General features: G+C 65.7%; 57 protein-coding genes and 1 pseudogene (1 of these 58 running past the window's edge). 39 read left to right on the forward strand and 19 right to left on the reverse strand.

Features of this window, described 5'->3' with window-relative positions; all coding sequences use genetic code 11:
• Positions 1–698: pseudogene (locus tag ASE59_RS11000) on the reverse strand (4-hydroxybenzoate octaprenyltransferase); the annotation flags it as partial.
• A 179-nt stretch (positions 699–877) separates the two neighbouring features.
• Here ASE59_RS11000 and ASE59_RS11005 point away from each other — a divergent pair.
• Positions 878–1732, forward strand: coding sequence for a manganese catalase family protein (locus ASE59_RS11005; protein ID WP_056456023.1), 855 nt, complete (start codon positions 878–880; stop codon positions 1730–1732).
• A gap of 49 nt (positions 1733–1781) precedes the next feature.
• On the opposite strand, the gene ASE59_RS11010 is transcribed toward ASE59_RS11005, so the two are convergent.
• Entirely contained in the window at positions 1782–1979 is a 198-nt protein-coding gene (locus ASE59_RS11010; protein WP_056456025.1) for a hypothetical protein, read from the reverse strand.
• 134 nt (positions 1980–2113) lie between these two features.
• On the opposite strand from ASE59_RS11010, the gene ASE59_RS11015 reads away from it, so the two are divergent.
• From ASE59_RS11015 to ASE59_RS11030, 4 genes are all read left to right on the forward strand, one after another.
• Complete coding sequence (locus tag ASE59_RS11015; RefSeq protein ID WP_056456026.1) at positions 2114–2389, forward strand: hypothetical protein; 276 nt, start codon at positions 2114–2116, stop codon at positions 2387–2389.
• Positions 2389–2703, forward strand: coding sequence for a DMT family transporter (locus ASE59_RS11020; RefSeq protein WP_056456028.1), 315 nt, complete (start codon positions 2389–2391; stop codon positions 2701–2703). Before ASE59_RS11015 ends, ASE59_RS11020 begins: the two co-directional genes overlap by 1 nt.
• A gap of 9 nt (positions 2704–2712) precedes the next feature.
• On the forward strand, positions 2713–3456 hold the full coding sequence (locus ASE59_RS11025) for a 16S rRNA (uracil(1498)-N(3))-methyltransferase (RefSeq protein WP_056456030.1): 744 nt from the start codon (positions 2713–2715) through the stop codon (positions 3454–3456).
• Between the two features lie 67 nt (positions 3457–3523).
• Positions 3524–4897, forward strand: coding sequence for a glutamate--cysteine ligase (locus ASE59_RS11030; RefSeq protein WP_056456439.1), 1374 nt, complete (start codon positions 3524–3526; stop codon positions 4895–4897).
• Positions 4898–4984: 87 nt separating this feature from the next.
• On the opposite strand, the gene ASE59_RS11035 is transcribed toward ASE59_RS11030, so the two are convergent.
• On the reverse strand, positions 4985–6328 hold the full coding sequence (locus ASE59_RS11035; protein WP_414899176.1) for a methyltransferase family protein: 1344 nt from the start codon (positions 6326–6328) through the stop codon (positions 4985–4987).
• Positions 6329–6376: 48 nt separating this feature from the next.
• On the opposite strand from ASE59_RS11035, the gene ASE59_RS11040 reads away from it, so the two are divergent.
• Entirely contained in the window at positions 6377–8308 is a 1932-nt protein-coding gene (locus ASE59_RS11040) for a M61 family metallopeptidase (RefSeq protein WP_082458272.1), read from the forward strand.
• 139 nt (positions 8309–8447) lie between these two features.
• Complete coding sequence (gene ppa / locus ASE59_RS11045; protein WP_056456032.1) at positions 8448–9023, forward strand: inorganic diphosphatase; 576 nt, start codon at positions 8448–8450, stop codon at positions 9021–9023.
• 188 nt (positions 9024–9211) lie between these two features.
• On the opposite strand, the gene ASE59_RS11050 is transcribed toward ppa, so the two are convergent.
• Together ASE59_RS11050 and ASE59_RS11055 are read right to left on the reverse strand one after the other, a co-directional pair.
• Positions 9212–9568 (reverse strand): TfoX/Sxy family protein, encoded by a 357-nt coding sequence (locus tag ASE59_RS11050; protein WP_056456034.1) that lies wholly within the window; start codon positions 9566–9568, stop codon positions 9212–9214.
• Complete coding sequence (locus ASE59_RS11055) at positions 9565–10458, reverse strand: DMT family transporter (protein WP_056456036.1); 894 nt, start codon at positions 10456–10458, stop codon at positions 9565–9567. The genes ASE59_RS11050 and ASE59_RS11055 overlap by 4 nt, the downstream gene beginning before the upstream one ends.
• 122 nt (positions 10459–10580) lie before the next feature.
• Between ASE59_RS11055 and ASE59_RS20925 the strand changes: the two genes are divergently transcribed.
• Together ASE59_RS20925 and ASE59_RS11060 are read left to right on the forward strand one after the other, a co-directional pair.
• On the forward strand, positions 10581–10706 hold the full coding sequence (locus ASE59_RS20925) for a hypothetical protein (protein ID WP_268795280.1): 126 nt from the start codon (positions 10581–10583) through the stop codon (positions 10704–10706).
• Positions 10707–10786: 80 nt separating this feature from the next.
• A complete protein-coding gene (locus ASE59_RS11060) occupies positions 10787–11425 on the forward strand; it encodes a DUF1345 domain-containing protein (RefSeq protein WP_056456038.1) in 639 nt (212 codons plus the stop codon).
• 43 nt (positions 11426–11468) lie between these two features.
• Here the strand turns inward: ASE59_RS11060 and ispG are convergent, their stop codons facing one another.
• A complete protein-coding gene (ispG, locus tag ASE59_RS11065; protein WP_056456040.1) occupies positions 11469–12593 on the reverse strand; it encodes a flavodoxin-dependent (E)-4-hydroxy-3-methylbut-2-enyl-diphosphate synthase in 1125 nt (374 codons plus the stop codon).
• 106 nt (positions 12594–12699) lie between these two features.
• On the opposite strand from ispG, the gene ASE59_RS11070 reads away from it, so the two are divergent.
• The 15 genes from ASE59_RS11070 (at position 12700) to ASE59_RS11140 (ending at position 28160) form a co-directional block, all read left to right on the forward strand.
• On the forward strand, positions 12700–13866 hold the full coding sequence (locus ASE59_RS11070) for an acyltransferase family protein (protein ID WP_056456042.1): 1167 nt from the start codon (positions 12700–12702) through the stop codon (positions 13864–13866).
• Positions 13867–13900: 34 nt separating this feature from the next.
• On the forward strand, positions 13901–14839 hold the full coding sequence (locus ASE59_RS11075) for an isoaspartyl peptidase/L-asparaginase family protein (RefSeq protein WP_056456044.1): 939 nt from the start codon (positions 13901–13903) through the stop codon (positions 14837–14839).
• 228 nt (positions 14840–15067) lie between these two features.
• Entirely contained in the window at positions 15068–15910 is an 843-nt protein-coding gene (locus ASE59_RS11080; protein WP_056456046.1) for a S1/P1 nuclease, read from the forward strand.
• 98 nt (positions 15911–16008) lie between these two features.
• The gene (locus tag ASE59_RS11085) at positions 16009–16305 is read left to right on the forward strand and encodes a hypothetical protein (RefSeq protein WP_056456048.1); all 297 of its coding nucleotides are present in this window, start codon (positions 16009–16011) and stop codon (positions 16303–16305) included.
• A 67-nt stretch (positions 16306–16372) separates the two neighbouring features.
• A complete protein-coding gene (locus tag ASE59_RS11090; RefSeq protein ID WP_056456050.1) occupies positions 16373–18061 on the forward strand; it encodes a sensor domain-containing diguanylate cyclase in 1689 nt (562 codons plus the stop codon).
• A 66-nt stretch (positions 18062–18127) separates the two neighbouring features.
• Entirely contained in the window at positions 18128–19822 is a 1695-nt protein-coding gene (locus ASE59_RS11095) for a long-chain-fatty-acid--CoA ligase (protein ID WP_056456052.1), read from the forward strand.
• A 204-nt stretch (positions 19823–20026) separates the two neighbouring features.
• A complete protein-coding gene (gene miaB, locus ASE59_RS11100) occupies positions 20027–21334 on the forward strand; it encodes a tRNA (N6-isopentenyl adenosine(37)-C2)-methylthiotransferase MiaB (protein ID WP_082458277.1) in 1308 nt (435 codons plus the stop codon).
• Positions 21331–21894, forward strand: a complete 564-nt coding sequence (locus ASE59_RS11105) for a hemerythrin domain-containing protein (protein ID WP_200913267.1) — start codon at positions 21331–21333, stop codon at positions 21892–21894. Before miaB ends, ASE59_RS11105 begins: the two co-directional genes overlap by 4 nt.
• 88 nt (positions 21895–21982) lie before the next feature.
• On the forward strand, positions 21983–23041 hold the full coding sequence (locus tag ASE59_RS11110) for an NAD(P)-dependent alcohol dehydrogenase (RefSeq protein WP_056456054.1): 1059 nt from the start codon (positions 21983–21985) through the stop codon (positions 23039–23041).
• Positions 23042–23412: 371 nt separating this feature from the next.
• Positions 23413–24414 carry a PhoH family protein gene (locus ASE59_RS11115; RefSeq protein WP_056456056.1) on the forward strand — a complete coding sequence of 334 codons (1002 nt, stop codon included), beginning with the start codon at positions 23413–23415 and terminating at the stop codon, positions 24412–24414.
• A gap of 51 nt (positions 24415–24465) precedes the next feature.
• Positions 24466–24738 (forward strand): type II toxin-antitoxin system VapB family antitoxin, encoded by a 273-nt coding sequence (locus ASE59_RS11120; RefSeq protein ID WP_056456059.1) that lies wholly within the window; start codon positions 24466–24468, stop codon positions 24736–24738.
• Entirely contained in the window at positions 24707–25117 is a 411-nt protein-coding gene (locus tag ASE59_RS11125; RefSeq protein WP_321163226.1) for a type II toxin-antitoxin system VapC family toxin, read from the forward strand. The genes ASE59_RS11120 and ASE59_RS11125 overlap by 32 nt, the downstream gene beginning before the upstream one ends.
• The gene (gene ybeY / locus ASE59_RS11130; protein ID WP_056456063.1) at positions 25114–25626 is read left to right on the forward strand and encodes an rRNA maturation RNase YbeY; all 513 of its coding nucleotides are present in this window, start codon (positions 25114–25116) and stop codon (positions 25624–25626) included. The genes ASE59_RS11125 and ybeY overlap by 4 nt, the downstream gene beginning before the upstream one ends.
• A 10-nt stretch (positions 25627–25636) precedes the next feature.
• Entirely contained in the window at positions 25637–26545 is a 909-nt protein-coding gene (locus ASE59_RS11135; protein WP_056456065.1) for a hemolysin family protein, read from the forward strand.
• A 274-nt stretch (positions 26546–26819) separates the two neighbouring features.
• The gene (locus tag ASE59_RS11140; protein WP_056456067.1) at positions 26820–28160 is read left to right on the forward strand and encodes a PQQ-dependent sugar dehydrogenase; all 1341 of its coding nucleotides are present in this window, start codon (positions 26820–26822) and stop codon (positions 28158–28160) included.
• 45 nt (positions 28161–28205) lie between these two features.
• Here the strand turns inward: ASE59_RS11140 and ASE59_RS11145 are convergent, their stop codons facing one another.
• Positions 28206–28508: a polyhydroxyalkanoic acid system family protein gene (locus ASE59_RS11145; RefSeq protein ID WP_056456069.1), complete on the reverse strand. Its 303-nt coding sequence runs from the start codon at positions 28506–28508 to the stop codon at positions 28206–28208.
• Between the two features lie 25 nt (positions 28509–28533).
• A complete protein-coding gene (locus ASE59_RS11150; RefSeq protein WP_056456071.1) occupies positions 28534–28866 on the reverse strand; it encodes an SMR family transporter in 333 nt (110 codons plus the stop codon).
• A 122-nt stretch (positions 28867–28988) separates the two neighbouring features.
• On the opposite strand from ASE59_RS11150, the gene lnt reads away from it, so the two are divergent.
• From lnt to ASE59_RS11165, 4 genes are all read left to right on the forward strand, one after another.
• Complete coding sequence (lnt, locus tag ASE59_RS11155; RefSeq protein ID WP_056456073.1) at positions 28989–30512, forward strand: apolipoprotein N-acyltransferase; 1524 nt, start codon at positions 28989–28991, stop codon at positions 30510–30512.
• A 75-nt stretch (positions 30513–30587) separates the two neighbouring features.
• Positions 30588–31799, forward strand: coding sequence for a methionine adenosyltransferase (metK, locus tag ASE59_RS11160; RefSeq protein ID WP_056456076.1), 1212 nt, complete (start codon positions 30588–30590; stop codon positions 31797–31799).
• A gap of 377 nt (positions 31800–32176) precedes the next feature.
• Positions 32177–32743, forward strand: coding sequence for a Tar ligand binding domain-containing protein (locus tag ASE59_RS19200; RefSeq protein ID WP_082458279.1), 567 nt, complete (start codon positions 32177–32179; stop codon positions 32741–32743).
• Positions 32744–32754: 11 nt separating this feature from the next.
• On the forward strand, positions 32755–34017 hold the full coding sequence (locus tag ASE59_RS11165) for a methyl-accepting chemotaxis protein (protein ID WP_082458281.1): 1263 nt from the start codon (positions 32755–32757) through the stop codon (positions 34015–34017).
• Between the two features lie 829 nt (positions 34018–34846).
• On the opposite strand, the gene ASE59_RS11170 is transcribed toward ASE59_RS11165, so the two are convergent.
• A complete protein-coding gene (locus ASE59_RS11170) occupies positions 34847–35470 on the reverse strand; it encodes a phosphatase PAP2 family protein (RefSeq protein WP_156360037.1) in 624 nt (207 codons plus the stop codon).
• 47 nt (positions 35471–35517) lie between these two features.
• On the opposite strand from ASE59_RS11170, the gene trmB reads away from it, so the two are divergent.
• Complete coding sequence (trmB, locus tag ASE59_RS11175) at positions 35518–36198, forward strand: tRNA (guanosine(46)-N7)-methyltransferase TrmB (protein ID WP_056456079.1); 681 nt, start codon at positions 35518–35520, stop codon at positions 36196–36198.
• Here trmB and pncB read toward each other — a convergent pair.
• A complete protein-coding gene (pncB, locus tag ASE59_RS11180; RefSeq protein ID WP_056456081.1) occupies positions 36195–37499 on the reverse strand; it encodes a nicotinate phosphoribosyltransferase in 1305 nt (434 codons plus the stop codon). The two genes, trmB and pncB, sit on opposite strands and share 4 nt — an antisense overlap.
• A 3-nt stretch (positions 37500–37502) precedes the next feature.
• Positions 37503–38192 carry an NUDIX hydrolase gene (locus ASE59_RS11185; RefSeq protein WP_056456083.1) on the reverse strand — a complete coding sequence of 230 codons (690 nt, stop codon included), beginning with the start codon at positions 38190–38192 and terminating at the stop codon, positions 37503–37505.
• Between the two features lie 59 nt (positions 38193–38251).
• On the opposite strand from ASE59_RS11185, the gene ASE59_RS11190 reads away from it, so the two are divergent.
• Together ASE59_RS11190 and ASE59_RS11195 are read left to right on the forward strand one after the other, a co-directional pair.
• Positions 38252–38836 (forward strand): cysteine hydrolase family protein, encoded by a 585-nt coding sequence (locus tag ASE59_RS11190; RefSeq protein WP_056456085.1) that lies wholly within the window; start codon positions 38252–38254, stop codon positions 38834–38836.
• Between the two features lie 108 nt (positions 38837–38944).
• Positions 38945–39568 carry a response regulator transcription factor gene (locus ASE59_RS11195; protein WP_056456087.1) on the forward strand — a complete coding sequence of 208 codons (624 nt, stop codon included), beginning with the start codon at positions 38945–38947 and terminating at the stop codon, positions 39566–39568.
• Between the two features lie 185 nt (positions 39569–39753).
• On the opposite strand, the gene ASE59_RS11200 is transcribed toward ASE59_RS11195, so the two are convergent.
• Both ASE59_RS11200 and ASE59_RS11205 read right to left on the reverse strand, forming a co-directional pair.
• Positions 39754–43023 carry a PAS domain-containing protein gene (locus ASE59_RS11200; RefSeq protein ID WP_156360038.1) on the reverse strand — a complete coding sequence of 1090 codons (3270 nt, stop codon included), beginning with the start codon at positions 43021–43023 and terminating at the stop codon, positions 39754–39756.
• Between the two features lie 92 nt (positions 43024–43115).
• Complete coding sequence (locus ASE59_RS11205) at positions 43116–44195, reverse strand: GNAT family N-acetyltransferase (protein WP_056456091.1); 1080 nt, start codon at positions 44193–44195, stop codon at positions 43116–43118.
• Positions 44196–44285: 90 nt separating this feature from the next.
• Between ASE59_RS11205 and ASE59_RS11210 the strand changes: the two genes are divergently transcribed.
• From ASE59_RS11210 to ASE59_RS11225, 4 genes are all read left to right on the forward strand, one after another.
• Complete coding sequence (locus ASE59_RS11210) at positions 44286–44747, forward strand: DUF2721 domain-containing protein (RefSeq protein WP_056456093.1); 462 nt, start codon at positions 44286–44288, stop codon at positions 44745–44747.
• Positions 44744–45151 carry a DUF4345 domain-containing protein gene (locus tag ASE59_RS11215; protein ID WP_056456095.1) on the forward strand — a complete coding sequence of 136 codons (408 nt, stop codon included), beginning with the start codon at positions 44744–44746 and terminating at the stop codon, positions 45149–45151. Before ASE59_RS11210 ends, ASE59_RS11215 begins: the two co-directional genes overlap by 4 nt.
• Before the next feature lie 325 nt (positions 45152–45476).
• Positions 45477–47375 (forward strand): ribonucleoside-diphosphate reductase subunit alpha, encoded by a 1899-nt coding sequence (locus ASE59_RS11220; RefSeq protein ID WP_056456096.1) that lies wholly within the window; start codon positions 45477–45479, stop codon positions 47373–47375.
• 156 nt (positions 47376–47531) lie between these two features.
• The gene (locus ASE59_RS11225) at positions 47532–47906 is read left to right on the forward strand and encodes an endonuclease domain-containing protein (RefSeq protein WP_056456098.1); all 375 of its coding nucleotides are present in this window, start codon (positions 47532–47534) and stop codon (positions 47904–47906) included.
• A gap of 68 nt (positions 47907–47974) precedes the next feature.
• Here ASE59_RS11225 and ASE59_RS11230 read toward each other — a convergent pair whose 3' ends face one another.
• On the reverse strand, positions 47975–48250 hold the full coding sequence (locus ASE59_RS11230; protein ID WP_056456100.1) for a DUF2171 domain-containing protein: 276 nt from the start codon (positions 48248–48250) through the stop codon (positions 47975–47977).
• 53 nt (positions 48251–48303) lie between these two features.
• On the opposite strand from ASE59_RS11230, the gene ASE59_RS11235 reads away from it, so the two are divergent.
• A complete protein-coding gene (locus ASE59_RS11235) occupies positions 48304–48501 on the forward strand; it encodes a hypothetical protein (RefSeq protein WP_056456102.1) in 198 nt (65 codons plus the stop codon).
• Between the two features lie 159 nt (positions 48502–48660).
• Entirely contained in the window at positions 48661–49710 is a 1050-nt protein-coding gene (locus tag ASE59_RS11240) for a ribonucleotide-diphosphate reductase subunit beta (RefSeq protein ID WP_056456104.1), read from the forward strand.
• Positions 49711–50045: 335 nt separating this feature from the next.
• Here the strand turns inward: ASE59_RS11240 and ASE59_RS11245 are convergent, their stop codons facing one another.
• Positions 50046–50381 (reverse strand): HNH endonuclease signature motif containing protein, encoded by a 336-nt coding sequence (locus tag ASE59_RS11245; protein WP_156360039.1) that lies wholly within the window; start codon positions 50379–50381, stop codon positions 50046–50048.
• A 170-nt stretch (positions 50382–50551) separates the two neighbouring features.
• Here ASE59_RS11245 and ASE59_RS11250 point away from each other — a divergent pair, with 170 nt between their 5' ends.
• On the forward strand, positions 50552–50860 hold the full coding sequence (locus ASE59_RS11250; RefSeq protein ID WP_056456106.1) for a hypothetical protein: 309 nt from the start codon (positions 50552–50554) through the stop codon (positions 50858–50860).
• Between the two features lie 55 nt (positions 50861–50915).
• On the opposite strand, the gene ASE59_RS11255 is transcribed toward ASE59_RS11250, so the two are convergent.
• Entirely contained in the window at positions 50916–51506 is a 591-nt protein-coding gene (locus ASE59_RS11255; RefSeq protein ID WP_056456107.1) for a hypothetical protein, read from the reverse strand.
• A gap of 151 nt (positions 51507–51657) precedes the next feature.
• The gene (locus ASE59_RS11260) at positions 51658–52290 is read right to left on the reverse strand and encodes an outer membrane protein (RefSeq protein ID WP_056456109.1); all 633 of its coding nucleotides are present in this window, start codon (positions 52288–52290) and stop codon (positions 51658–51660) included.
• A 317-nt stretch (positions 52291–52607) separates the two neighbouring features.
• Here ASE59_RS11260 and ASE59_RS11265 point away from each other — a divergent pair, with 317 nt between their 5' ends.
• Positions 52608–53918 carry an NAD(P)/FAD-dependent oxidoreductase gene (locus tag ASE59_RS11265; RefSeq protein WP_082458286.1) on the forward strand — a complete coding sequence of 437 codons (1311 nt, stop codon included), beginning with the start codon at positions 52608–52610 and terminating at the stop codon, positions 53916–53918.
• 420 nt (positions 53919–54338) lie between these two features.
• Here ASE59_RS11265 and ASE59_RS11270 read toward each other — a convergent pair whose 3' ends face one another.
• Together ASE59_RS11270 and ASE59_RS11275 are read right to left on the reverse strand one after the other, a co-directional pair.
• The gene (locus tag ASE59_RS11270) at positions 54339–54641 is read right to left on the reverse strand and encodes a hypothetical protein (protein WP_056456111.1); all 303 of its coding nucleotides are present in this window, start codon (positions 54639–54641) and stop codon (positions 54339–54341) included.
• 11 nt (positions 54642–54652) lie between these two features.
• Positions 54653–55943 carry the final stretch of a M16 family metallopeptidase gene (locus ASE59_RS11275; protein WP_056456113.1) on the reverse strand. 1571 nt of this gene lie beyond the right edge of the window, so 1291 of the gene's 2862 nt are visible here — the last part of the coding sequence; its start codon lies off the right edge, out of view — the gene reads right to left on this strand; its stop codon occupies positions 54653–54655.

Genomic DNA, 55943 nt, shown 5'->3' on the forward strand with positions numbered 1-55943 from the left:
CCCGACCGCACCTTGCCGCCCATCGCCCGTGCCGAGGATCGCACCCCGACCATCGCGTCGTCCTCGATATCCTGACACGCATAGATGGTGTCGTAGCCGATCACCCACGCGATCGACCCGGCATAGAGTAGCGCGAGAGGCAGCCAGTCGTCGCTCCCCATCTGCGCCCAAGCGACCGGTGCCGCCCACGAGAACACCATGCCCAGCCACGCCTGCGGCCACCAAGTGATGCGCTTCATGAACGGATAGGCGGCGACCAGCGCCAGGCTGGCCAGCGCAACGATCGCGGCGGTGAAGTTCAGTTGCAGCAACACGACCAGCCCGATCAGGCTGAGGAACACCAGCCACGCCCATGCTGCCTTCACCGACACCGCGCCGCTCGCCAGCGGCCGATTGGCGGTCCGCGCCACCTGTCGGTCGAGATCGCGGTCGACGATGTCGTTATAGACGCATCCCGCGCCGCGCATCGCAATGCTGCCGAGCAGAAACCACAGCAGCATGTCCCACCGCTCGACTGCCCGCCCGGACAGCGCCATCGCCCATGCGCCCGGCCAGTAGAGCAGCCACCAGCCGATCGGCCGGTCGAACCGCGCGAGCAGCGCGAACGGTCGCGCGTGGCGCGGCAGCATCGCGATCAGCCCGCGATGTTCGGTATCGGCAACCTGTTCGGACGCGGCGGCAGGACTTGGGGACGACATGCCCCCTGCTGCCACGGCTGCGCCCGAAGCGACAGGGGGAATGCGCCGCGACGAACCGCCCGTCAGGTACGACCACTTGCGAAAACTGACGCAAGTTACGGAAATAAAGCCAAATTCCGCGCGACCTTCTGCATCGCCGACCCGTTGCAGCCCGACTGGTCTCCAGCGGAGTGTCCCCGATGTACTATCACGACAAACGGCTTCAGTACCCCGTCACCGTCGAGCGCCCCGATCCGGCCTTCGCGCGGATGCTGCAACAGGCGATTGGCGGGGTCGAAGGCGAGATTCGCGTCTGCATGCAATATTTCTTCCAGGCATGGGGCAATCGCGCGCCGACCACCAAATATCGCGACATGCTCCTGCACACCGCGACCGAAGAGATCGGCCATATCGAGATGCTGGCGACCGCCGTCGCGCTCAACCTCGAAACCGCCCCCGCCTCGCTGCAGGAGGAGGGCGCCAGCGACGGCATCGTCGGCGCGGTGATGGGCGGCCATAGCGCAAAGGCGTCGATCGAGGGGCTGATCCACAAGAACCTGCTGTCGGGTGGACTTGCGGCAATGCCGATCGATTCCGACGGCGTGCCGTTCAACATGAGCCACATCTATGCCAGCGGCAACGTCGCCGCCGACATGTATTGCAACGTCGCGGCGGAGAGCACCGGGCGCGTGCTGGCGGTTCGCCTGTTCAACGCCGCCCGCGACGACGGCATGAAGCGGATGCTGCATTACATGATCGCCCGCGACACCATGCACCAGCAGCAATGGCTGGCGGTGGTCGAGGAACTGGGCGGTGCCGCCGCCAACCTGCCGATTCCCAACAGCTTCCCGCAGGAGATGGAGGATCAGGCCAACAACTATAATTTCTACGCGACGTCGGTCGACGGCACCTTCCCCGAAGGTCGCTGGACCGATGGTCCCAGCGTCGACGGTCGCGGCGAGTTCACCGTGTTCCAGAACAAGCCCCTGGGCGAGGAACCCGTCCTTGGTCCGGCCCGCCCCGACAGCGGCGCGCAGGACAAGCAGATCGGCTAAACCGGCAATCCCCGCCGCCCCGTCCTGCGGGGCGGCGGGTCGCGATCGCTCAGCGCGCCTTGGCATGCTTCGCGTAATGATGGTGCATGGCGACGCAGCCCGCCGCCGCGCCAAGCAGCCCATGCCCCTTGCCGACGAAATGGCCGGCGACCGCGCCGGCAGCGGCACCGCGTACGCAGCCCTTGGCGAATGCCGGTTGCGCCGCCAGCATCGCCAGCGGCAGGACAATCAGCGAAACCGAACGCATGTCGAACCTCCCTCGGACACCATGTCCGATGCCGGATACAGTGCCCGAAACGGCGGATTTGTTGCGTTAAACCTTGGTCATGCCGCGGTCACGAACCGGTCGCGCGCGTGGCAGATCGCGGCTACAGACGGCGCATGGACCTCGACCAGTTGCTCAGCCATTATTTCGGATCGACCGACCCCGACACCGCCGATCCGGCGACGATCGCCGCCGCCCGCGAACGCATGGGCATCGACTTCGGGGTCGAGCGCGATCCGTCGCGCCGCTTTGCGCTGTGGACGCTGATGGACGCGCTTGGCTTCGCCCCGGCCCCCGCCGAAGCGTTCGAGAAGGAACCGGCGCTGCGCGCGGCGGCCGATCGCTATCTCGATGCCGCCTACCGGATCGAACGCGACGCGGAAACGCCGTGATGCCATGGGTGATGCTGACCGTCGCCGGACTGCTGGAGATCGTCTGGGCTTATTATATGAAACTGTCCGACGGCTTTTCGAAACCGCTGCCGACCATCGCCACCTTCGTCACGATGTTCCTGAGCTTCGGGCTGCTCTCGCTCGCGATGAAGCAATTGCCGCTCGGCACCAGCTACATGGTATGGACCGGTATCGGCGCGCTCGGCGCCTTCGTGGTCGGCATCGTCCTGCTCGGCGAAGCGGTCACGCCGCTGCGTCTGACGGCGGCGGCGATGCTGCTCGGCGGGCTGGTGCTGATGAAGCTGGCGTCCTAACCGGCGTCCATGCCCGCTACCCCCGCCTGGCCGCCCGATTCGTCGCCCCGCCTGTTCGTCGAAGAACCGCTCACTCAAGGCGCGCAGGTCCGCCTCGACGGCGCACAGGCGCATTACCTGCTCTCGGTGATGCGCGTGAAGGACGGCGACACCGTCCGGCTGTTCGACGACCGGACCGGCGAATGGCGCGGTGTCGCGACGCAGGTCCGCAAGCGCGACCTGATCCTCGACCTGACCGACCATCTGCGCGACCGCGAGATCGTACCCGACCTCTGGCTGTGCATCGCCCCGACCAAGAAGGGCCGCATCGACTGGGTGATCGAAAAGGCGTGCGAGCTGGGCATCGACCGCATTCTGCCGGTGCTGACCCGCCGCACCGTCGTCGATCGCCTGAACCTCGATCGCCTGCGCGCGCACGCGGTCGAGGCGGCCGAGCAGTGCGGCCGCACCGCGCTTCCCACACTCGCCGAACCGGTCAAGCTGACGGCGTTGCTGCGCGACTGGCCCGAGACCCGTACGCTGTTCTTCGCCGACGAAACCGGCGGCGTGCCCGCCGTCGAGGCGATGCGGGGCCACCCCGGCCCCGCCGCGATCCTGATCGGCCCCGAAGGCGGCTTCGACCCCGAGGAACGCGACGCGGTCCGCGCTTTACCCCAGGCGGTCGGCATCGCGCTCGGCCCCCGCATCCTGCGCGCGGAGACGGCGGCGGCGGCGGCGACCGCCTTGTGGATGGCGGCGGCCGGCGACTGGTAGCGGCACTATACCCATATCAACGACAGCCCCCTAGCGTCGCCCCTCCACCCCGTTTATGGGCGCGACCATGAGCACGAAGACCGTTTCGGACAGCAACGCAGCGGCCATCGAGGACCGCTCGCAACTGATCGCCTATTTCGCGGGGGGCGAGAAGCCGGCGGAACGCTGGCGCATCGGTACCGAGCACGAGAAATTCGTCTACCGCACCCGCGATCATGCGGCGCCGTCCTATGACGAACCGGGCGGCATCCGCGACCTGCTCGCCGGCCTCGAACGCTTCGGCTGGCGCCCGGTCGAGGAGGGCGGCAAGGTCATCGCGCTGACCGGCAAGGACGGATCGGTCAGCCTCGAACCTGCCGGACAGTTCGAACTGTCGGGCGCGCCGCTCGAAAACCTGCATCAGACCTGTGCCGAAACCGGTCGCCATCTCGATCAGGTGAAGGCGGTCGGCGACGAACTCGGCCTCGGCTTCCTCGGTCTCGGCATGTGGCCCGACAAGCGCCGCGACGAACTGCCGATCATGCCCAAGGGCCGCTATGGCATCATGCTCAACCATATGCCGCGCGTCGGCACCATGGGCCTCGACATGATGCTGCGTACCTGCACCATCCAGGTCAACCTCGACTATGCCAGCGAGGCGGACATGGTGCAGAAATTCCGCGTCGGCCTCGCGTTGCAGCCGCTCGCGACCGCGCTGTTCGCCAATTCGCCTTTTACGGAAGGGCTGCCCAACGGCCAACTTTCCTATCGCTCGCACATCTGGTCCGACACCGATCCCGCACGCACCGGCATGCTGCCCTTCGTGTTCGAGGACGGCTTCGGCTATGAACGCTATGCCGACTATGCGCTCGATGTGCCGATGTACTTCGTCTATCGCGACGGTCGCTATATCGACGCCGCCGGCCTGTCGTTCCGCGACTTCCTGAAGGGCGAACTGGCGGTCCTGCCGGGCGAGAAGCCGACGATGGACGACTGGGCCGACCACCTCTCCACCGCTTTCCCCGAAGTGCGGCTCAAGACCTTTCTCGAAATGCGCGGTGCCGATGGTGGTCCATGGGGGCGCATCTGCGCACTGCCCGCCTTCTGGGTGGGGCTGCTCTACGACCAGGGCGCGCTCGACGCGGCATGGGATCTGGTCAAGGGCTGGTCGATCGACGACCGGCAGGCGCTGCGCGACGCGGTCCCGGCGCTTGGTCTCGACGCGCCGCTGCCCGGCGGCGGTCGCCTGCGCGACGTCGCGGGCGAGGTGCTCGACATCGCCGGAAGCGGCCTCTCCGCCCGCCGCCGCCTCGGCCCGTCGGGCGAGGACGAAAGCGGCTTTCTCGAACCGCTGCGCGAGGTCGTCCGGTCGGGCAAGGTCCCGGCGCAGGTCATGCTCGACAAGTTCGCCGGCGAATGGGCCGGGGATTTGACCAAGGTGTACGACGAATACAGCTTCTGACCGGAAAATCCGCCCCATTCCATGGGGAGGGGGACCGTCCGCGCAGCGGATGGTGGAGGGGCGCCGCCGCAAGCGCTGCGCCCGTGGCTACACCCCTCCACCATGCTGCGCATGGTCCCCCTCCTCGCGTAGCGGGGAGGATCGGAAGAGACTTGTCACCAACCCATGCCGCATCATCCAGCGGCTGTACGCCCGGTACACCGGGTCCGCACCCAGATGCCGTTCCTCGGTCTTGGCGCGCCAGTAATAGACCCCGCTGACCGCCGCCATGATCGCGGTGTTGCGCGCCGCCTCGGTCCAGCTGTCCGCCGTGGTCAGCACGGGGATCGTCGAAATCCACCAGAACAGGTTCTTCGACAGATAGGCCGGATGCCGGCTGAACGCATAGGGTCCGTGCGTCAAAATGCCGCGATGCGTCAGGTTCGAAAAGCGCAACCCGAACGCCATCGTCGCCCACGCATAGATGGCGGTCAGCCCTATCAGCGCCGCGCCGGTCATCCACAACAACACCGGCGACCCGGCGAACCAGTGCGTCCAGTCCGCCGTCCCCGGATGATAGTCGAGCGGCCCGCCATCGGCCATCAGGATGAAGGGCGGATAGCAGATCAGCGCCGCCGCCCACCCCGCCGCATAGGGCGTGGCGGACCGGATATGGCTGTCGAGCGGCCGCATCGCGAGGATATATCCCGCCGTCGCGAACGCCACGTCGATCACGAACATGAAGGTGATGAGCCAGTTCGCCAGCGGCACCGGCCCGGTCAGGATCTCGGCGCGCTGGGTACGGATGAACTCGCCGAACCCCGGCGGCACGATGGCAAGCATGAAGGCGAGGAAGAATGCCTTCACCGCCCAGCCGCGCAGGTGATTGTAGATCGCTTCCCGGTCGATCGGTTCGGGCAGGTGCATCGCCCATGCCCCCAGCGCCCAGCACCCGTCCTTCGGATCCACCAGCCGCCGGTCGATCCACAACATGTACGGGATCGACAGCAGGAACAGCGGCACCGCCGCCCATTCGAACGCCCACATCGAGAAAGCGAACCCACCCTCCCAATAGAAGCGCCCGGTGGCATAGATGCCGGCGATCGCGCCCCAGGTCAGCCATAGCCCGGCCAGCTTTGTCAGGCTGATCTCCACCGTTTCGCGCCACGGCCGGACATTGCTCCAGTCGATGCCCGTCGACGGATTGCGATGCACCTTGTCGACCAGCAGCGACCACAGCACCATCGGCAGCGCGCAGGCAGCGACATTGACCAGCGCCGCATAGGGCCCGTCCATCCCGTAATGCCATGCGACCGCGATCCACGTGCACAGCCCGGCAAGCCCGGCCAGCCCCACGCCGGTCGACACCGCCGATGCTGGTCGCGATTCGGGTTCGGCTTGCGTAGCCAACGACTTGGCGTGATACATGGTGCCATCCGCTATCACCGACATGGTAAGCATCCGGTGAAGCATATCCGCGTCCGAAGGAAGTCCCTGCCCTTGCGTACCAATTCGTTGCGTATCCCGCTGACCGCGTTTTTGTTGACCACCGCCCTGCCCGCCGCCGCGCAGATCAACCCGCCGGGCAACACCCTGCCGCAACCCACCCCGATCGTCGATACCGTGCCGTTGGCGCGCGACGTCGACTATCCCGGCACGATCAAGCTCGACGTCGATGCGACCGACACGGTGCAGGGCATTTTCCGCGTGAAGGAAACGATCCCCGTCGCCCGCAGCGGCCACATGGTGCTGATGATGCCGAAATGGCTCCCCGGAAAGCACGGTCCGCGCGGCGAGATCGAGAAGCTGGCCGGCCTCGTCGTTCGCGCCAATGGCCGTGAGCTGCCTTGGACCCGCGACGTGCTCGACATGTATTCCTTCCATCTCGACGTGCCCGCCGGCGCGAAGAATCTGGACGTACAGTTCCAGTTCCTGTCGGCGCAGCAGGGCGATCAGGGCCGCATCGTCGTGACGCCCGAAATGCTGAACCTGCAATTCGAAGCGGTCAGCCTCTACCCCGCCGGCTATTACACCCGCCGCATTCCGATCGAGGCATCGGTACGCTACCCCGCCGGCTGGACCGCCGCATCGGGCCTGCCGTCGAAGATGCAGGGCGGCGTCTATAAATATGACCGTACCAGCTACGAAACGCTGATCGACTCGCCGGTGTTCGCCGGCAAATATTTCAAGCGTTTCCCGCTGACCGACCGCGTCGGGTTGAACATCGTCGCCGACAAGCCGTCCGAACTCGCCGCCACCCCCGAACAGATCGCCGCACATACCCGGCTGGTCGAACAGGCGGTGAAGCTGTTCGGCGCACAGCATTACGACAAGTACGAATTCCTGCTGTCGATCACCGACAAGATGGGGTCGATCGGCCTCGAACATCATCGCTCATCGGAAAACGGCGTCGATCCGGGCTATTTCACCGACTGGAATTCGGGGCCGGGCGAACGCAACCTGCTGCCGCACGAATTCACCCATAGCTGGGACGGCAAATATCGCCGTGGCGCCGACCTGTTCACCCCGGATTTCCGTACCCCCATGCGCAACTCGCTGCTGTGGGTCTATGAAGGGCAGACACAGTTCTGGGGCTATGTGCTGCAGGCGCGATCGGGCCTCGTGTCGAAACAGGACACGCTCGACGCCTATGCCGACATCGCCGCCGCATTGGACGCGCGCGAGGGGCGGCAATGGCGCCCGTTGATCGACACCACCAACGATCCGGTCATCAGCGCCCGCCGTCCGAAGGGATGGGTCAGCTGGCAGCGGTCGGAGGATTATTACAACGAAGGGCTGCTGGTGTGGATGGAGGTCGACTCGATGCTCCGCAAGCAGTCGGGCGGCACCAGGTCGATGGACGATTTCGCCCGCGCCTTCTTCGGGATGCGCGACGGCGACTGGGGCGTGCTGCCCTATACGCTGGCGGATGTCGTCAAGACGCTGAACGGTATCCAGCCCTATGACTGGGCCGGCTTCCTCGACAAGCGGCTGAACGCGCGCACCGATCGCGCGCCGATCGACGGCTTCGCCGCCAATGGCTACCGCCTGACCTATACCGACACCCCGACCCCCTATCTGAAGGGGCGCGAGAAGAGCGCGGGCGGCGTGTCGCTACCCTATTCGCTGGGTCTGGGCGCGAACAAGGACGGCAAGGTCACCAGCGTGATGTGGGGCAGCCCGGCGTTCAAGGCAGGGTTCGAGATCGGCACGACGATCGTCGCGGTGAACGGCAGCGCCTACACCCCCGATCGCCTGCGCGACGCGGTCGGCGCGGCCAAGGGGACCAAGGATCCCATCCGCCTGACCGTCAACATGCACGACGCGGTGCGCGAGGTCGCGATTCCCTATCAGGACGGGCATCGTTATCCCCGTCTCGAAAAGATCGGTCAGGGCGACAATGGCCTCGACCGGTTGCTGACCGCGAAATGACGTCCGGCCGGGTGGTCCCTTTGCGGGACCGCCCGGCCTTTACCTGCGACGATTCCAAACAAAACGTGCTTCATCGGTTGTTAAATCCGGGTAAAGGGCGCGTCACACGCGCGTCCGTGCGGGAAAAGGGAGACTATCAATGCGCATCGACATGGTGCCGGTCGGCGACAATCCGCCGAGCAGCCTGAACGTCATCATCGAAGTTCCGACCGGTGGCGAACCGGTGAAGTATGAATTCGACAAGGCGTCGGGCGCGCTGTTCGTCGACCGCATTCTGCACACGCCGATGCGCTATCCGGCGAATTACGGCTTCGTCCCGCACACCCTGTCGCCCGATGGCGATCCGCTCGACGCGCTGGTCGTTTCGCGCTCGCCCTTCATCCCCGGCTGCGTCGTCCGCGCCCGCCCGATCGCGGTGCTGAACCTCGAAGACGAAGCCGGCGGTGACGAAAAGCTGGTCTGTGTGCCGGTCGACTCGACCTTCCCCTATTACAGCAACGTCGGCGAACGCGCCGATCTTCCCGAAATCGTGTTCGAACAGATCGAACACTTCTTCACCCACTATAAGGACCTCGAAAAGAAGAAGTGGGTCCGCATCGGTACGTGGGGCGGTGCCGAAGAAGCCAAGCGCATCACGCTGGAAGCGATCGAACGCTACAACGAAGCGAAGGCACAGGGCGAAGAGCCGCACGACTACGACGTACCGGGTCGGTGAGCCAGACGGGCGGGGATTTCCCCGCCCGTTTTGTTTTGGGGGCGAGCAACTTACGTCGCAGCTACCCCTTCGTCACTCCCGCGAAGGCGGGAGTCCATAGACGCTGCCGTCTCCGACAATATACCGCCGCCGGTGTATATGGATTCTCGCCTGCGCGGGAATGACTATGCGAGAGCCGAGGAACGCGCTCATCCCTTCGCCCGCCGTCGCTTGACCGGCACCCGCCGCCCAGCCTCGACCGCCAGCGCCGCCCATTGCCCGAGCAGGTCGGGATCGTCGAACACCCCGTCGGGCGCGCGACGATAGTTCATCGTCGCCACGCTGCCGTCCTTGCGCGCGTAGGTGAACCGGGCGCAGCCTTCCGCATCCCATAGCGGATCGGCCACGGCATCCGATTTGAACCACAGCACGTCGTCGAGCACGATCGCGAAGACGGTGCCGCCCAGATACAGCGTCGCGCCGCCCATCATCCGCCGCCACGTCACGCGACCGGTCGGCGCCAGCGCCTCCTCGATCCAAAGCAGCAATCCCTCGTCCGCGCTCATGCCCCCGCCTCGCTCTGCACCGCCGGCACCCGCCGCCGGACCGCGACCACGCAGCCCGCGACGATGAGCAGCGCGCCGACTACCGTATAGGGCGACACCGTTTCGCCGAACGCGATCCAGCCGGCCAGCGCCGCCCACACGAACGCACTATATTCGACCGGGGCCAGTACCTGCGCCTCCGCCCGCGCATAGGCCCAGGCAAGCGCCATCACCGACGCGATATTGAGCAGGATCGCCCCCGACAACGGCAACAACTGCGCCCACGCCGGCACCGCCCCCAACCACGGTGCGGCGGGCAGCAGCATCGTCCCGATCACCAGATTGGCGAAGAACGCGACCTCGACCGGATCGGCGACCTGCGCCTGCCGCCGCAGCAGGATCAGGCTGCCGGCATAGAGCACCGACGCGGCGACGCAGGCAAGGCTGCCGAGCACCGCCTGCGTCGAGGCATCGGCCTGCACCTCCCCCGCCGCGATCACCAGCACGCCCGCCGATGCGATGACCGATCCGACGATCGCCGCGCGGCGGATCGTTTCGCCGAGGAACAGCGCCGCCAGATACAGCGCGATCAGCGGCGCGAGAAAGGTCAGCGCCACCCCCTGCGCCATCGGTACGCGAGCGAGGCCCCAGAAGAACAGGACGACTGACGATCCCGCCGCCAGCCCGCGCGCGATATGCAGCCGAAGCGTCGCCCGCGCCGGCCAGCGCCGCCCGACCGCGACGAACAGCACGCCGCACAGTATCGCGCCGCCGATCGACCGCCACAGCACGGCGTTGTAGGCACCACTGTCGATCGACAACTGCTTCATCAGCGCGTCCATGACCGTGTAGACCATGATCCCGCCCCCGGCGACGAGGAAGGCGCGCAAGCTGGACGGGGCGGCGGGCATCGGCGGACCTCTTGCGAACGGCGGACGGGATCGCTGTCGCGTGCGCGTCGATTTGATGCAAGGGCGGGGGTGCGGATGGTGTAGACCGATCGCCGGGCGTCTCGCCCGCAAAGGACAACGTCATGGCCAAGAGCCAGCAGAAGTCGAACAAGGAACTCCGCAAGCCCAAGGCGGCCAAGGTGAAGACCATCGCCGCCAATGCATCGACGAAGGACAAGCCGGTCGCGATGGTGACGATCAAGAGCTGAACGGGTCCGGCGCCCGGCCTTCCCGTCACGGGACCGCCGGGCTGCTTCCGAACGGCGGGGCGGTGCGATACAGGAACCGCATGTCGCTCAATCTCGGCCAACGCATCGCGCCGCCCCGCTTCATCGCCTTCGCGCTGGTCGCGGGTGCGGTGGGGGCGTGGAGCATCCCCGCCTTCGGCTGGCACAGCGGCATTCCGCTGGCGTTCGACGCCGGGGCGGTCGTCTTCCTGTTATCGTGCATCCCGCTCCTCGGCGCATCGACCGATGCGATGCGCGCCGCCGCGATCCGCAACGACGCAAACCGCACGTTGTTGTTATTGCTCTGCGCGGCGATCGCGATCGTGGTGCTGGCAGCGATCGGCGTCGAACTGGCGCAGCGCGGCCGTCCGGGCGCGGGCGTCGTGATACTGGTCGTGGCGACGCTGCTGCTTGCCTGGGCCTTCGCCAACACCATCTATGCCATGCATTATGCGCATCTGTTCTACACTGCCGATGCCACCGGCACGGACAGCGGCGGCATCGCCATGCCCGGCACCGACGAACCCGATTACTCGGACTTTGTCTATTTCGCCTTCACGCTCGGCATGACGTTCCAGACCTCGGACGTGTCGATCACCTCGCGCATCATGCGTCGCACGGTTACCGGCCACTGCCTGATCGCGTTCGTGTTCAATCTGGGCGTGGTCGCGTTCAGCGTGAACGTGCTGGGCGGGTCTTAAGGGAGCGAACTCCCCTCCCTGGAAGGGAGGGGAGTAAAGAACTCTATTCCGCCGCCTGCGGTACTACCGCACCCGCCGCCTCGATCTCCGCCGCCTTGGCCTCGACGAGTTTGACGATATGCTCGATCATGTTGGCGTCCTGCACATGGTGATCGGTCACCCCCGACAGATAGACCATGTGCCGGCCGTTACCGCCGCCGGTAATGCCGATATCGGTCTCGCGCGCTTCGCCGGGGCCGTTGACGACGCAGCCCAGTACCGACAGCGACATCGGCGTGCGGATATGCTGCAACCGCTCCTCCAGTGCCTGCACGGTGCGGATCACGTCGAAGCCCTGCCGCGCGCAGGACGGGCACGACACGACACGCACGCCGCGATTGCGGATGCCCAGCGCCTTCAGGATTTCGAACCCGACGCGAATTTCCTCTTCCGGTTCGGCCGACAGCGACACGCGGATCGTATCGCCGATCCCGAACCAGAGCAGCGACCCGATGCCGATCGACGACTTGACCGTCCCGCCTACGAACCCGCCCGCTTCGGTGATGCCCAGATGCAGCGGGCAATCGACCATCTCGGCCAGTTGCTGGTACGCCGCGACCGCCATGAACAGGTCGGACGCCTTCACCGCGACCTTGAATTCGTGGAAGTCGTGGTCCTGCAACAGCTTGATATGGTCCATCGCCGATTCGACCAGCGCATCGGGGCACGGCTCGCCATATTTTTCGAGCAGATGCTTTTCGAGGGAGCCGCCGTTCACGCCGATCCGGATCGCGCAGCCATTGGCCTTGGCCGCGCGCACGACTTCGGCGACGCGCTCGTTCGATCCGATATTGCCCGGATTGATGCGCAGGCAAGCAGCGCCCGCGTCGGCGGCTTCGAGCGCGCGCTTATAGTGGAAATGGATGTCAGCGACGATCGGCACGCGCGCGGCGCGGGTGATCTGGCGCAGCGCAGCGGTGCTCGGCACGTCGGGACACGACACGCGGATGATGTCGGCGCCCGCCTCTTCGCAGCGGCGGATCTGGTCGATCGTCGCCACCGCGTCGGAGGTGTCGGTATTGGTCATCGTCTGCACCGTGACCGGCGCGTCGCCGCCGACGGGGACGTTGCCGACCATGATCTGGCGGCTCTGCCGGCGGTGGATATCGCGCCAAGGGCGGATCGACATGGTAAATTCTCGCTAACGCTTCGGTTATCCCTAGCTAGTATAGGGCGCCATTGCGTCAGGCGAAAGTCGCATGGACACCGGGCGCGGGGAACGTAGGTACGACTGCATGACACCGGCGGGCCGCCATTACGGGCTGGACTGGCTGCGCATCGCCGCGTTCGCCATGCTGATCCCCTATCATGTCGCGCTGGCGTTCAGCCCGTGGCACTGGATCGTGTCGTCCGGCCACGCCTATCCGGCACTCGTCGCGCCGATGGCGGCGCTGACGCCATGGCGGCTGGGCCTGTTGTTCGCGGTGTCGGGCTATGCCGGGGCGACGCTGTTCGCGCGCGCCGGCGATGCGGCGGCCTTTGCTGGCGACCGGTCGCGGCGGCTGTTGATCCCGCTCGCCTTCGGCATGGTCGCGGTGGTCCCGATCGAAATGTGGGTGCGGGTGCGCGAGGCCGGCTATGCGCGCGACTATTTCCATTTCTGGCTGTTCGATGCCTGGACCAGCGGCACCCATTGGGGCGTCGAGTTCCCCAGTTGGGAGCATCTCTGGTTCCTCGTCTATCTCTGGGCCTACACGATGATCGTGGCGGGGATGGTCGCGTGGCGGCGCGGGCTGGCATGGCTCGACCGGGCGGCGGCGTGGCTGGCGATCAGCCGGCGGCTGCTATGGGCGCCGATGGCGGTGATGGTGGCGGCGCGGCTGGCGCTGCTGTTCGTGATCCCCGAACGGCAGGGGCTGTTTCGCGACTGGGCGGGCCATTCGCAGTTCCTGACGCTGTTCCTCCTCGGCTTCCTCATCGCGCGCCATCCGCCGTTGTGGCGCGCGCTGCACCGCTTCTGGAGACCAGCCGCGCTGCTGGCGATGCTGGGCGGCGCCGTCACAATTGGGGTCGAGGTCGCTTATCCGGGTAGCGCCATGCCGCCGCACGCACTGATGGCCGCCAGCCGTGCGGGCCGGTCGGTCATGGCGTGGGGCATGGTCGTCACCCTGTTCCATCTCGCCGATGCTCATGCCAATCGCGACCATCGCTGGCGCCGCGCGCTCGGACAGGCGGTGTTTCCCGCCTATATCGTCCATCACCCCGCGATCGTGCTGGCGACATGGTGCACATTGCCGCTGGCGCTGGCCCCTGCTGCACAGGCGGCGGTGATCCTGACCGCGACGATCGCCACCTGCGGTGCGACCGTCGCGCTTGCCCGGCTGGTGCCCGCCTTCGGCATGTTGGTCGGCGTCGCGCCCCGCGCCGCGCGACGGGGTGGCATCGCCCCCGCGATCTGCTAGCAGCCCGGATGCCCAACCGTAGCAGGACCAGATCATGTCGAGTGCCCCCGCCCCCCGCTGGACCCTGTTGGTGCATGGCGGTGCCGGCATCCTGACCCGCGACACCGTCAGCGCGCAAACCGACGCAGCCGCTCGCGCCGGCCTCGACGCCGCCCTTGCCGCCGGCGAAGCGGTCCTGTCGTCGGGCGGTACCGCGCTCGACGCGGTCGAGGTGGCGGTACAGGTGCTGGAGGACGATCCGACCTTCAATTCTGGGCGCGGCGCCGTCTTCACCTTCGACGGCGCGATCGAACTCGACGCGGCGATCATGGACGGCGCGACCCGCGCGGCCGGTGCCGTCGCCGGCGTCACCCGCACCCGCCATCCGGTCAGCCTTGCGCGCGCGGTGATGGAACACAGCCCGCACGTGCTGTTGGCCGGCAAGGGTGCCGACATCTTCGCCACCGAACAGGCCGTCGAACAGGTCAATCCCGACTGGTTCGTCACCCCCGAACGCCGTGCCCAGCTCGACAAGATGAAGGCCAATCCCGATGGCTGGTTCGACGTCGACATGAAATACGGCACCGTCGGCGCGGTCGCGGTCGATACTGCGGGTCATGTCGCGGCGGCGACCTCGACCGGCGGAGTCACCGGCAAGCGCTGGGGCCGGGTCGGCGATTCGCCGCTGATCGGGGCCGGCACCCATGCCGACGATCGCGCCTGTGCCGTCTCCGCGACCGGAGCCGGCGAATTCTTCATCCGCATCGGCGTCGCGCACGAGATTTCGGCCCGCATCCGCTTTGCCAACGAAGACCTGCAAACCGCCGCCGATGCCGTACTGGCCGAGACGCAGGCACTGGGCGGCACCGGCGGGGTGATCGTCGCCGGCCCCGATGGCGACGTCGCCTGGAGCTTCACCACGCCCGGCATGTACCGTGGTCGCGCCGGCAGCGACGGCACCCGCCGCGTCGCCATCTATGGCGAGGAAGGTTAGGGCAGATCGGCCTTCAGTTCCCTAGACGCGGGACGACTGCTTTATCCGCTATCGTCACTCCCGCGAAGGCGGGAGTCCATATGCGCCAGTGTTGCGAATCCAGCCGAAACGGCAGCGGTTATGGATTCCCGCCTGCGCGGGAATGACGGAAATTCGCGATCGTCGCTGAAGGTCGATCGGCCCTAGTTCCGGTTTCCATGCCGGACGACACGCTTTAAACGCCCGACGATGATTCGTCGCTTGTTGCTCGCGCTTGCCTGCCTGTTCGCCACCTCACCGGCCTATGCCTATTGGGAGTTCGGGCACCAGAGCGTGGCGACGATCGCCCGGCTGAACGTCAGACCCGCAACCCGCGCCGCGATCGACCGCATCCTGCGGCACCAGGTGCTGCTCGAAACCCCGACCTGCCCGGCGCGCACCATCGAGGAAGCGAGTGTATGGGCCGATTGCGTCAAGCCGCTCGGCGAACGCTTCAGCCACGCCTATTCGTGGCATTACCAGAATGTCGACGTCTGCAAGCCGTTCGACCTTGAGGCGGCGTGCAAGGACGGCAACTGCGTCTCGGCGCAGATCGAACGCGATGTGAAGCTGCTGAAGGACCCCAAGGTCCCGATGCGCGAGAAGGTGATGGCCCTAGCCTTCCTCGTCCATTTCGTCGGCGACCTGCACATGCCGCTCCATGCCGGTGATCGCGGGGATCTGGGGGGCAACCGCGTGAAGGGCGATTACGGCATCTATCATCCCGACCGCTTCAACCTGCATTCGATCTGGGACGGCCCGCTCGCCGAACGCGCGATCAGCACCCCGCCCTCGATCCTGCGCGCCTACACCGCCGCCGAGCGCGCGCCCATTCAGGCCGGCACCGTCGAGGACTGGAGCCGCGACAGCTGGCAGATCAGCCGCGACTATGCCTATGCGCCGGCCCTCGGCGGCGACGGTTGCGGCCCCAAACCCGCAGGCCGGATCAAGCTGGACGACGCGACCATCGCCCGGCTGGTGCCGATCGCGCAGGGACAGGTGAAGAAGGGCGGCCTGCGCCTCGCCCGCCTGCTCGACGAAGCGCTCGGCTAAACCCTTCACAAATCCACCCCATTGCGCGCCGCGCCCACGCATGTCAGCTTGGGCCTCAGCCAACGACCGCGACGACGCGGCGAGCGATAGGGGTAAGGATGCGGATTTTCGTGACGATCGCGGCAGCGACGCTGCTGGCCGGATGTGGGTTGAGCCCGGCGCAGGGCGGCCCCGAACTGGTGGTGAGCGGCCCGAGCGAGGCAGTCGCCGCCTTCGTCCGGCAACAGGGTGCCCATAAGCCGAGCCGGGCGACGACCTTTCCGCAATCAGTCGGCCCCGGCCGGTCCAGCGCGCGCGTGCTGACCCCCGCCGGCACCAGCGCCGATACCCTGCGCCAGATCGCGCAACAGGCGACGGTCGCCGGGCTGACCGCGGCGGTCGTCGCCGCCAACTGACCCCCGATCCGAAAAAACAAACGCTGCGTTAACCGAATCTTGGCGCGTCGAATGGCATGCCGAACCTATGGTAACGGCCTGTCGGACCCTGATAATCGCGCTGCTCCTGGCGTTCGGTGCGTTCGGCGCCGCGCCCGTACGCGCGCAGGCGGGGATCGTCGGCACACCGGTCGCGACCTGTGTCAGCCGCGTCCAGCCCGGCGATACCGTCCGCGGGGTGCTGGCCCGGCCCGGCCGGTTCGACTGCACCACCCGTCAGACTGCTCTCGGCCGCGGCGATTACTGGGTGCTGTCGGATCGCCTGCCGCCATTCGCCGATCCGGCCGCGCCGATCCGCGTGCGACAGGTCAGCCTGTGGCAGGGGTCACTCGCCGTCTACGCCGTCGCCGCCAATGGCCGCATCACCGGATGGATCGACGACAATGTCGGCATCGGCCGTCATATCCAGCTGGGCGCGATCGTCGAACACCGCTTCGTGCCCGATGGCGCGCCGATCGAGCGGGTGTTGTGGCGCGTCGGCGACAGCGTCAACATGCGCGGCATCGTGCTGGGCGTCCGCATCGCCAGCGATGCCGAAAGCCAACGCTCGAACATGCTGCTCGCCGCGCTCTATGCCGGGTTCATCGGCCTGTGCGCCGGCCTGCTCTTCTATAATTTCGTGCTGTGGCGCGTGCTGCACCACGATTTCCAGATCGCCTATTGCGGGCTGCTCGCCTGCCTGGTGATCTATGCGCTGTCGTCGTCGGGGATATTGGCGTGGATGCTGCCCGAACTGGGCAACAACCGCCGCATCCTGACCAGCTATGTGGTGCTGTCATGGGGCATGGCCTCGGCACTGGCCTTTTGCGCCTGCTTCTTCGAACGCCGCATCCTCGATGGCTGGCCGCTGCGGCTGTTGTACATGGTCATCGCCATTTTCGGTACGCTCGGCCTGCTCCTGATGGCGGTCGGGCCGGTCGCCATCCCCATGCTCGACCGCAGCTTCTCGGTGACCATGTTTTGCGCACCGCTCGCGGTGGGGCTGGTGGTGTGGCACGCATGGCAGCGGCACAGCGACTATCTCTGGCTGTTCGCGCTCAGCTGGGCGGCGCCGATGGTGATGCTGGTCGTCCGCTCGCTCTACAATCTCAATCTGTTGCTGTGGAGCTTCTGGATCGACAATTCGACGCTGGTGGCGATGAGTATCGAGACGCTGATGGCCAGCATCGCCATCGCCTATCGCATCCGCGTGCTCAGCCGCGAACGCGACGAGGCCGTGCGGCAGGAAGCGATCTCGCGCGAGCTGGCCGATACCGATCCGCTGACCGGCCTGCTCAACCGCCGCGCGTTTCTGGCGCGGGCGATCGCGGCGGATGGGTCGCGCACGCTGATGCTGTTCGACATCGATCATTTCAAACAGGTCAACGATACGATCGGCCATGACGGCGGCGACGAGGTGTTGCGACAGTTCGCCCGTACGCTGCGCCTCCACGCCCCGCCCGGCGTGCTGGTCGCACGCATGGGCGGCGAGGAATTCGCGCTGCTGGGTCGGGAGGGGGCAATGCCCGATCCCGACGTGCTCCTAGCCAATGTCCGTGCGCAACGCCTGCCCTATGACCTGCGCGTCACCAGCAGCATCGGCATCTGTCACGGGCCGCTCGCCGACGAAAATGACTGGAAACGCCTCTATCGTCTCGCCGACAAGGCATTGTTCGAGGCGAAGGCCGCCGGCCGAGACCGCGCCGGTCGGGCGCCGCCCCTATCGCTCGTCGCGTAGCGGTTGCGGTTACGGGCCGCGCAACCCGGCTTGCATGACGTGCAACGGCTGCTTACACCTTTGTAAATGAGCAGCGCCGCACCGATCCTCGACCGCTACGCCCATCCGGTTCGCTGGGACGAACCGATACCGCCGATGTCGATGGTGACGCTGTTCGAGGAATCGGCCGCCCGGCGCGGGTCCGCCCCGCTGATCGACTTTCTCGGCCGGCATTACAGCTATGCCGAAACGAAGAACGGCGCCGACCGGGTCGCCTGTGGCCTCGCCAAGCTTGGCTATGGTCCGGGGGACCGCATCGGCCTGTTCCTGCCGAACGTGCCGCATTATGTCGCCGCCTATTACGGCATCCTCAAACTCGGCGCGACGGTCGTCAACTTCTCGCCGCTCTACACCGCGCAGGAACTGGCGGCGCAGGTCGAGGATTCGGGGACGAAGCTGCTGTTCACCCTCTCCGCCTCGGCGCTGTTGCCGACCGCGCTGGACGTGCTGGAACGCAGCTCGCTCGAACGGCTGGTCGTCGGATCGATCGCGGGCGCGCTGCCCGCCGCCAAATCGCTCTTCTATCGCTGGTTCCGATCGCAGGAGGTGACGCCGCGACCCGACGATCCGCGCGTTTCGGCCTTCTCCGCGCTGATCGCCAATGACGGCGGCTGCGTGACGCCACAGATCGATCCGACACGCGACCTCGCGCTCATCCAATATACCGGCGGCACGACGGGCAGTCCGAAAGGCGCGATGCTCAGCCATGCCAATCTGTCGGCCAATGCCCGGCAGGTCGCTTGGCTCGACCCCGATGGCAACACGAAGCTCGATCGCATCCTCGGCGTGCTGCCGATGTTCCATGTCTTCGCCAATACCTGCGTCCTCAACCGTACCGTCGTGGTGGGCGGCGAGATCGTGATGCTGCCCCGCTTCGACGCCGGACAGGTGCTGGCCGCGCTCGACCGGACGAAAGCGACGGCGCTGCCCGGCGTGCCGACCATGTACCGCGCGCTGCTCGACCATCCCCGCCTGAAGCAGACCGACTTTTCCTCCCTGCGCTATTGCATTTCGGGCGGCGCGCCGATGCCGCCCGAGTTGAAGGAACGGTTCGAGGCGGCGACCGGCGCGACGCTGGTCGAGGGATACGGTCTGTCGGAAAGCTCGGGCGTGGTGTCCTGCAACCCCTATGCCGGCCCGCAACAGGCCGGCAGCATCGGCCAGCCGATCGCGGGCACCCGCGTCCGGCTGGTCGACAAGGAGGGCCCGACCCGCGATCCCCCCGCCGGCGAACCGGGCGAGATCGTCGTCGCCGGGCCGCAGATCATGGCCGGCTATTGGCAGCGTCACGATATGGACGACACGACCTTCTGCGTCGATGCCGACGGCACGCACTGGCTGCGGACCGGCGATGTCGGCACCATCGACGAGGACGGCTTCATCCGCATCGTCGACCGGTTGAAGGACATGATCGCCGTCGGTGGGTTCAAGGTGTTCCCGAGCGAGATCGAACGCGTCCTCTACCACCACCCCGCCGTCCGCGAGGCGTTGGTCGTCGGCCTCCCTAGCGACTATCGTGGCGAAAGCCCGCACGCCTATGTGACGCTGGCCGACGACGCCGATGTCGATGGCGACGCGCTGAAGGCATGGCTCAACCCCCAGCTCGGCAAGCACGAACGCGTCGACGAAGTCGTCGTCCGCCTGACCCTGCCGAAAACGCTGATCGGCAAGCTGAGCCGCAAGGACCTGATCGCCGAAGTGATGGCAGAGCGACAGGGGTAATTGGTTCACGCGAAGGCTCGCAGTTCGTCTGGCGAAGCCTCTCGCTTGCTGAACGATAGATGGAGAGCCGCTGTTACGGCGCGCACCACATCTCCGCGCCTCTGCGCCTCTGCGCGAACCACCCCTTTTTCTCTCCGCGCCTTCGCGCCGTCGCGTGAACCGGAATCCTTTCTACCACGGCCGAAATCCGGTACAGGCCCGCCGATGACCACCCCGAAAACCTTCCACGTCAAGTCGTTCGGCTGCCAGATGAACGTCTATGACGGCGAGCGCATGGCCGAACTGATGGCGGCGCAGGGCATGACCGCGACCGACGATGCCAATGCCGCCGATCTGGTCGTGCTCAACACCTGCCACATTCGCGAAAAGGCGACCGAAAAGGTCTATTCGGACATCGGCCGCCTGCGCAAACATGGCGCCGACCCGATGATCGCCATCGCCGGCTGCGTGGCGCAGGCCGAAGGGGAGGAGATCGTCCGTCGCGCCGGGGTCGATGTCGTGGTCGGCCCGCAGGCCTATCACAACCTGCCGAAACTGGTCGCCGACGCGGCTGCGGGCAAGCCCGCACTCGACACCGACATGCCGCCCGAATCCAAATTCGGCCATCTGCCCACCCGTCGCCGCAGCGGACCCAGCGCGTTCCTGACCGTGCAGGAGGGGTGCGACAAATTCTGCACCTACTGCGTCGTACCCTATACGCGCGGTGCCGAAATCAGCCGCCCCTTCGCCCGCATCGTCGACGAGGCGAAGGCGCTGGTCGACGGCGGCGCGCGTGAAATCACACTGCTGGGTCAGAACGTCAATGCCTGGACGGATAGCGACGGTCGCGGCCTCGACGCCTTGATCCGTGAACTGGACCGCATTCCGGCACTTGAGCGCATCCGTTATACTACCAGCCACCCGAACGACATGACGCAGGGGCTGATCGACGCGCACCGCGATGTCGAGAAGCTGATGCCGTTCCTGCATTTGCCGGTACAGGCCGGCAACGACCGCGTGCTCAAGGCGATGAACCGCAGCCATACCGCCGACAGCTATCTGCGCCTGCTCGACCGCGTCCGCGCCGCCCGCCCCGATATCGCGCTGTCGGGCGACTTCATCGTCGGCTTTCCCGGCGAAACCGATGCCGAGTTCGAGGATACGCTGCACCTCGTCGATGCGGTCGGCTATGCGCAGGCGTTCAGCTTCAAATACAGTCCCCGCCCCGGCACCCCCGCCGCCGACATGGCCGGTGAAGTGCCGATGGCGGTGATGGACGAACGACTGCAACGGTTGCAGGCGGCGCTGCTGCGCGATCAGAAGGCGTTCAACGACCGGGCGGTCGGCCGCATCTGCCAAGTGCTGGTCGAACGTCAGGGCCGCCATGCCGGGCAGATGCTCGGCAAGTCGCCATGGCTGCAATCGGTCCATTTCCTGACCGATGCGAAGATCGGCGACATGGTCGAGGTCGAGATCGTCGCGACCGGTGCGGTCTCGCTATCGGGCGTGGAGCGGGTGCGAGCTGCAGCGTGAGCGACCTCGCAACGCGCGGGGCCATCGGTGACGACCTTGCCTATCTCCGCGCCGCCTATCCGCAACCCGACTGGCGCACCCATGCCAATTTCGGTCAGCTCGCCGATTTCTGGCTGCACATCCATGCCTCGCTGCGCGCCGAAGCGGCGGCGGTCGAAACCTCGCTGACCGCCTTTCGCGATGGCAAGCTCGACGCGCAGGCATTCCAGCGGCGTTTCGTCCCCGATCTCAACCGTTTCCTCCAACATCTGAACGGCCATCATCAGGTCGAGGATCACGCCTATTTCCCCAAATTCCGCGCACTCGATCCACGCATGGCGCGCGGCTTCGACCTGCTCGACGCCGATCACCACGCGATTCACGACGCGCTGGAGGCGAATGTGACCGGTGCACGCACCCTGCTGGCGGCACTTGGTGGATCGGGCGCGGTCGATCGCGCCGCCGCCGACTATGCCGAGCGGTCGCGGGCGCTCTTGGCGATGCTCAACCGCCATCTGGCCGATGAAGAGGATCTGGTGATTCCGGCGATGCTCGAACATGGCGAACGGCGCGTGACCTGAAAAATCACGCCGTTGATATGATGTATCAGCAACGAATGCCAACCGGTTGCATTGTGCTGGCGAATTCCTCCATCAACGGAAATCCAGCATGACGACCCCCGCAATGAGCTATGCCGCGCAATCGGCCGACAGCAAGCTCGCCCCCTTCTCGTTCAATCGCCGCGATCCCCAGGCGAACGACGTCGCCATCGACATCCGCTATTGCGGCGTCTGCCACAGCGATCTGCACACCGCGCGCGGCGAATGGCCCGGCACCCTCTACCCCTGTGTCCCCGGCCACGAGATCGTCGGCACCGTCACCGCCGTCGGCAGCGACGTGACCAAGTTCAAGGTCGGCGACACGGTCGGCGTCGGCTGCATGGTCGACAGCTGCGGCGAATGCCCGTCCTGTCATGAGGGTGAGGAGCAATATTGCACCGGCACCGGCTTCGTCGGCACCTATAACGGTCCCGACCCCGTTCTCGGCGGCCATACCTTCGGCGGCTATTCGGACCATATCGTCGTCGATCAGGATTTCGTGCTCGCTATCAAGCACGACGTCGCCGACCTCGCCGCCGTCGCGCCGCTGCTGTGCGCCGGCATCACCACCTATTCGCCGCTCAAGCACTGGAAGGTCGGACCGGGCCAGAAGGTCGGCATCGTCGGTCTGGGGGGCCTCGGCCATATGGGCGTGAAGATCGCCGCGGCGATGGGTGCCGAGGTCTATGTCTTCTCCACCTCGCCCAACAAGCGCGACGACGCCATCCGTCTAGGTGCCAAGGACCTGATCGTGTCGAAGGACGCCGACGCGATGGGCGCTCACGCCGGCAGCTTCGACTTCATCCTCAACACCGTGGCCGCCGCGCACGACCTCGACCAGTTCCTCGGCCTGCTCAAGCGCGACGGGACGATGACGCTGGTCGGCGTGCCGGAAACCCCGCACCCCTCGCCCTCGGTCGGCAACCTGGTCTTCGGTCGTCGTTCGCTTGCAGGGTCGTTGATCGGCGGCATCGCCGAAACGCAGGAAATGCTCGACTTCTGCCATCAGCACGGCCTGACCGCCGATATTGAGACGATCGCGATGGACGAAATCGAAACCGGTTACGACCGGATGCAGAAGAGCGACGTGAAGTATCGCTTCGTCATCGACATGGCGACGCTGAAGTAAGGATTGGGGTTCACGCGAAGGCGCGGAGGCGCGGAGGCGCGGAGAAGAAGTATTTTCCGCGCAGAGGCGCAGAGGACGCAAAGGGGTTTCGGGCGGGGCGGCCTGATATGCCCGGCGAAGCCTATCGATCCGCTGCGTCGAGCCAGGAAAGCCGCTGACGCGGCAAACGTAACCCCTCCGCGTCCTTTGCGCCTCTGCGCGCAATCTCCTTTACTTTCTCTTCGCGCCTTCGCGCCTTCGCGTGAACCAAGTTTCGCTTTCCCCCCGCAAAAGCATCTGCCAGTCTCGCCCATGATGCAGTCGCGCCGCCCCGTCCGATTCCAGGCCCAGCCCGGACCCGCGCGCCATCGCCCTCCGACCGAAAGGATCGCATGAGCCGCAAGCCCGTCCCCGCCGTAGCCGGCCAGCGCGCCCGCGCCGAGATCAGCTTCGACAAGCCGCAACTCCTCTCCCGCCTGTTCGGGGAATTCGACGCAAATTTGCTGGCGCTCGAGGAACGGCTGGGTGTCTACATCACCGCTCGTGGCGATCGGGTCGGGATCGAGGGGTCCGCCGAGGCGGTGGCCCATGCCCGCGAGGTGCTGAACGAACTCCACCGCCGCATCCTGCGCGGTGAGGAGGTCGATCCGGGCCTGATCGACGCGGTCATCGCCATGTCGTCGCAACCCGCGCTCGACGGTATCTTCCGCGCCGAAAGCGGTCAGGGCGCTCCGTCGATCATGATCCGTACGCGCAAGAAGACGATCGTCCCGCGCACCGTCGCGCAGGCTAGCTACATGCACCAGCTGCTCGGCAACGACATCATCTTCGCCCTCGGACCGGCGGGCACCGGCAAGACCTATATCGCCGTGGCACAGGCCGTCGCGCAGCTCATCACCGGCAGCGTCCAGCGCCTGATCCTGTCGCGGCCGGCGGTCGAGGCGGGCGAAAAGCTCGGCTTCCTGCCCGGGGACATGAAGGAGAAGGTCGATCCCTATCTCCGCCCGCTGTACGACGCGCTGAACGACTGCCTGCCCGCCGAACAGGTCGAACGCCGCATCCTGTCGGGCGAGATCGAGATCGCGCCGATCGCCTTCATGCGCGGCCGGACGCTCGCCGACGCCTTCGTCATCCTCGACGAAGCGCAGAACACCACCCCCGCGCAGATGAAGATGTTCCTGACCCGCTTCGGACAGAACAGCCGAATGGTGGTGTGCGGCGATCCCAACCAGACCGACTTGCCCGGCGGCGTACAGGCATCGGGCCTTGCCGACGCCACCCGCCGTTTGGAGGGGATCGAGGGCATCGCCTTCGCCCGCTTCGGTGCCGGCGACGTCGTCCGCCACCCGATCGTCGGGCGCATCGTCGAAGCGTATGAGGGCAAGGACGCTTGAGTTGAGGGATATCCCTCATTACCTTGCGGGATATCCCTTCGGAGACCGGTGATGGCCTCGCTTTACATCAAGGACCCGGAGACCGCAGCGGCGGTGGCTCGCGTCGCCAAACGGCTCGGCAGAAGCAAGACAGAGGTCGTGCGCGACGCAGTGCTTCGCGTCGAGGATGATTTGGACAAGACCGAACCGCGTCGAAACCTGATCGAATGGATGCGAGAGTACCGCCTGAAACATCCTTTGCCCCCGCCGACCGGACTGGAAGCCGACAAGGCGTTCTACGACTGGTTGTCGGGTGAAGAAGACGTCGATGACAATATTCGTTGATGCCTCGGCGTTCGTAGCGATGATCGCTGGCGAAGCGGACGGCGAGCAGTTGATGGAACGACTGATGCAGGACGCGGATCCGATCTGGTCGGCAATGACGGAATGGGAAACCGTCGTGGCATTATGTCGGTCCTATCATTATCCGATCGAGCGCGCGCGACAGGAAGTGCAGGACACGGCGCACGCAGCCGTGCTGCGCCGGGTAGAGATCGGATCGGACGAATCCCGCATCGCCCTCGATACCTATCATCGGTATGGCAAGGGTCGTCATCCGGCCAAACTCAACATGGGCGATTGCTTCGCCTATGCCTGCGCCCATACCAACAACGCCACGCTCCTCTACAAGGGCGACGACTTCGCAAGGACCGACCTCAGATGATCGACATCGCCGTACAGGCAGAGGCCGACTGGCCGCAGGATCAGGATTGGGAGGCGCTCGCTACCCGCGCCGCCACCGCCGCGATCGGCCGCACGCCGCAGGGCGCATGGCTTACCGATCCGGCACTGATCGAGATCGCGATCCGCCTGACCTCCGATGACGAGGTGCAGACCCTCAACCGCCAGTATCGGCAGAAGGACAAGCCGACCAACGTCCTGTCCTTTCCGATGATCCAGCCCGACCTGCTCGACACCGTCACGCAGAACAGCGACGATGGCGAAGTGCTGCTGGGCGACATCGTGCTCGCCCACGGCGTCTGTGTTGCCGAGGCGGCGGAACGCGGCATATCGGTCGCCGATCATGCCACGCACCTGATTGTTCATGGCTGCCTGCATTTGCTAGGCCATGACCATCAAAATGATGCCGAGGCGGAAGCCATGGAGGCGATCGAGCGTTCGACGCTCGCCGAACTCGGCCTGCACGATCCCTATCCGGTTACAGAGGACTGACACGACCATCATGGCCGACGTTTCGACCAGCACCACGCCCGGCGACAGTAGCAGCTCCGAAGGGGGCATATGGCGGGGGCTGCGCTCGCTGATCTTCGGGGAGGACGCGAGCGAAACGCTGCGCGAACGGATCGAGGAAGTGATCGCAGCGCATGAGGACGAGAACGACGCGCCGGTCGCGGGCGATCTCTCACCGATCGAACGCAAGATGTTGCGCAACATCCTGCATTTTGGGGAACGCGATGCGGGCGACATGGGCGTGCCGCGCGCCGATATCGTCGCGCTGGAGGAAAACACCCCCTTCGTCGATGTGGTGAAGCTGTTCGCCGAAGCGGGGCACAGCCGCCTGCCGGTCTATCGCGAGAAACTCGATACGATCGTCGGCATGGTCCATGTGAAGGACGTGTTCGCGATCCTGGCGAAGGGTGAGGACCATCCGCCGACCGCGATCGGCCTGTTGCGCCAGCCGCTCTATGTCCCGCAATCGATGGGCACGCTCGACCTGCTCGCGCAGATGCAGGCCAGCCGTACCCACCTCGCCATCGTGCTCGACGAATATTCGGGCACCGACGGCCTCATCACCATCGAGGATCTGGTCGAGGAGATCGTCGGCGAGATCGAGGACGAACATGACGAGGCACCGACCGACCTGTTCGTGCCGCTGGAAGGCGGCGCATGGGAAGCCGATGCACGTGCCGAACTGGAGGATGCCGCCGAACTGATCGACCCGCGACTGGGGGAGGTCGAGGAGGACGTCGAGACACTTGGCGGCCTTGCCTTCGTCCTTGCCGGACAGGTGCCGAAACAGGGTGCCTGTCTCGACCATCCCTCGGGCTGGCGCATCGAAATCATCGCCGCCGACACCCGTCGGGTCCTGCGCCTGCGCCTCCACCCGCCCCACCCGCAAATCGAGGAATGAAATCCGCCCCGCCGGGAAGGGGGACGGGTCATTGGCTGGTGGAAGGGAACAGCCGCACACGCAACGACAACCAAAATCGATTACCGACTATGATTCAATCGATTTTACAAAGCAACGCAACCTCGCTATCAAATCGTAACCGGGTCCGTTCGTAAGTCCCCCTTCGAACCGATCCGACGGGCCGCCGGCACTCTCCCTTGTGACCGGCGGCCCTCTTTTGCCGCGATGCCGGCACCCCCTTCCCCCGCCGCCTGCGCCGCCCTATTCAACGGGGATGCGCAAACACGTCATTCGCTTCGGCCTCGTCCTGCTGGTCCTGATCGCCGGGCTGGCCTTCTACCTCACGCGGCCCGACCGGGCACAGTTGAGCGAGAATGCGGTGACCGGGCGTACGCCGCGACTGACCCAGGTCCGCGACCAATGGTTCCCGACCGTCCGCGTTGCCGACCCGATCGGTTGGCGGGACGGGCAGGCCCCGACCGCTCCTGCCGGGTTGCAGGTGCAGCCCTTCGCCAAGGGCCTCGACCATCCGCGCTGGCTCTACCGCCTCGCCAATGGCGACGTGCTGGTGGCCGAAAGCAACAGCCCCCCGCGTGAGGGCGGTGGCGTTACCGGCTGGTTCATGCGGCTGTTCATGAAACGCGCCGGTGCCGGCACCCCGTCGGCCAACCGCATCACCCTGCTGCGCGATGCCGATGGCGACGGCGTGGCGGAGGCGCGTTCGGTATTCCTGACCGGACTGAACTCGCCATCGGGCATGGTGGTGGTCGGTGACGCGCTCTATGTCGCCAATACCGATGCGCTGGTCCGCTATCCCTTCCGCACCGGCCAGACGCGCATCACGGCCGCCCCCGAAAAGATCGTCGACCTGCCGGGCGGCGGCAATCACTGGGCGCGCAACGTCGTCGCCGATCCCGATGGCAGGTCGCTGTACGTCAGCGTCGGCTCGGCCTCGAACATCGCCGAGAACGGGTTGGAGATTGAGAAGAACCGCGCCGCGATCTGGCAGGTCGATCCGGCGAAGAAGACGTTCCGCATCTATGCCACCGGCCTGCGCAACGCCAACGGCATGGCGTTCGAACCGCGCAGCAAGGATTTGTGGACCGTCGTCAACGAACGCGACATGCTCGGCTCCGACATGCCGCCCGACTATCTGACCAAGGTGGAATTCGGCGGCAACTATGGGTGGCCATGGCATTATTGGGGCGGCTATATCGACGACCGCGTCCAGCCGCAGCGCCCCGACCTGCGCCAATATGTCGCCCGCCCCGATTATGCGCTCGGCGCGCATGTCGCCCCACTCGGCCTCGCCTTCACCGCCGACATGCGGCTGGGCGAACGCTTCGGCAACGGCGCGGTGATCGGGCTGCACGGGTCGTGGAACCGGGTGCCGCCCTCGGGCTACAAGGTCGTGTACGTGCCGTTCGCCGCCAACGGCTTCCCCGCCGCCAATGCCAAGCCGGTCGACCTCCTGACCGGCTTTCTTACCACCGATGGCAAGCAGGTCCATGGTCGCCCGGTCGCCGTGATCGCCGACCGGACCGGCGCGCTGCTGGTCGCCGACGATGTCGGCAATACCATCTGGTGGGTCAGCCAGCCGCTCGCGGCGCGATAGGCACCACGTGTCATTCTGGCGAAAGCCGGAATGACCAACGTGGGTCTATTTCAACAACGCCGGCCCGTCGCGACCCAGCTTCTCCTTGATCTTGTTCGCGAACATCGCGAGCATCGGCGGCAGGTCGAGCACCGCATGCACATGCGCGTCATGCATTTCGCAGCGCGCCTGCACCGTCTGTCCCATGCCGCTGACCGTGAAATGCAGCGTGTCGCCGTCCCAGCGTTTGTCGTGCAGCGTGCCGCCCGGGATCATGCCGGCCAGCTTGTCGATCCCGCTGTCGATCCGCTGCCGCACGCCCGCGCGGCCTAGCTGATGGGGAATGTCGACGGTCACCGGTTGGTTCATTTGGAAAACTCCTTCGCGCGCCGATCTAGTGCGCGACGCTGTCCGAAAACAGGTTCATCACGATCACGCCGGCGATGATCAGCACCATGCCGACCATCGCCGGCACATCCAGCCGCTGCCCCTGCCAGACCCAGGCGATGCCCGCGACCAGCACGATCCCGACCCCCGACCAGATCGCATAGGCGATGCCGGTCGGCACGCTCTCCAGCGTCCGCGACAGGCAGTAGAACGCGACCGCATAGCCCGCCACCGTCACGATCGACGGCACGAAGCGCGTAAACCCCGCGGTCGCACGCATCGTCGACGTGGCGATCACTTCGGCGACGATCGCGATGGCGAGCCAGAGATACGGGTTCATAAGCTGGAGATAGGGCGGCAAGGGTCGCGATGAAAGCGCGACCTCGCTCCCCTCCCTTGCCAGGGAGGGGAGTTCGCGCACCGACCCACACCCCCCTTGCACCCACCCGCCACAAGCCGGATATGCGCCGCGTGCCTGCTCTTCTCGCCCTGCTCGCCGGCCTGACCTCGGCCCTCGGCTTCGCCCCGCTGCAATGGTGGCCGGTCACGCTGACCGCGTTCGCGCTGTGGCTGTGGCTGGTCCACCGCGCGCCGACGCTGAAGGCCGCGCTGTGGCGGTCATGGCTGTTCGGCGTCGCCCATTTCACGATCGGCAACAACTGGATCCAGCACGCCTTCGACTTTCAGGACCGGATGCCGCCCGCGCTCGGCTATGTCGCGGTCGTCGGCTTGGCGCTCTACCTCGCCATCTATCCGATGCTGGCGGGCGGCATCGCGTGGAAGCTGGGCCGACGCGGCGACCGCCCCGACTTGAACTTCGTCCTGATCGCCGGCGCCGCATGGATCGCGACCGAATATCTCCGCGCGATCGTCTTCACCGGCTATGCGTGGAACCCGATCGGGGTGATCTGGGTGCCCACCCCGTTGCGCGCGCTCGCCGCCTATACCGGCACCTATGCGCTGTCCGGCCTGACCGTCGTCGCCAGCGCGCTGCTGCTCCTGCCCCGCCCGAAGGTCCGCGCCGGCGTCATCGTCGCCCTCGCCCTGCTGATGCTGGTCCCCGGCCAAACGGCCCCGACGCCGCCCGCAACCGCCACCACCCCCCGCGTCCGCGTCATCCAGCCGAACTTCCCGCAAGAGGTCGTCCGCAGCGAAGGCTATGACCAGCGCCTGCTCGACAAGCAGATCGAGCTGTCCAGCGCCCCCGGCCGCGCCCCGCGCCTGATCGTCTGGCCCGAAGGCACCGTCAATTTCTACCTCGAGGACGGTTATCCGTTCGAATGGTATCAGCAGTCGCCCGCCCTTCTGCGCGCCCGCATCGCCAGCACCCTCGGCCCCGGCGACGCGGCGCTCGTCGGCGGCACCGCGCTGTTCTTCGGCGCCAACGGGCAGGTCAGCGACGCCGGCAATTCGGTGTTCGCCATCACCCCGGACACCCGCATTGTCGGCCGCTATGACAAGGCGCATCTGGTGCCGGGCGGCGAGTACCTCCCGATGCGCTCGATCCTCCAGCCGCTCGGCCTGTCGCGCCTCGTGATGGGCGATATCGATTTCCGCCCCGGCCCCGGCCCGGCGACGCTGACCCTGCCCGGCTTCGGCCCGATCGGCATGCAGATCTGTTACGAGATCATCTTCTCGGGGCAGGTCGTCGACCGCGCGCACCGCCCGGCGCTGCTGTTCAATCCCTCGAACGACGCATGGTTCGGCCGCTGGGGTCCGCCGCAGCATCTGGCGCAGGCCCGCCTGCGCGCTGCCGAAGAAGGTCTGCCAATCCTCCGCTCGACCCCGACCGGCATTTCGGCGGTGATCGACGCCACCGGCGGCCTCGTCGCGTCGATCCCGATGGGGCAAGCCGGCGCGATCGAGGTGCCGATCCCCGCCCCCCGCGCCCCCACCCTGTTCGCGCGCGTCGGCAACTGGATGGCGCTGCTGGCGATAGTTTTGCTGTGTGGCGTCGCGATTGCCATCCGCCGCCGCACGCGCTAGGGCGGTCATATAAGGAAAGCTTTATATGCGGCATGGCAACGGCCGCGTGCTTTCCCTCTAGCCTAGAGGAAGTCCATGCGTTCCAATTATCTCTTCACCTCGGAATCGGTTTCCGAAGGCCATCCCGACAAGGTCGCGGACCAGATTTCCGACTCGATCGTCGACCTGTTCCTGTCGAAAGACCCCGAAGCGCGCATCGCCTGCGAAACGCTGACCACCACCCAGCTGGTCGTGCTCGCCGGTGAAATCCGCTGCAAGGGCGTGTTCGAAAACGGCGCATGGGCCGACGGCGCGCAGGCCGAGATCGAGCGCACCGTGCGCGAAACCGTGAAGAAGATCGGCTATGAACAGTCGGGCTTCCACTGGGAAAGCTTCCGCTTCGAAAACAACCTGCATGCGCAGTCGGCGCATATCGCGCAGGGCGTCGACGCGTCGGGCAACAAGGACGAAGGTGCCGGCGATCAGGGCATCATGTTCGGTTTCGCCTGCGACGAAACGCCCGACCTGATGCCGGCGACGCTCGACTACAGCCACAAGATCCTCGCGAAGATGGCCGCCGACCGCCATTCGGGCGCCGCGCCGTTCCTCGAACCCGATGCCAAGAGCCAGGTCACGCTGCGCTTCGAAAACGGCAAGCCGGTCGCCGCGACCGCGATCGTCGTCTCGACCCAGCATGCGCCGGGCTATGACAATGGCGACAAGGAAGCCGAGCTTCACAATTATGTGAAGTCGGTCGTCGCCGACGTGCTTCCGACCGAACTGCTGTCGGATGCCACCGAATATCACATCAACCCGACCGGCAGCTTCGAAATCGGCGGCCCGGACGGCGACGCCGGCCTGACCGGTCGCAAGATCATCGTCGACACCTATGGCGGCGCGGCCCCGCACGGCGGCGGCGCGTTCAGCGGCAAGGATCCGACCAAGGTCGATCGTTCGGCAGCGTACATCACCCGCTATCTGGCGAAGAACATCGTCGCCGCCGGCCTTGCCAAGCGCTGCACGATCCAGCTCGCCTATGCGATCGGCGTGTCGAAGCCGCTGTCGCTCTATGTCGACACCCACGGCACCGGCACCGTCGGCGACGACGCGATCGAGAATGCGATCGCCGGCATCGCTAAGTTGGGCGGCCTGACCCCGCGCGGCATCCGCACGCATCTGGGCCTCAACAAGCCGATCTACCAACCGACCGCCGCCTATGGCCATTTCGGTCGCAAGCCCGAGGGCGATCTGTTCCCGTGGGAAAAGACCGACCTGGTCGACGATCTGAAGGCCGCCCTGGCAGCCTGATCTCCCGTCTGTACGAAGACGTTCAAAGGGGAGGTTCGCCGGAATGGCGGGCCTCCCCTTTTCCTTGTCTGCCGTTCAGCGCACGACACGATACGGAAAGGTAGCCGACGACGGCCATTGCGGGGGCCGTTAGACCGAAGCTATTGCACGGATTGACTATTAACAATCGCAGCCCGCTCCCGGAGCAAGCAGTAAAACAGATTTACGATCCTTCCGTAACGTCATCACGCAAAACAGCCAATCAACAGTCGAATCAAGCCGATAAAATCTAAATACGTGCACAAATACAGAATGCTTGCAAACGACATCGCATACAGCCTCTGACCTTAGGGATATCATTAATCATTCGGCACGATACGGATCGCCGGGAGATTGAAATGACTATCCGCGCTAAACTTTTTGCCTGCATATCTGCCTTGGCGCTTGCTATCGTCACGCTGGCCGGCGTTTCGTTCTGGAGCATGAGCACCAGCAAGGCCGCACTCGACACGATCCTGCAGGATCGGGTGTTGCCGATGCGCGATCTGAAGGTCGTGGCGGACAAATATGCGGTCGACATCGTCGATGCCTCGCACAAGGCGCGCAACGGCAACTTCACCTTCGCGCAGTCGGCGAAGAAGGTACGCGAGGGTTCCGCGCTGCTGCACGATCGCTGGAAAGCCTATCGCGTCAACCAGATCGACGGCGAGGAAGCTGCCCTGACGAAAGACGCCGAGGCGCGCATGCGCATCGCCGACGAACGCGTAGCCGAACTTCAATCGATCCTCGATCGCGGTGATCGCGCCGCCCTCGATGCCTTCGTTCTCGGCAAGCTCTATGCGAGCATCGAGCCGGTTTCCGATACGATCGGGCAGCTGGTCGACCTTCAGCTCAAGATCGCCGCGCAGACGGGCAGCGACGCGACCACCACCGCGCAAACGAGCCGGAATGCCATCCTTGCCTGATCGCCATCGCCATGGTCATAATTGCGGTGTCGTTCATCATCATCGCGTCGAAGATCGTGGCGCCGATCCGACGGCTCGCCAACGCATTGCCGGCGTTGGTAACGCAGGGCGGCTCCGTCGAAATGCCCCATCTCGAACAGCGGGACGAAGTCGGCGAGATCGCGCGGGCAGTCGACAGCTTCCGCCGCGCCGTGGTGAACGCGGAGCAGGAAAAGACGCTGGCGGTGGCGGAGGTTACGAACGCGTTGGCCTCCGGCCTGGCATCGCTGGCGCAGGGCGACCTGACCTGCCGCATCGACGGCGCATTCCCCGCCGAATATGCGAAGGTCCAGTCGGACTTCAACAACGCCGCCATCGCTTTGCGGGGCACCTTGTCCCAGGTCATCGACGCGGCGGCCGGCATCAACAACGGCGCCAGCGACATTCGTCAGGCGTCCGACGATCTGTCCCAGCGCACGGAACAGCAGGCGGCATCGCTGGAAGAGACGGCGGCCGCCATGGACGAGATCACCTCCACCGTCCGCACCACCGCCGAACGCGCCGGCCGCGCCGATGCGGCCGCGCGCAACGCCCTCGACGAAGCCGCGCAGTCGGGCGGCATCGTGCGCGGTGCGGTAGATGCGATGGGCGGTATCGAGCGGACGTCGAATGAAATATCCGAGATTATCTCGGTCATCGACGGCATCGCCTTCCAGACCAACCTCCTCGCCCTGAACGCGGGGGTCGAGGCGGCGCGGGCCGGCGATGCGGGCAAGGGCTTTGCCGTCGTGGCGTCCGAAGTGCGCGCGCTGGCGCAACGCTCGGCGGAGGCCGCCAAGGACGTCAAGACCCGGATCACCGCCTCGTCGACGCAGGTCGCCGCGGGCGTGCAACTCGTCGGGCAAACCGGTCAGGCACTCGATCGGATCATCGGCAAGATCGGCGAGGTCAACGGCCTCGTCTCCGACATCGCGGCTTCTGCCGAACGGCAGGCGACCGGCCTTCTCCAGATCAACTCCGCCGTCGCGGAAATGGACGGCGTGACGCAGCAGAATGCCGCGATGGTGGAGCAGGCGACCGCCGCCGCGCGGACCCTCGCTGCCGAGGCCGACCGGATGAGCCGCCAGATCGCCGGCTTCAACGTGGGCAACGGATCTGCCGCGCCGACCTCTCCGGTGCATCAGTTGCAACAGCGCGCCGCGGCGGCCGGCCACCGCATCGTCCGGGCAATGCCCTCGCGCACGGCCGGGAACGCCACATCGGCCGTGCCCGACAGTGACTGGTCCGGGTTCTGACGCCAAGGCGTAGCGGCATGACCGTTCGTCCACTGTGCGTCGTAACCGGCGATAGGCCGGGCGGACCAAGCCGCACACGACGCTAAAATACCACCTTCTCGACGCCGCTACCAAACTGGGCCGGATCGATATTCAGTTCCCTGGAAGCGGAACGACTGCTCTATCTGCTATCGTCACTCCCGCGCAGGCGGGGATCCATACGCGCCAGCGTCGCGAATCCGGTTGAAACGTCGGCGGTTATGGATTCCCGCCTGCGCGGGAATGACGAGAATTCGCGATCGCCGCTGAATGTCGATCGGCTCCAGCATCGCAGTTGCGCTTTTGATCGGACATGGAGCCTCTCTCGCAGCGGCTGGGCGTGTCGTCAGCATAACCGATCGCCGTCTGCGCCACGCCCGCTCGCCTTTGCCGAAAAGGCGAAGGTGACGGCTCCCGTCAGCAACCCGCCGTGTCAAAGAGAAGTATGTGCGGCGACCGCCAGATCACGCTCGGTGCCGGTACGATGCCCAAACGCTGAGGTGCACGGCTTTCCTACCGCCTGCCGGAAATGGTAATTCGACCATTCCTGTCGTGCCGCACGATCGCTGCACGGTGGGAGCGCTACGAACCCTCAGGCAACAGTGCGCGAAGGTGACGGGCGTGACACGCTGACACAGGGGCGACCAACCCATTGCGTCGGTGCGCTTTTTGAACCGTCCGATCCCGCCAGCCTTCCGCAAGACGACATCCGCCCGCAAAACGTGTAAACGTCGAACAATTACTAACCGACTAACCCTATGATTTAGAACGCGAACAACGCTCCACAGAACCATGATTCGCACAAGTTTCGTCAACTTCCGCGCGGTTCCGGCAACACCCGTGCCACCATCGCTTCCGCCACCCATCCGATGACCGCGCCGACCGCGACGTCGATCGGGAAATGCGTCCCCCGTGGTACCTGGATCACCGCGACCGCCGCCGCCCCGGCATAGGCTGGTCCGGCCGCCTCGGGATATTCGCGCGCCACCGCCCGCGCCACCGCCAGCGCGCCTGCGGTATGCCCCGATGGAAAGGAATTCTGCGGCCCCTCGTCGGTATCACCGGGTTTGGGCCGGTGATCCTCACGGTCGCTGAACAGATGCGGGCGCGCCCGGTCGACATTGGCCTTTATCACCGACTTGGCCAGCGTCGCCAGCCCGTGCGCGGCCAGCATCCTGACCCCGGTCCGGGTCAACCGGGCATCGCCGCGCCACAGCCCGGCCGCAATCGTCGTCAGGTTGATCGCGACCGTCGGCGGCTGGTCGGCCACCTCGCTCAGCCACCCGGCGACCTTGACTACCGGATGGTCGTGCAGTTCGCGGGCAAGCCCCCGCCCCGCATCAATATCGGCATCGACCAGCCGCTTCGCCCGCTGTTTCGCCTGATGCTTGGCCTTGCGCTTCTTGCCCATGGCATCCGAACCCCCGGCGACCACGGAAGCTCCCTTGTCGGATCACCACCCCGCCGGGTAGGAGCGCGGCGATGAACGATCCCACTACCATCCGTCGCCTCTATGGCCGTCGACAGGGCCACAAGCTGCGCCAGGGCCAGGCCGCGCTGGTCGAGGAACTGCTGCCCCGCGTATCGGTCCCCGAAACCGGCCCGCTCGATTCGCAGGTCCTGTTCGGTGCCGACCGCCCGGTAGAGGTCGAGATCGGCTTCGGCGCGGGCGAGCATCTGGCCGGGCAGGCGACCGCGCGGCCGCACCACGGCTTCATCGGCTGCGAACCGTTCCTGAACGGCGTCGTCGGCGCGCTCAACCACATCCGTGACGGCGAATTGTCCAATGTTCGCCTGCACATGGGCGACGCGCTGGAGGTGATCGAACGCTTCCCCGCCTCCTCGCTGGAGCGTGTCTACCTGCTCCACCCCGATCCCTGGCCCAAGGCGCGCCATGCCAAGCGGCGCATGATGAACCACGGCCCGATGGACCTGATCGCCGCCAAGCTGCGTCCCGGTGGCGAGTTCCGGCTCGGGACCGACGATCCGACCTACTGCCGTTGGGCGATGATGGTCATGGACCAGCGCCGCGACTTCGCGTGGCAGGCAGAGACCGCCGCCGACTTCCTGACCCGCCCCGCCGACTGGCCCGAGACCCGCTACGAACGCAAGGCACGGCGGCAGGGCCATGAAGTCTGGTATTTCCGGTACGTCCGTCTCTAGACCGCAACCGGGATCGCGACCCGGCCGGTATCGCCGAAGATACGCAGATAGCGGGCGATATCGGCCGGGTCGCCGGTCGCCTTGGCCGGATTGTCGGACAGCTTGACCGCCGGGCGGCCATTGGCGCTGACGACCTTGCACACCAGCGAAATCGGCTCCAGCGCCTCGCCGCCCAGCGGATCACAGCCGCGGAAGTCGTTGGTCAGGTTGGTGCCCCAGCCGAAACTCATGCGGACCCGGCCATGGAAATGGTGATAGGTCGCCATGATGCTGTCCACGTCCATGCCATCGGAAAAGATCAGCAGTTTCGAACGTGGATCGACGCCACGCTCCCGCCACCAGCGCAGGATCTGCTCGCCACCCTCAATCGGCGGCATGCTGTCGGGGCGGAAGCCGGTCCAGTCGGCCAGCCAGTCGGGCGCATCGCGCAGGAACGCCGTGGTGCCATAGGCATCGGGCAAGGCGATCAGCAGGTTACCGCCATAATGCCGTCGCCATTCCGCCAGCACCCGGTACGGCGCGGCGGCGATCCCCGCATCGTCCTCGGCCAGCGCCGCCTCGACCATCGGCAGTTCATGCGCGTTGGTCCCGATCGCCTCGACCCCCGCCTGCATTGCCAGCAGGACGTTCGAGGTGCCGACGAACCGATCGCCTAGCCCCTCCTGCAACGCCTCGACACACCAGCGCTGCCACAGGAAGCCGTGCCGCCGCCTCGTGCCGAAGTCGGACAGGACCAGATCAGGCAGCGCACGCAGCCGTTCGACCTTGTCCCACAGTCGTGCCTTCGCGCGGGCATAGGTGACGTCCAGCGCGAACCGCCCATGCTCGCGCAACGCCGCCCGCGCCCGCAACTCGTTGACGATGGTCAGCGCCGGGATTTCCCATAGCGAGGTTTCTGGCCAGGGGCCGTCGAAATGTAGTTCATATTGTCCGTCGCGCACCGACAGGTCGTAGTCGGGCAGGCGAAACCGGCTCAGCCAGTCGATGAAATCGGGCGAGAACATGCGTTGCACGCCGTAGAAACTGTTGCCCGCCAGCCAGATCAGTTCCTGCTTGCTGAACCGGACCGTCCGCGCATGGTCGAGCTGCGCGCGCAATTCAGCCTCGTCGATCACCTCGGCCAGCCGGACCGACTTGCTGCGGTTGATGACGGCAAAGGTCGCGCGGACGTCCGGATGCACGTCGCGGATCATCTGCACCATCAGCAGCTTGTAGAAATCGGTGTCGAGTAGGCTGCGCACCACCGGGTCCAGCCGCCAGCCATGGTTCCACACGCGGGTCGCGATATCGGTCACCACCATCGATCAGCCTTTCGGAACATGGACATAGAGTTCGGCGGGGCGAAATGCGCGCACTGCCTCGAACACCCCGGTCGCCTGCAGGATGCCGCGATCGAGCATCCGTCGGCGAAACGCCGGCTTGTTGAGTGGACGGCCCAGCACCGCTTCGTGCACCGTCTGCAACTCGCGCAGAGTGAATTGCGCCGCGACCAGCGCAAAGGCATCGTCATCGATCGTTCGGCGCAGCCTGGTGAGCGTCATCGCGACAATGGCCGCATGGTCGAACGCGAGCGAGAGGCGCTGCCCGTTCGCCGAAACCGACCCGTCGGCATCGATCGTCGCCAGGCATCGATCGGCATGGACGGGGACTGCGGCCAGCGCCGCCGGGGCCAGCAGCGCGCGGTACGCGATGGAAATGATCCGCATCCTCGGATCGCGCTCCACTGCCCCAAAGGCGTGAACCTGATCGACCGTGACGTCATTCAAGCCGGCCTTCTGCTTCAGAACGCGCGATGCGGCCGCTTCGAGCGGTTCGGGAATGGCGACGAAGCCGCCGGGCAAGGCCCAGTAACCGGGAAAAGGTAACTGGGTACGACGCGTCAGGAGGACCGCCAGCTTCCCATCGGACATACCCATCGCGACGCAATCGACGGTAACCGACGGCCGGTCATATGCGGCGGGATCATAGTCATCAGGAACCGGCGATTCTTCCATACGCTTTACATATATGCTCTTGGAACATATGCAATTGGCCGTTCTCGGGAGTTCTGGAATTGGCCGACATCATCGTCGTGGTGGACACGCAAGCAGACTTCATCCTGGCCGATGGTGCATTGCCGGTCGCCGGAGCGGCGGAGATCGTCGAACCGCTGGCCGAATGGCTGAACGCGCGTACCGCCAACGATACCGCCGGGATCGTCTTCACGTTCGACACCCATTTCGCCGATACCTATCCCGCGAGCGCCGAGGCCGAGTTGTTCCAGATCCATTGCGTCAAGGGAACCGCCGGCTGGCGTAACCTGATCGATCCCCTTGCCATGCCCCTTCCGATCCCGTGCCGCACGCTTGAGAAAGGGGTGTTCGACATGTGGGCGGAGGACGGACTGGTTCTGAAAGACCCGCGCGGGATCGCCCCGCCAATGGATCGCGATACCTTTTTCGCCAATCTGCGCGAAAACGGGGTCGACCGCGCGGTCGTGGTCGGGGTCGCCGCCGATTACTGCGTCCGCTGGGCGGTCGACGGACTGTTGACGCGCGGCTTCGCGGTGGCCATTCCGGCAGGTCTCACGCGCGGGATCGCGCGGCCGATCGAACAGGTCGTTGCGGACGATTTCGGGGGACGGGTCGACATGCTGTAATTGCGCAATCCCAATTCGAGTATGTTCAACCACTTGGTAACGCGTCATGGCGCATGATATACCAAATGGGCCCCATCATCGAACGACGGTGGGAACAAGGGTTGATTGATGACGCATATTCTTGTCGCTGATGACCATCCGATGTGCGCGACCGCGCTCGGCATGGCAGCGCACGCCGTCGATCCAACGGTGACCCTGGATTGCGTGACGACCCTCGCCGAAGCCGAAAGTCTTGTTCGGCAACAGCCATATGATCTGATCCTGCTCGACCTGATGCTGCCCGATGTGCAGGGTTTCGCCGGCTTGGCGCTGTTGCGCGCGGTTCGACCGTCGGCAACGATCGCGATCGTTTCGGGTCGCGAAGAACCGGCGGTGGTGACACAGGCCCGGGCGCTGGGCGCGCAGGGTTTCATTCCGAAATCATCCTCGATCGATGAAATGATCGACGCGATCCGCAGCCTGCTCGCCGGCAAGTCGTGGGTGCCGGCCGGATCGGAAGACGTGCCACAGGCCGATCCGCGCATCGACCTGGCCGAACGCATGGGCACGCTGTCGATCGCACAACTGCGGGTGCTGCGCGCCATCGCCAACGGGCATCAGAACAAGCAGATCGCCTATGACCTGCAACTGGCCGAACCGACCGTGAAGTCGCACCTGTCGGCGATCTTCCGCAAACTGGGCGTCAACAACCGGACGCAGGCGGTGTTGGCGCTACAGGCATTCGACGCATAGTTCCGATCGACATTTAGCGACGATCGCGAATGTTCGTCATCCCCGCGCAGGCGGGAATCCATAACCGCTGACGTTTCGGCTGGATTCGCAACGTTGGCGCATATGGACTCCCGCCTTCGCGGGAGTGACGATGGCAGATAGAGCAGTCCTCTCGCGTCCAGATCGGCCCTAGTTCCCGCTAGCCATCACGCCGGTTCGGCCATCGCCCGTTGCGCCGCGTCGATTACCGCCGTGGCGCAACGTTCGATCTCGTCCAATGCCGCCGGATCGATCGGCACCTCGTCCGGCGCGTCCTCGATCACCTGCAAGGCCGCGATAAGTTCGATCGCCCCCATGCTGGCCGCCGCACCGCGCAGCGCATGGGCTTCGCGTCGCGCAAGATTGAGACGGTCGTGCGCGATCAGCGTGCGCAACCGGGCCGGTATCCGCACCGCATCGTCGATCAGCAACGACAGCAAGGTGTCGCGCTGCGCTGAGCCAAGCGCATCGGTCAGCGACCGGACACGGAGGGGATCGATGGCACCCGCCCCCGCCCCCGGTTTCGGAATCGACGGGCGTTCAGCAGGGATCGCCGTCTTGTCGAGCACGGCACGCAGCTGGGCAACGTCGACCGGCTTGGTCAGGACGCCGTTCATTCCGGCATCCAGGACTTCGGCACGGCGTTCGGCGGATAGATCGGCGGTCAGCGCGTAGATGGGCACCCGCGCGCCCGCGCCGCTCCACACCCGGATCGCGCGGGTCGCGGCGATGCCATCCATCACCGGCATCTGCACGTCCATCAGCACCATATCGACCGGGTTGCCCGCCGCCGCCGTGACATATTCGACCGCGCGCGCGCCATTTTCGACCGTGACGACCGCATGTCCCAGCCGCCGCACGATCTCGGCGATCAGATAGCGGTTGGTATCGTTATCCTCGGCGACGAGGACGCTGGAGGCGCCCTCCCGTTCGCCGGACAGGTCCGCATTCAATCCCGGCACGGAAACCTCCGCCGCCAGCCCTGCGCCTCCAGCGACCGGCAGCGGCAAGTGGAACCAGAAGCGCGATCCAGTGCCGGGGCGGCTGACGACGCCGATATTGCCGCCCATCGATTCGACCAGCATCCGGCTGATGCTGAGGCCAAGCCCGGTGCCGCCATAGCTGCGCGTGGTCGAGGCATCGGCCTGTACGAACGGTTCGAAGATCGCGTCCAGCCGGTCGTCGCGGATGCCGACCCCGGTATCGGTGACCTCGAACCGCCAGCAGTCGCCCACATCGCGCGTCGCGGCGATGTGGATCGATCCGGCGCGGGTGAATTTGACCGCGTTGCCGACCAGATTGGTCAACACCCGTTGCAACCGCGCCGGGTCGCCGATCACCCGCCCATCGGGCACGTCGAAATCGAGCGAGACGGCGTGGCGCTCCGCTTCGGCGGCGAACATGCCGGTGACCATCGCCAGCAATTCGCGCGGCTCGAACACGATCGCCTCCGGGTCGCTATGTCCCCCTTCGAGTTTGGAGAAGGTCAGCACGTCGTCGACGATATCCGACAGCGTCCGGCCCGCCTGTTCAAGTGAATCGAGGTGCCGCATCCGCTCGCTCCGGTTCGGCGTATCGCGCAGCAACTGTACGGCGGCGAGGATCGAGGTGAGCGGCGTGCGGATCTCGTGGCTGATCGTCGCCGTGAAGATGGCCTTGGCCGCCAGCGCGCGTTCGGCATCCTCGCGGGCGGCACGCAGGTCGCTCATCGCGGCGACCTGTTCGGTGGTATCCTGCAACACGCCGAACAGGCCGACCACCTCCGCCCCCTGCCCCCGTTCCGCCTGACCGCGCGATGCCACCCAGCGGATCGTGCCATCGCGCCGGACCAGCCGCGCATCGAAGGCGAACGACCCGCCCGTTGCGATCGCCCGATCGATCTGGGCACGGACCATCGCCCGGTCTTCGGGATGGTAGAAGTTGATCGACGCCTCCAGCGACGGCTCCTCGCCCTGCGGCAGGCCGTGGATCCGGAAAATCTCGGGCGACCACAGGTTGCGCCGGTCCATCAGGTTCAGTCGCCAATGGCCGAGCCGCGCGGCGCTTTCGGCCATGGCCAGCAACCGCTGCTGCTCCTCCAGCTGGGTGACCGATTCGATCGCCTTGCTCTCGGCGGCACGGCGCTGGCCGATATCGCGGATCGACCCGATCATCTCGCAATTATACCGGCTGTCGCCGATCAGGCGGAATGCTCCCTCCAGCCAGACATAATGGCCGTCGCGATGCTGCATGCGGTAGCGGAAGACGGTGCTCTCGCCACCGGGAACCAGTGCATAGGTCTGTCGTCGCACGCGGTTGCGGTCGTCGGGATGAATCGAAGCATAAGGGGTGCGCCCGATCATCTCCTCGGGCGTATAGCCCAGCAGGCGCATCGACGCCGGCGATGCATAGCGACGAACCCCGTCGCGACCGATCCGCACGATCAGGTCGGTCGAATAGTCGGTCATCATGCGCAGCTGTCGTTCGTTGTCGCGGATCTCGTTCATGGCACGCGACTGCTCGTAGAGCAGCGAGGCGACCGGAAAGCTGGTCAGGGCGACGATGGCGACGAAGAGTTGCAGGAACAGGATCCGGTCGGCGATCGTGTCGAAGGCGCCGACGATCGGTCCGACCCCGTGGAGCGTGGCGACCGTCGCGATGCCGGCGACGATCAGCGTCGATACCGACACGCCGACGAACCGCGAGAAGAGCGCCGCGAACACGCTGCACGGTAGCAACAGGAACAGCGAAGGGTTGCCCCCGGCAAAGAATACCAGCGAGGTTGCGATCGTCGTTACCGCGATCGGCAGAATGAGTTTGGGGGAAAGGGTGTCCAGTTCCTCCGCCAACGCGCGGCGGGTGACCTTGAGCGCCGGCAACAGGACGATCAGACCCATCGCGCTCGATGCGAACCATTGGACCGCATGGTACGGGATGATGCCGCCATGCCATAGCCGGCTGAATGCCATGGCCAACAGCGTGCTGAGGGTGGCACCGAACAACGCCGTGACGATCGTCATGCCGTAGCCGCGCAACAGTCGCGAGTCGGGGTTGATCCGTCGCAACATCCCGGCGACCGTCAGGATGACGGCGATGTCGATAACCGCATAGATCGTGACCGCGACCGGTGGAACGCCGGCGACCAGACCTGCCGTAATCAGGGTGGCGAACGTGACGCCGGAAAGGATCGGCCAACGCCGGGTCGCGTTGCGCGACAAGGTCGCGACCGCGATCGGGGTCGCCGGCCAGATCAGCAGCGCGCCGTGCAGGAGCGGCATGACCGACAGCGCGAGGACCGACACGACGAACAGGATCGCGACATAGCTGAACAAGTCGACATGGCGTCGTTCCGCGACGCGCCGGATACCCGGCCGCGGCCAGCGGACGACGGCTGCCTTCGCCCCCGCGGCTGGCGGGGCCGACGGGTCGGGCGAGCTGGTTGGCGGTGGGCCGGTCATGCGATCATCCGTCCGTTTGCGGAAGATGCGGATTTTGGCCGATCCTTCCCGCCACGGCAATCTCGCGTGCGATCCGATCAGTCCGGATCACCCTATGACTGCGCCGATCCCGACGCCGCCCAGCGCCCCGCCAGCAACCGTCCGGCCAGTGCCGGCAGACCGGGGCGCAGGAACAGCCAGTCACGGATCGCCGGACCCCGCTCGGCACCGATCAGGCTCTTATATCCGCTGTCACCCGCGCCCCAATCGACCCGGGTCACACCATCGGCGACCGCGCGGACGAGGTTGCGGTAATAGAGCAGCCGCCCCGGCGAGCGTTGGGCGTGGGACGGGTCATAGCTGTTGGCGACGGCATATTTATGCGCACCGACGTTGATATCGAACGAGAAGGCAGCGGGCTTTCCGTCCATCCGCAGCAACGCGACCCACATCATGTCGGCCAGCACCGGGTCGGTCGCGGCCGCCCGCCAGAAGCGGCCATGGCCCGCCAGCGTGAATTTCGCGTCACGGCCATCGGTGCGCGTAGCGATCCAGCTGGCCGATTCGATCGCGGCGAGTTCGTCGAACAAGTGCGGCCGCCAGTCCGCTCCGCTGGCGAACGACCAGTCGGGAGTACCGAGCGTGGCGAGATGCTTTTCGTTGAAGCGATTCTTGCGCAGCGTCGACCGCCGCGGCCAGACGCCTTCGGCCTGATGCGCGGTGATGTCGAGCAGATAGCTGTCCGCCACGAAGCGCGGCAATGCCCGCCAGCCGCCGGCGCGCGCCGCGGCCAGCAATCCGTCGAGCATCGGATCGCCGTCATAGACCGGTCCCAGCCGGAACCCCCGCACCCGCCGCCCCGCCGCATCCAGCAGCGCCGCGAAATCTTCCGGGCCGGCGTCTTGCGCCACGGGGCCGCTGCGAAACGGCCAGTAGCTGCCGGGGATTTGCGCCATGTGCAACGGCGCGGGGCCAAGTCCGATCAACGGCATGGCCAGCACCGGTTGCCCGCCGCGTTCGACCAGCAGCGTTCGCGCCGTGCCGCCATAGGCATCGAGCGCCGCGGCATACCATTGACGGCGCAGGAACCGATGGGTCGGCGCCGCCGATGCGGCAACCGCGTCGATCGCGGCGGGCAGATCGTCGGTCGTTCGGGCGATCGTGGGGGACGTACGCAGCAACATGGTCACCATTCTGCCCACAACCCGTTACGATCCGGTAGCGATCCCCCTGCCTTCGTACGCGACCTTGCCCGGCCCCTCCGCCCACGGCATATCGGTCGTGTGGAATTCGAACCTGTCCTGTCGACCGTCGCCAAGACGATCCAGACCGCCATCGCGCCGGTCTTCCTGTTGGCCGGGATCGGCGCGATCCTGAACGTCATGGTCGGGCGGCTGGCGCGGATCGTCGACCGCGCCCGCGATCTCGAAAAACTGCACCCCTCCTCGATCGGGCCGGAACATGAGCGGCACGTGTTCGAACTGCGGCTGCTCGACCGGCGGATCCGCGTCATCAACAACGCCGTGTTCCTGGTCGTGCTGTCGGCGGTCGCCAACTGCACCGTCGTCGCCATGCTGTTCATCGCCGAGCTGCTCGACCTTGGCCTCGGCAAGGCGGTGGCGATCGCGTTCGTCCTGTCGATGGTGCTGCTGATCGGCGGGCTGGTCTGGTTCCTGTTCGAGGTGCGGATGTCGGTCCATGCGATCCGCGTCCGCGCGGAATTGCTGGAACGCGAGCGCAAGTGACCCGTCGTGGCGAGCGGACGCTGTTGCAGGTGGCGGTCGCGATCACCTGCCTCGTGCCGCTGGCGGCGTCGACGTTCGGCATCGTTCGGGGCGCGGCATGGCTGCAACCCGAACCGACGACCGATCTCGACAGCCATTTCCGCTACCTCTCCGGCATCTTTCTGGTGATGGGCCTTGCCTTCGTCAGTTGCATTCCGTCGATCGAATCGAAGACCGCGCGGTTCCGGCTGCTCGGGGCGATGGTCGTGGGCGGCGGGCTGGCACGGCTGGTCTCGTTCGGCAGCCACGGCGCACCCTTGGCGGTGCATGAACTGGGTCTGGGTATCGAGTTGATCGTCGTGCCGCTGCTCATGCTGTGGCAGACGCGCGTGGCGCGGCGATACCGGCCGGGCGGCGGCGCATAAGGTTCCGCCCGGACGTCGATTTCGGGCGATCATATTTTTCTGCGTTCCCGAAAAGCGCTTGCATTTCGCGAACGCGGCGGATCGCCACGCGTCGCGGGCCAAAGCGCATTTTCCGGCAGCTCGCGTACTAAATTTGCCGGCTTGCGCATTGGCCGCTTTCCTACAATTAGTGGTGGCGAACGCGGGAGAGGCGCTACCGATAGTGTGTCGCCCGCCGGAACCTCCAATGCCGCCAATGCTTGTCAAGGGCGACGGCGTGCACGGACGTTCCGCAGAAATCGACAGGGGTCAGCGCCCCGTGCCAGAACACAAGAGGAACGGGACGATGACCTTTCAGGATAGTCAGGATGCCCAGATGAACGAGCTGCAATTCGCCGATCCGGCCCCCGCCGCCCCGGCCCCGGAACGCACCAGCCGCACCGTCGACGCGCTGTTGCATGCGGTCGAGGTCGATCATTCGCGCGACGCGCTGCTGACCGATTTCGGCAAGGATACGCTGAAGGATCGCTATCTGCTGCCGGGCGAATCGTACCAGGATCTGTTCGTGCGGGTGGCGTCGGCCTATGCCGACGATGCGGCGCACGCCCAGCGGCTGTACGACTATATCTCGAAGCTGTGGTTCATGCCGGCGACCCCGGTCCTGTCGAACGGCGGCACCGGGCGCGGCCTGCCGATCAGCTGCTATCTCAACTCGGTCCCCGACAGCCTCGAAGGGATTGTCGAGACGTGGAACGAGAATGTGTGGCTGGCGTCGCGCGGCGGCGGCATCGGCACCTATTGGGGCAGCGTGCGCGGCATCGGCGAGCCGGTCGGCCTGAACGGCAAGACCAGCGGCATCATCCCGTTCGTCCGGGTCATGGATTCGCTGACGCTCGCCATTTCGCAGGGGTCGCTGCGTCGCGGGTCGGCGGCCTGCTATCTCGACATCAGCCACCCGGAGATCGAGGAGTTCCTCGAAATCCGTAAACCCTCGGGCGATTTCAACCGCAAGGCACTTAACCTGCACCACGGCGTGCTGATCCCCGACGCGTTCATGGAAGCGGTGCGTGACGGTGCCGAATGGGAGCTGAAGAGCCCGAAGGACGGATCGGTCCGCACCACGGTCGATGCGCGTTCGCTGTTCCAGAAGCTGGTCGAGACCCGCCTGGCGACCGGCGAGCCGTACATCGTGTTCAGCGACCATGTGAACAACACGATGCCCAAGCATCACCGCGATCTGGGTCTCAAGGTCTCGACGTCCAACCTGTGCAGCGAGATCACGCTGCCGACCGGCAAGGATCATCTCGGCAACGACCGTACTGCGGTGTGCTGCCTGTCGTCGCTGAACCTCGAAACCTGGGACGAATGGAACGGCGACAAGCGGTTCATCGAGGATGTGATGCGCTTCCTCGACAACGTCCTGACCGACTATATCGAGCGCGCGCCCGATGAAATGGCGCGGGCGCGCTATTCGGCGGAGCGTGAGCGCTCGGTCGGTCTCGGCGTCATGGGCTTCCACTCCTTCCTGCAGGCACGCAGCCTGCCGTTCGAAGGGGCGATGGCGAAGGCTTGGAACCTCAAGATCTTCCGCCACGTCAACGCGCAGGTGAACGAGGCGTCGATGCACCTCGCCAACGAACGCGGCCCCTGCCCCGACGCGGCCGATATGGGCGTGATGGAGCGGTTCAGCTGCAAGATGGCGATCGCACCGACCGCGTCGATCAGCATCATCTGCGGCGGCACCAGCGCCTGCATCGAACCGATCCCGGCGAACATCTATACCCACAAGACGCTGTCGGGGTCGTGGTCGGTCAAGAACCCGTATCTCGAAAAGCTGCTGATCGCGAAGTCGAAGAACAGCGATGCGGTGTGGAACACGATCCTCGAGCGGGGCGGATCGGTCCAGCATCTCGACTTCCTGACCCAGGAAGAGAAGGACACGTTCAAGACCAGCTTCGAGATCGATCAGCGCTGGCTGCTCGAACTGGCCGGGGACCGCGCGCCGTTCATTGATCAGGCGCAGTCGCTGAACCTGTTCATCCCCGCCGATGTCGAGAAGTGGGATTTGCTGATGCTCCACTATCGCGCATGGGAGCTGGGTATCAAATCGCTTTACTATCTGCGTTCGAAATCGGTGCAACGCGCCGGCTTCGCCGGCGGGGTCGAGGCAGACAATACGTCCGAACTGGCCAAGTTCGATCTGGGCGAGACGACCGATTATGATGAGTGCTTGGCGTGCCAGTGAGCGGGCGGCTTCGATTTGCGTGAGCAAATCGAAGACTCGCCACGTCGGGCAGCGGGGCGGCGCAGCCGTCCCGTCTGACGGCGTGGCGGTTGATCGCTAGTCCCTCTCCCGGCGGGAGAGGGAGGGAGCCGCTTTAGCGGCGGAAGGGTGAGGGCGATGCGCACCTATCAGGACCAGCTTTCTGGAACGGTCGACCGCGCTCGCGACCTCCGCCGCAACGTGACCGATGCCGAGAAGAAGCTGTGGGTGGGACTGCGCCAGACTTTCCCGACGCTTCGCTTCCGACGGCAGGTGCCGGTTGGACCCTATTTCGTGGATTTCCTGAGCGTGCGGGCTGGACTGGTCGTAGAAGTGGACGGCGGGCAGCATGACGACGATGCGGCCTATGATGCACGGCGGACGGCGGTGCTTAACCACCATGGGTTCCGCGTCGAACGCTTCTGGAATGACGACGTGCTGAGCAATCTCGACGGGGTGTTGCAGCGGTTGACAGTGCTGGTGCCAGACGTGCGTGAGGGCGAACCGACGTGAACCGGCTCACCCTCACCCTTCCGCCGCTGCGCGGCTCCCTCCCTCTCCCGCCGGGAGAGGGACTTTCGTCAGACCGCGCTGCCGTCTTCTTCGGTTTCGAAGGTCACGGCGACGTCGGCATTGGCGGACAGGCGGACGGTGTCGCCTTCGACCTCGGCGACGAGGCCGCCGTCGATATAATGGTGATGCCCTTCATGGCTGCTCGACCCGCCTTCGACTTCCGCGCCGCTGTCCTTCTTGGTCAGCTTGATGCGGTCGCCTTCGACGCGGTCGACGGTGCCGACATGGACGCCGTCGGCGCCGATGACTTCGGCATGTTCGTTGATGTTGCTGAGATCGGCCATGATAATCCTCCGTTGGGGGCGGCGGTCAAACGCACGTACCCGAAGTTGGTCGCATGACGCAGAACGTACTCATCATGTTGGGCATCGCGCTGGTCGCGGGTGGCACGGGCATGTGGCTGTTGCTGCGCCTGCGGTCGCGGGCGACGCAGCAGAGCCGCTATGCGCATGGCATGGTAGGGATGATGGCGCTGGCGCTGGGGATCATCCTTGCGATCTTCGGGATCGCGCAATGGTCGTGGGGGTCGGCATGACGGCGCCCTTCTCTCCCGTCATCCCGGCGCAGGCCGGAATCCATGGATACGGGCCACACCGAAAGAGACGCGACTGTCGCCTGTCCATGGATCCCGGCCTGCGCCGGGATGACGATCTAGATTTCAATTCCGCATTTTCAGTTTCTCCGGAGTAACCCCATGTCGCTCACCGAAGCCCGCAAGCAGTATAAGCCGTTCGAATACCCCTGGGCGTTCGATTTCTGGAAGCGTCAGCAGCAGATCCACTGGATGCCCGAAGAGGTGCCGCTGGGCGAGGATTGCCGCGACTGGGCGCAGAAACTGACCCCGCACGAGCGCAATTTGCTGACGCAGATCTTCCGCTTCTTCACCCAGGCGGACGTCGAGGTACAGGACTGCTACCACGAAAAATATGGTCGCATCTTCAAGCCGACCGAGATCAAGATGATGCTCGCCGCCTTCTCCAACATGGAGACGGTGCATATCGCGGCGTACAGCCATTTGCTCGATACGATCGGCATGCCCGAAAGCGAATATGGCGCCTTCCTCGAATATAGCGAGATGAAGGACAAGCACGACTATCTGCAGAATTTCGGGGTCGATACCGACGAAGACATTGCGAAGACGCTGGCGATGTTCGGCGGCTTTACCGAAGGACTGCAATTGTTCGCGTCGTTCGCGATGCTGATGAACTTCCCGCGCTTCAACAAGATGAAGGGCATGGGGCAGATCGTGTCGTGGTCGGTCCGCGACGAGAGCCTGCACTGCGAAGGCATCATCAAGCTGTTCCACGCCTTCTGCAAGGAACGCGACTGCCTGACCCGCAGCGTCCGCGACGACATTGCCGACATGTGCCAGACGACCGTGCGGCTGGAGGACAACTTCATCGATCTCGCCTTCGAAATGGGGCCGGTGCACGGCATGACCGCGAAAGAGATCAAGAAGTATATCCGCTACATCGCCGACTGGCGGCTGGGACAACTGGGGATGAAGCCGATCTATCTGATCGACGAACATCCCCTGCCGTGGCTGGCGCCGCTGCTGAACGGCGTCGAGCATGCGAACTTCTTCGAACAGCGCGCGACCGAATATTCGAAGGCGGCGACGCGCGGTAACTGGAACGAGGTCTGGGACGGCTTCGACAAGCGCCAGAAGGCGAAGGTCGTGGCGCCAGCGAACGAGGAAGCCAGCGGCATGGGTGATATGTTCGGCGGGGTTGCGGCGGAGTAAGCCGCGCCGGGCAAGGGGCAGCCAAGCTGCCCCGAGCCGCACGAGGCGCGGCCGGCCGGCGGCGCCCCAAGCGCCGACCGACGACACGGGCTTTGCCCGTGTCCGCCAGCCAAAGTTCACTAAGTTCACACTCGCACGCTGTTTGCGAGACGATCCGATTTGCCGTGTCAAAGAGCGCCGGTCACAACGGCCCGGTCGCATGATGGCGACGGTCGATCATGTAGGACAGCGCGGAACCCGATCCTTCAACGCTGGCGTTTGCATTGGAACCGCGGGCGTTGCGTGTATCGATCCCCGCCTGCGCGGGGATGACGAAGGGCACGCGGCTAGCCCGCCTACCTTCCTCGCCGGACCGGCACCCGGAAATCGGCGGGCTTGTCCGCGACCCATTTCACGAACTTTGCGACCGCCGGCACCTCACGCAGTAGGTCAAGATCGGCGAGCGGGCCGGCCAATTCGGCGTTGGTCGCGCTGGCGTGGATGGTGCGGTGGCAGATCGGGTGGACGGGCACGGTCTCGCGTCCGCCCTCGCTCTTGGGTATGCGGTGGTGCCATTCGACCTGGACGCCGATCGGGCGGCCACAGAGCGCGCAGGTCATCGGATCGACGGTACGCGCCGCAAGCGCCTCCGCCGCTGCCAGTCCCGCCTTGCGCTTCACGCGTCCGGCCATCGCCTGCTCCCATTGCCGGGACGCAAGATCGGTACGCGCTGCCGCCGCGACAAGATCACTGCCTATCGCAAGTTACGATGTCGGCATCGATAGATGAACCGCAGATGAAGGAACCGTGATCGATCCATGCGGGTTGTATCGCGGCAAGTTCAGGAACAGGGAGAACCCCCATGAACCGTATTCCATTGCTGATCGCTGCGGCCGCAACTGCCTGTATCGCGACACCATCGCTGGCGAAGGATCGGTCGGTCCCGGTCTATTCGGACTATAATCCCTATTATCTGGATTATAAGACCGATATTTCCGAAGCGAAGCGCGAGTTGCGCAAGGATCTGCGCCGCGCGAAGGACGCTTCGTCGCGTGAGGATGCGTGGCACGAATATCGCCGCGAGGTCGCCGACGCCGAACACGACTTCCGCAAGGAAATGGCCGAGCGCGGCATGATCGTCCGCCGTGGTCGGGTGACCGTCGAGGAATAAGCGTACCCGTTGTCCTACGGGGAACTGGCCGCCGGGTTCGCGCCCGGCGGCCTTTTTAATAGATGTTGGCGAACTTCCAGCCGGTCAGCCGCAGCATTGCCATGCCGGTGGCGTGTACCGGTCCGACATCCGGGTTCGAGCGTTCGATGACATGATAGACGCCCCCCGAAACACCTTCGATCAGCCATCCCGACCCATCCGACATTCGTACACCGGTATCCGGCGCTTCCTGTTGGATGAACGGGTTACCAGCCACGAGCAGCGCGCGTAGCGCCGTCGCCTCGCCGGGCGTCAAAGGGCGGTTGACGCGACCCGCAACCGCGCTAGTGGCAAAGCCTGCCCGACCCTCCAAGCGACGGGCAATCAGACGCGGTCGAGGCGAAGACAGTGCTTCGACACGAACCGTAACCGCCGGGTGGAAAGTCGGAAGCCATGTCAACCGGATGGCATCGCCAACACGAAGCGACCGCTGATACAGGGAAGGCTCCTCGGCTACACCAAGCAGTTGCCGATAATTTTCCGCACGGGACGGCGCCAAGTCGTTTCCACTCTTCGCGCCGGCAAAATCGGGCTTCCGATCGTCCGGACGGACGGAGAAATAATCAGCCTGTGCGGCAATCGCCAGCATCGACAGCGCCGTCAGCATGTTCGCCCCCCTACCCGACCGAGCCGATCATGCACCCGGCGCGCCAGCAACCCAAAGCAAAAGGCCCCGAGCCTAAGCCCAGAGCCTCTTCCTGTACGCGTTTACCGGGGCGGGTCCCGATACGCCGGACCCGCCCATACTCAACCGATGCTTAGAAGTGGGTCGTCAGACCCAGCATCGGACGGAAGCTGTGCGCCGAACCGAAGGTCGAGACTTCACCGCGCAGGCGGACGCCCGAGTTGCCGGTGATGCCGCCAAGACCGATGTCCTTCGGGCCGACTTCAAAACCGGCGCCGTAGGTCATTTCATGATAGTCGCGGCTGGCGGTGCCGAACCGGTCGAAATTGACCCAGCGATAGCCGACCTTGCCGTAGATCAGGCCCGAGTCACCAGCGCGGAAGCCGAAGCGGCCGGCAGCGCCGTAATCCCAATCGATGTCGCCCGACACGCCCTTCGACACGCTGCCTTCGGCACCGACGAACACCGGACCCAGCGGCACGTTGAAGCCGACGATCCCTTCGACAAGGGCGCCGTTGAGTTTGTCGTTACGGGCAACCTGCGGGATGCCGGCCTTGGTGGCTTCGGAGTCGAACTGTTCCCAGCCACCCATTACGGCGATGTACGGTTCGAAACCGATGCCGCTGGTGCCGTCGGGCGCGGTCACGGCCGGGGCCGGTTCGGTGGTGGTCGTCGTGTCCTGCGCCGTGGTCGACATATCCTGCGCGAAGGCGGGCGCGCCCACGAAAGCGGCGGCAGCGGCAGCGACGGTGAAAAGCTTACGCATACAAAACCTCATCAGCGTTTACGGTCCCGGCGTCGAAGCTGCGCCGGTTTGTCCGTGGCCCCTTTGAACCCGGAACCACCGGCAGGGTTGCATTGCATTGCAACAGGAACGTCACGAAAGCGGCTACTGTGTTATAACGGCAACGGTATCTTGCGCGCCGATGAACGAACCATGGCGGAACCGTCCGGAACATGGTGGCAATATGGCGAAGGCGGTGCGGCATGGCGGCACCGGTTCGCAACGATCGCGGGTCTGACGGGTTGGTGATCCGGTCGCATGGTGCGGCCGGACCCGCAGAAATGACGGATGGAGGCCGTATGCGACCCCATATCATCATCCTTGGCGCCGGCTTTGGCGGGATCGCCGCGGCACAGGCGTTACGCGGAACCGACGCCGACGTGACGTTGATCGACCGGACCAACCACCACCTGTTCCAGCCTTTGCTGTATCAGGTGGCGGGCGCGGCACTGTCGCCAGCGGACATCGCGACCGCCAATCGTGCCCTGCTGCGGCGCAATAAGAACACGCGCATATTGATGGCCGAAGCAAACGGTATCGATGCTGCCGCGAACGAGCTTTGCCTCGCCGATGGACGGCGATTACGGTTCGATTACCTGATCGTGGCTACCGGCGCGGGCTATAGCTTCTTCGGAAATGACGGCTGGCGCGACCATGCGTTCGTGTTGAAATCGATCGATGACGCGCTGGCGATCCGGGCGGCGCTGCTGGGCGCGTTCGAGCGGGCTGAGCAATGCGACGACCCGGCCGAGTTGCGGCGGTTGCTGACCTTTGCCGTGGTCGGTGGCGGACCTACGGGTGTCGAACTGGCGGGCACGATCGCCGAACTGGCGCGCACGACGCTGGCGCGCGACTTCAGCCGGGTCGATCCGCGCGCGACGCGGGTGGTGTTGTGCGAGATGGGCGACAACATTCTGGGCGCGTTCGATGGGAAGCTGTCGCAGGCCGCGCGCGAAATGCTCGAGTCACTGGGCGTCGAGGTGCGGACCGGTGAAAAGGTACAGGCGATCGACGAACGCGGGCTGACGGTCGGCGACCAGCGGATCGATGCGGCGGCGGTGCTATGGGCGGCCGGAACCGAAGCGCGGCCTGCCGCCGAATGGCTGTCGGCCGACGCCGCGCGCAACGGCGCGGTGAAGGTGCGGCCGGACTGTTCGGTGCCGGGCCATCCCAATATCTTTGCGATCGGCGACGTGGCGAGTTTCGATGCCGGCGATGGCCCCCTGCCCGGTCTGGCCCCGGTTGCCAAGCAACAGGGGCATTTCGTCGGCAAGCTGCTGGCGGCGAAGGTGGCCGGGCACAGCCCCGACAACACGTTCCGCTATCGCGATTACGGAACGATGGCGGTGATCGGCCGGTCGCGCGCGGTGGCGGAGATAGCGGGGCTGAAGCTCGAGGGCTTCATCGCGTGGCTGGCATGGTCGCTGGTCCACCTGATGCTGCTGGTCGATTTCCGCAGCCGCATGTCGGTCTATGTCCATTGGGCTTGGTCGTGGTTCACCTATGGCCGCGGGGCGCGGTTGCTGACCGGCTATGCACCCGATCCGGGGGAGACGCCGCGCGCGGCGGTGCTGCCGGAGATTGAGGCGGAGGCAAGGGCGGCGGAATGACCCAGACACCGGGCGGACGCGCGCAGACGGGGGTCCATAGCCAAGGGCGTTGTGCTCCATGGCCCTGGATCCCTGCCTATGCGGGGATACGATTTGGGGTGAGAGCATAACAGAACGCAAACGACCCGCGTGCATTATCTGCTACGACCAATCGATATTCAGTCCGGGCACTGTGGCTGTGCCTCACAGATGCGCGATCGTCACCCCCGCGCAGGCGGGGGTCCATATGCGCTGTGGTCGCCGATCCATCGCGAACGGTAGCGGCTAGAGATTCCCGCCTGCGCGGGAATGACGAAATCCATCGGAACCGTCCGATGTCGGTCGGCTCAAGAGATGTGGCCGGCGGCGTGGGTGCCGCCAAACGCAAACGGCCCGCCCGCATAGCCTGCGGACGGGCCGTTTCTTCTACGTCAGGGCAGATCAGCCGACCCGGTTGCCCGCCATCGGGAAGCTGCCGAACGCGCCCGCGCCGACCGTGCCGGAAATCGTGTCGCCCTCGACGGTCGCTTCGCAGTCGAGCGTCATCGGCATCGGCACGACGATCGCGACCTTCCACGACAGCTTGTCGCCATCGACCTTGCCATCGGTGATCTCGGTCGACCCCATCGCCCCGGAATAGGTGCCGGTGAAGGTGCCGCCGTCGCTCTTGACGTTCAACGTCGCCTGCTGGTCGCCCATCGGCGACTTGGTGATCGTGTTCCAGCTGCCATCGACATTCGCCATCTTCGCTCTCCTTACTTCGCCGCGGCGGCCGGGGCGGACGGCGGCGTTGCCGCTACCACCTCCACCGGCAATCCGAGCGCGTCAAGCTGCGGCCGGACGGTGGCCGCGTTGCCGACGACCACGTAAACGAAGCGATTGGGATCGAGTGCCCGCCGTGCCGCAGCGTCAAGTTGCGGGATGGTGAGCGCCCGATATTTTTGCGGCAGGGTCGCCTGATAATTGTCGGGGCGGCCGAGGAAGTCGTTCGACTGCATCGCGCCCAGCACCGCGCCGGACGTTTCATAGGTGCCGGCAAGCTGACGGGTTTCGCCGTCGATCGAGCGCTGGAACTCGACCTGAGTCACGCCCTGATTGCCGAGAAAGCCGCTGATCTGTTCGCGCAGCGACGCGATGGCCGGGCCGGTCTTGTCGGCCTGCACCGGCGCGTTGATGACATAGGGGACCGCATTCTGCATCAGGCGGTAACCGCCGCCCGCGCCATAGGACCAGTGCTTGGCTTCGCGCAGGTCCATGTTGATCCGGCTGAGGAAGCCCGAACCGAGCACGGTGTTGGCGGTGGTGACCGCCAGCGTGTCCGACTTGGCCGCCAGCGGCGTCATCTGTCCAGCGACGATCAGCGACTGCGGCGAATCGGGGCGGTCGATCAGCACGATCTTCGGCGTGGTGGTCGCGCGCTGTGCCGGGAAAGTCTTGGTCCCGGCGGTGCCGGTCGCGCGCCAGTCGCCGATACCCGCGTTGAGCGCCGCCTGCACCTCGGCCAGCGGCCGGTCGGACACGACGAACACCTTCGCCTTGTCGGGCCGCAGCCATGCGCCGCGCCATGCCATCAGGTCGGCACGGGTCAGCGACGCGACCGCCGCCGGATCGCCGACGCCCGCCGCCAGCTTCGCATAGGGCGAATCGGTACCATAGAGCAGCGGCGGCAGGATCATGTCGGCCAGCCCTTGCGGATTGGTCCGCTGCTGCCCGATCTGCGCCAGCACCTGTCCGCGCACCCGCTCGATCTCCGCTGCGTCGAACGCCGGGTTGCGCAGTACGTCGGCGAACAGCAACGCCGAACTGTTGAGATTGGCGCTGGGCGTCGAGAAACCGATCGTCGTCTGGTCGGCGGAATTATTGCCGTAGATCGACATGCCAAGCCGTTCCTTCGCCTCGGCCAGCGCGATCGAATTGCGGGTGGTGGTGCCTTCGTCGAGGACAGACATGGTCATGCCGGCGGTACCGAGCTTGCCGGGCACGTCGGCAGCGATGCCGGCGTCGAAGGCCATCGACACCTGCGTCACCGGCACGGCGGTCCGCTGC

This window comes from Sphingomonas sp. Leaf10, from assembly GCF_001421245.1.
In the GTDB taxonomy this organism is placed as follows: Bacteria; Pseudomonadota; Alphaproteobacteria; order Sphingomonadales; family Sphingomonadaceae; genus Sphingomonas.

Bases quoted from the DNA above. Each gene is read 5' to 3' on its own strand.
- ASE59_RS11005 (WP_056456023.1), top strand. From the start codon at position 878: ATGTACTATCACGACAAACGGCTTCAGTACCCCGTCACCGTCGAGCGC.
- ASE59_RS11010 (WP_056456025.1), bottom strand. From the start codon at position 1,979: ATGCGTTCGGTTTCGCTGATTGTCCTGCCGCTGGCGATGCTGGCGGCG.
- ASE59_RS11015 (WP_056456026.1), top strand. From the start codon at position 2,114: ATGGACCTCGACCAGTTGCTCAGCCATTATTTCGGATCGACCGACCCC.
- ASE59_RS11020 (WP_056456028.1), top strand. From the start codon at position 2,389: ATGCCATGGGTGATGCTGACCGTCGCCGGACTGCTGGAGATCGTCTGG.
- ASE59_RS11025 (WP_056456030.1), top strand. From the start codon at position 2,713: ATGCCCGCTACCCCCGCCTGGCCGCCCGATTCGTCGCCCCGCCTGTTC.
- ASE59_RS11030 (WP_056456439.1), top strand. From the start codon at position 3,524: ATGAGCACGAAGACCGTTTCGGACAGCAACGCAGCGGCCATCGAGGAC.
- ASE59_RS11035 (WP_414899176.1), bottom strand. From the start codon at position 6,328: ATGTCGGTGATAGCGGATGGCACCATGTATCACGCCAAGTCGTTGGCT.
- ppa (WP_056456032.1), top strand. From the start codon at position 8,448: ATGCGCATCGACATGGTGCCGGTCGGCGACAATCCGCCGAGCAGCCTG.
- ASE59_RS11050 (WP_056456034.1), bottom strand. From the start codon at position 9,568: ATGAGCGCGGACGAGGGATTGCTGCTTTGGATCGAGGAGGCGCTGGCG.
- ASE59_RS11055 (WP_056456036.1), bottom strand. From the start codon at position 10,458: ATGCCCGCCGCCCCGTCCAGCTTGCGCGCCTTCCTCGTCGCCGGGGGC.
- ASE59_RS20925 (WP_268795280.1), top strand. From the start codon at position 10,581: ATGGCCAAGAGCCAGCAGAAGTCGAACAAGGAACTCCGCAAGCCCAAG.
- ASE59_RS11060 (WP_056456038.1), top strand. From the start codon at position 10,787: ATGTCGCTCAATCTCGGCCAACGCATCGCGCCGCCCCGCTTCATCGCC.
- ispG (WP_056456040.1), bottom strand. From the start codon at position 12,593: ATGTCGATCCGCCCTTGGCGCGATATCCACCGCCGGCAGAGCCGCCAG.
- ASE59_RS11070 (WP_056456042.1), top strand. From the start codon at position 12,700: ATGACACCGGCGGGCCGCCATTACGGGCTGGACTGGCTGCGCATCGCC.
- ASE59_RS11075 (WP_056456044.1), top strand. From the start codon at position 13,901: ATGTCGAGTGCCCCCGCCCCCCGCTGGACCCTGTTGGTGCATGGCGGT.
- ASE59_RS11080 (WP_056456046.1), top strand. From the start codon at position 15,068: ATGATTCGTCGCTTGTTGCTCGCGCTTGCCTGCCTGTTCGCCACCTCA.
- ASE59_RS11085 (WP_056456048.1), top strand. From the start codon at position 16,009: ATGCGGATTTTCGTGACGATCGCGGCAGCGACGCTGCTGGCCGGATGT.
- ASE59_RS11090 (WP_056456050.1), top strand. From the start codon at position 16,373: ATGGTAACGGCCTGTCGGACCCTGATAATCGCGCTGCTCCTGGCGTTC.
- ASE59_RS11095 (WP_056456052.1), top strand. From the start codon at position 18,128: ATGAGCAGCGCCGCACCGATCCTCGACCGCTACGCCCATCCGGTTCGC.
- miaB (WP_082458277.1), top strand. From the start codon at position 20,027: ATGACCACCCCGAAAACCTTCCACGTCAAGTCGTTCGGCTGCCAGATG.
- ASE59_RS11110 (WP_056456054.1), top strand. From the start codon at position 21,983: ATGACGACCCCCGCAATGAGCTATGCCGCGCAATCGGCCGACAGCAAG.
- ASE59_RS11115 (WP_056456056.1), top strand. From the start codon at position 23,413: ATGAGCCGCAAGCCCGTCCCCGCCGTAGCCGGCCAGCGCGCCCGCGCC.
- ASE59_RS11120 (WP_056456059.1), top strand. From the start codon at position 24,466: ATGGCCTCGCTTTACATCAAGGACCCGGAGACCGCAGCGGCGGTGGCT.
- ybeY (WP_056456063.1), top strand. From the start codon at position 25,114: ATGATCGACATCGCCGTACAGGCAGAGGCCGACTGGCCGCAGGATCAG.
- ASE59_RS11135 (WP_056456065.1), top strand. From the start codon at position 25,637: ATGGCCGACGTTTCGACCAGCACCACGCCCGGCGACAGTAGCAGCTCC.
- ASE59_RS11140 (WP_056456067.1), top strand. From the start codon at position 26,820: ATGCGCAAACACGTCATTCGCTTCGGCCTCGTCCTGCTGGTCCTGATC.
- ASE59_RS11145 (WP_056456069.1), bottom strand. From the start codon at position 28,508: ATGAACCAACCGGTGACCGTCGACATTCCCCATCAGCTAGGCCGCGCG.
- ASE59_RS11150 (WP_056456071.1), bottom strand. From the start codon at position 28,866: ATGAACCCGTATCTCTGGCTCGCCATCGCGATCGTCGCCGAAGTGATC.
- lnt (WP_056456073.1), top strand. From the start codon at position 28,989: ATGCGCCGCGTGCCTGCTCTTCTCGCCCTGCTCGCCGGCCTGACCTCG.
- metK (WP_056456076.1), top strand. From the start codon at position 30,588: ATGCGTTCCAATTATCTCTTCACCTCGGAATCGGTTTCCGAAGGCCAT.
- ASE59_RS19200 (WP_082458279.1), top strand. From the start codon at position 32,177: ATGACTATCCGCGCTAAACTTTTTGCCTGCATATCTGCCTTGGCGCTT.
- ASE59_RS11165 (WP_082458281.1), top strand. From the start codon at position 32,755: ATGGTCATAATTGCGGTGTCGTTCATCATCATCGCGTCGAAGATCGTG.
- trmB (WP_056456079.1), top strand. From the start codon at position 35,518: ATGAACGATCCCACTACCATCCGTCGCCTCTATGGCCGTCGACAGGGC.
- pncB (WP_056456081.1), bottom strand. From the start codon at position 37,499: ATGGTGGTGACCGATATCGCGACCCGCGTGTGGAACCATGGCTGGCGG.
- ASE59_RS11185 (WP_056456083.1), bottom strand. From the start codon at position 38,192: ATGGAAGAATCGCCGGTTCCTGATGACTATGATCCCGCCGCATATGAC.
- ASE59_RS11195 (WP_056456087.1), top strand. From the start codon at position 38,945: ATGACGCATATTCTTGTCGCTGATGACCATCCGATGTGCGCGACCGCG.
- ASE59_RS11200 (WP_156360038.1), bottom strand. From the start codon at position 43,023: ATGACCGGCCCACCGCCAACCAGCTCGCCCGACCCGTCGGCCCCGCCA.
- ASE59_RS11205 (WP_056456091.1), bottom strand. From the start codon at position 44,195: ATGGTGACCATGTTGCTGCGTACGTCCCCCACGATCGCCCGAACGACC.
- ASE59_RS11220 (WP_056456096.1), top strand. From the start codon at position 45,477: ATGACCTTTCAGGATAGTCAGGATGCCCAGATGAACGAGCTGCAATTC.
- ASE59_RS11225 (WP_056456098.1), top strand. From the start codon at position 47,532: ATGCGCACCTATCAGGACCAGCTTTCTGGAACGGTCGACCGCGCTCGC.
- ASE59_RS11230 (WP_056456100.1), bottom strand. From the start codon at position 48,250: ATGGCCGATCTCAGCAACATCAACGAACATGCCGAAGTCATCGGCGCC.
- ASE59_RS11235 (WP_056456102.1), top strand. From the start codon at position 48,304: ATGACGCAGAACGTACTCATCATGTTGGGCATCGCGCTGGTCGCGGGT.
- ASE59_RS11240 (WP_056456104.1), top strand. From the start codon at position 48,661: ATGTCGCTCACCGAAGCCCGCAAGCAGTATAAGCCGTTCGAATACCCC.
- ASE59_RS11245 (WP_156360039.1), bottom strand. From the start codon at position 50,381: ATGGCCGGACGCGTGAAGCGCAAGGCGGGACTGGCAGCGGCGGAGGCG.
- ASE59_RS11250 (WP_056456106.1), top strand. From the start codon at position 50,552: ATGAACCGTATTCCATTGCTGATCGCTGCGGCCGCAACTGCCTGTATC.
- ASE59_RS11255 (WP_056456107.1), bottom strand. From the start codon at position 51,506: ATGCTGACGGCGCTGTCGATGCTGGCGATTGCCGCACAGGCTGATTAT.
- ASE59_RS11260 (WP_056456109.1), bottom strand. From the start codon at position 52,290: ATGCGTAAGCTTTTCACCGTCGCTGCCGCTGCCGCCGCTTTCGTGGGC.
- ASE59_RS11265 (WP_082458286.1), top strand. From the start codon at position 52,608: ATGCGACCCCATATCATCATCCTTGGCGCCGGCTTTGGCGGGATCGCC.
- ASE59_RS11270 (WP_056456111.1), bottom strand. From the start codon at position 54,641: ATGGCGAATGTCGATGGCAGCTGGAACACGATCACCAAGTCGCCGATG.